Annotated in this window: 52 protein-coding genes (2 of these 52 running past the window's edge); 24 read left to right on the forward strand and 28 right to left on the reverse strand. The window is 71.4% G+C overall.

Annotated features, from left to right (window positions below):
- The 3 genes from ACFWHU_RS18840 to ACFWHU_RS18850 all read left to right on the forward strand — a co-directional run.
- A protein-coding gene (locus tag ACFWHU_RS18840) for a DNA polymerase III subunit alpha (protein WP_387225768.1) crosses the window boundary here: on the forward strand, window positions 1–3,350 show its 3' portion. 127 nt of this gene lie to the left of the window's left edge; only the last 3,350 of its 3,477 coding nucleotides appear in the window; the start codon falls outside the window, past its left edge; its stop codon occupies window positions 3,348–3,350.
- Entirely contained in the window at window positions 3,347–4,348 is a 1,002-nt protein-coding gene (locus ACFWHU_RS18845; protein WP_385804680.1) for a hypothetical protein, read from the forward strand. The genes ACFWHU_RS18840 and ACFWHU_RS18845 overlap by 4 nt, the downstream gene beginning before the upstream one ends.
- A gap of 256 nt (window positions 4,349–4,604) precedes the next feature.
- Window positions 4,605–5,510, forward strand: coding sequence for a lipase family alpha/beta hydrolase (locus ACFWHU_RS18850; RefSeq protein WP_387225770.1), 906 nt, complete (start codon window positions 4,605–4,607; stop codon window positions 5,508–5,510).
- Window positions 5,511–5,599: 89 nt separating this feature from the next.
- Here the strand turns inward: ACFWHU_RS18850 and ACFWHU_RS18855 are convergent, their stop codons facing one another.
- The 6 genes from ACFWHU_RS18855 to ACFWHU_RS18880 all read right to left on the reverse strand — a co-directional run bounded on the left by ACFWHU_RS18855 (window position 5,600) and on the right by ACFWHU_RS18880 (window position 13,250).
- Window positions 5,600–6,631, reverse strand: a complete 1,032-nt coding sequence (locus ACFWHU_RS18855) for a lytic polysaccharide monooxygenase (protein WP_387225772.1) — start codon at window positions 6,629–6,631, stop codon at window positions 5,600–5,602.
- A gap of 265 nt (window positions 6,632–6,896) precedes the next feature.
- Window positions 6,897–8,324, reverse strand: a complete 1,428-nt coding sequence (locus ACFWHU_RS18860; RefSeq protein ID WP_385795763.1) for a cellulose binding domain-containing protein — start codon at window positions 8,322–8,324, stop codon at window positions 6,897–6,899.
- A gap of 40 nt (window positions 8,325–8,364) precedes the next feature.
- Window positions 8,365–9,960 (reverse strand): beta-N-acetylhexosaminidase, encoded by a 1,596-nt coding sequence (locus ACFWHU_RS18865; protein WP_387225774.1) that lies wholly within the window; start codon window positions 9,958–9,960, stop codon window positions 8,365–8,367.
- Between the two features lie 82 nt (window positions 9,961–10,042).
- Window positions 10,043–10,882 (reverse strand): carbohydrate ABC transporter permease, encoded by an 840-nt coding sequence (locus tag ACFWHU_RS18870; protein WP_385795768.1) that lies wholly within the window; start codon window positions 10,880–10,882, stop codon window positions 10,043–10,045.
- Window positions 10,879–11,865, reverse strand: a complete 987-nt coding sequence (locus tag ACFWHU_RS18875) for a carbohydrate ABC transporter permease (RefSeq protein ID WP_387225776.1) — start codon at window positions 11,863–11,865, stop codon at window positions 10,879–10,881. The genes ACFWHU_RS18870 and ACFWHU_RS18875 overlap by 4 nt, the downstream gene beginning before the upstream one ends.
- Before the next feature lie 116 nt (window positions 11,866–11,981).
- Complete coding sequence (locus ACFWHU_RS18880; protein WP_387225778.1) at window positions 11,982–13,250, reverse strand: extracellular solute-binding protein; 1,269 nt, start codon at window positions 13,248–13,250, stop codon at window positions 11,982–11,984.
- A gap of 279 nt (window positions 13,251–13,529) precedes the next feature.
- Here ACFWHU_RS18880 and ACFWHU_RS18885 point away from each other — a divergent pair, with 279 nt between their 5' ends.
- Window positions 13,530–14,378: a GntR family transcriptional regulator gene (locus ACFWHU_RS18885; protein WP_387225780.1), complete on the forward strand. Its 849-nt coding sequence runs from the start codon at window positions 13,530–13,532 to the stop codon at window positions 14,376–14,378.
- Window positions 14,379–14,594: 216 nt separating this feature from the next.
- Here the strand turns inward: ACFWHU_RS18885 and ACFWHU_RS18890 are convergent, their stop codons facing one another.
- On the reverse strand, window positions 14,595–15,272 hold the full coding sequence (locus ACFWHU_RS18890; protein ID WP_385796199.1) for a response regulator: 678 nt from the start codon (window positions 15,270–15,272) through the stop codon (window positions 14,595–14,597).
- A 142-nt stretch (window positions 15,273–15,414) separates the two neighbouring features.
- Between ACFWHU_RS18890 and ACFWHU_RS18895 the strand changes: the two genes are divergently transcribed.
- The 4 genes from ACFWHU_RS18895 to ACFWHU_RS18910 all read left to right on the forward strand — a co-directional run bounded on the left by ACFWHU_RS18895 (window position 15,415) and on the right by ACFWHU_RS18910 (window position 19,698).
- Window positions 15,415–16,398, forward strand: a complete 984-nt coding sequence (locus ACFWHU_RS18895) for a Bug family tripartite tricarboxylate transporter substrate binding protein (RefSeq protein WP_385795779.1) — start codon at window positions 15,415–15,417, stop codon at window positions 16,396–16,398.
- Window positions 16,395–16,934 carry a tripartite tricarboxylate transporter TctB family protein gene (locus ACFWHU_RS18900; RefSeq protein ID WP_385795782.1) on the forward strand — a complete coding sequence of 180 codons (540 nt, stop codon included), beginning with the start codon at window positions 16,395–16,397 and terminating at the stop codon, window positions 16,932–16,934. Before ACFWHU_RS18895 ends, ACFWHU_RS18900 begins: the two co-directional genes overlap by 4 nt.
- Before the next feature lie 3 nt (window positions 16,935–16,937).
- The gene (locus tag ACFWHU_RS18905; RefSeq protein WP_385795784.1) at window positions 16,938–18,443 is read left to right on the forward strand and encodes a tripartite tricarboxylate transporter permease; all 1,506 of its coding nucleotides are present in this window, start codon (window positions 16,938–16,940) and stop codon (window positions 18,441–18,443) included.
- Between the two features lie 118 nt (window positions 18,444–18,561).
- Complete coding sequence (locus tag ACFWHU_RS18910; protein ID WP_385795787.1) at window positions 18,562–19,698, forward strand: methyltransferase domain-containing protein; 1,137 nt, start codon at window positions 18,562–18,564, stop codon at window positions 19,696–19,698.
- Here the strand turns inward: ACFWHU_RS18910 and ACFWHU_RS18915 are convergent.
- Complete coding sequence (locus ACFWHU_RS18915) at window positions 19,664–20,212, reverse strand: DUF402 domain-containing protein (RefSeq protein ID WP_387225783.1); 549 nt, start codon at window positions 20,210–20,212, stop codon at window positions 19,664–19,666. The genes ACFWHU_RS18910 and ACFWHU_RS18915 overlap by 35 nt on opposite strands.
- Window positions 20,193–21,113: a GNAT family N-acetyltransferase gene (locus ACFWHU_RS18920; protein WP_387225785.1), complete on the reverse strand. Its 921-nt coding sequence runs from the start codon at window positions 21,111–21,113 to the stop codon at window positions 20,193–20,195. Before ACFWHU_RS18920 ends, ACFWHU_RS18915 begins: the two co-directional genes overlap by 20 nt.
- A gap of 97 nt (window positions 21,114–21,210) precedes the next feature.
- Here ACFWHU_RS18920 and ACFWHU_RS18925 point away from each other — a divergent pair, with 97 nt between their 5' ends.
- Window positions 21,211–21,585 (forward strand): GntR family transcriptional regulator, encoded by a 375-nt coding sequence (locus ACFWHU_RS18925; protein WP_385795793.1) that lies wholly within the window; start codon window positions 21,211–21,213, stop codon window positions 21,583–21,585.
- A gap of 44 nt (window positions 21,586–21,629) precedes the next feature.
- On the opposite strand, the gene ACFWHU_RS18930 is transcribed toward ACFWHU_RS18925, so the two are convergent.
- From ACFWHU_RS18930 to ACFWHU_RS18960, 7 genes are all read right to left on the reverse strand, one after another.
- Window positions 21,630–22,490, reverse strand: a complete 861-nt coding sequence (locus ACFWHU_RS18930) for an ABC transporter permease (protein ID WP_387225787.1) — start codon at window positions 22,488–22,490, stop codon at window positions 21,630–21,632.
- Window positions 22,450–23,358, reverse strand: coding sequence for an ABC transporter ATP-binding protein (locus tag ACFWHU_RS18935; RefSeq protein WP_387225789.1), 909 nt, complete (start codon window positions 23,356–23,358; stop codon window positions 22,450–22,452). The genes ACFWHU_RS18930 and ACFWHU_RS18935 overlap by 41 nt, the downstream gene beginning before the upstream one ends.
- Window positions 23,355–23,810, reverse strand: coding sequence for a MarR family winged helix-turn-helix transcriptional regulator (locus tag ACFWHU_RS18940; protein WP_387225791.1), 456 nt, complete (start codon window positions 23,808–23,810; stop codon window positions 23,355–23,357). Before ACFWHU_RS18940 ends, ACFWHU_RS18935 begins: the two co-directional genes overlap by 4 nt.
- An 86-nt stretch (window positions 23,811–23,896) precedes the next feature.
- Window positions 23,897–25,006 carry a DUF5925 domain-containing protein gene (locus tag ACFWHU_RS18945; RefSeq protein ID WP_385795803.1) on the reverse strand — a complete coding sequence of 370 codons (1,110 nt, stop codon included), beginning with the start codon at window positions 25,004–25,006 and terminating at the stop codon, window positions 23,897–23,899.
- Window positions 25,007–25,300: 294 nt separating this feature from the next.
- Window positions 25,301–26,140: a polysaccharide deacetylase family protein gene (locus ACFWHU_RS18950; protein ID WP_387225793.1), complete on the reverse strand. Its 840-nt coding sequence runs from the start codon at window positions 26,138–26,140 to the stop codon at window positions 25,301–25,303.
- Entirely contained in the window at window positions 26,137–27,234 is a 1,098-nt protein-coding gene (locus tag ACFWHU_RS18955) for a glycosyltransferase family 2 protein (RefSeq protein WP_387225795.1), read from the reverse strand. The genes ACFWHU_RS18950 and ACFWHU_RS18955 overlap by 4 nt, the downstream gene beginning before the upstream one ends.
- Window positions 27,231–28,169, reverse strand: a complete 939-nt coding sequence (locus ACFWHU_RS18960) for a glycosyltransferase family 2 protein (protein ID WP_385795810.1) — start codon at window positions 28,167–28,169, stop codon at window positions 27,231–27,233. The genes ACFWHU_RS18955 and ACFWHU_RS18960 overlap by 4 nt, the downstream gene beginning before the upstream one ends.
- Window positions 28,170–28,733: 564 nt before the next feature.
- Between ACFWHU_RS18960 and ACFWHU_RS18965 the strand changes: the two genes are divergently transcribed.
- Both ACFWHU_RS18965 and ACFWHU_RS18970 read left to right on the forward strand, forming a co-directional pair.
- Window positions 28,734–29,537, forward strand: a complete 804-nt coding sequence (locus ACFWHU_RS18965; RefSeq protein WP_387225798.1) for an SGNH/GDSL hydrolase family protein — start codon at window positions 28,734–28,736, stop codon at window positions 29,535–29,537.
- Between the two features lie 268 nt (window positions 29,538–29,805).
- Window positions 29,806–30,069, forward strand: coding sequence for a hypothetical protein (locus ACFWHU_RS18970; protein ID WP_187280303.1), 264 nt, complete (start codon window positions 29,806–29,808; stop codon window positions 30,067–30,069).
- A 231-nt stretch (window positions 30,070–30,300) separates the two neighbouring features.
- Here the strand turns inward: ACFWHU_RS18970 and ACFWHU_RS18975 are convergent, their stop codons facing one another.
- Together ACFWHU_RS18975 and ACFWHU_RS18980 are read right to left on the reverse strand one after the other, a co-directional pair.
- Window positions 30,301–31,083 (reverse strand): ABC transporter permease, encoded by a 783-nt coding sequence (locus ACFWHU_RS18975; protein ID WP_387225801.1) that lies wholly within the window; start codon window positions 31,081–31,083, stop codon window positions 30,301–30,303.
- A complete protein-coding gene (locus tag ACFWHU_RS18980; RefSeq protein ID WP_385795819.1) occupies window positions 31,080–32,063 on the reverse strand; it encodes an ATP-binding cassette domain-containing protein in 984 nt (327 codons plus the stop codon). Before ACFWHU_RS18980 ends, ACFWHU_RS18975 begins: the two co-directional genes overlap by 4 nt.
- Before the next feature lie 77 nt (window positions 32,064–32,140).
- Here ACFWHU_RS18980 and ACFWHU_RS18985 point away from each other — a divergent pair, with 77 nt between their 5' ends.
- The gene (locus ACFWHU_RS18985; RefSeq protein ID WP_387225803.1) at window positions 32,141–32,851 is read left to right on the forward strand and encodes a TetR/AcrR family transcriptional regulator; all 711 of its coding nucleotides are present in this window, start codon (window positions 32,141–32,143) and stop codon (window positions 32,849–32,851) included.
- A 66-nt stretch (window positions 32,852–32,917) separates the two neighbouring features.
- Here the strand turns inward: ACFWHU_RS18985 and ACFWHU_RS18990 are convergent, their stop codons facing one another.
- The 3 genes from ACFWHU_RS18990 to hmgA are packed head-to-tail and all read right to left on the reverse strand — an operon-like array spanning window position 32,918 to window position 36,323.
- Window positions 32,918–34,111, reverse strand: a complete 1,194-nt coding sequence (locus ACFWHU_RS18990) for a type ISP restriction/modification enzyme (protein ID WP_387225806.1) — start codon at window positions 34,109–34,111, stop codon at window positions 32,918–32,920.
- Between the two features lie 56 nt (window positions 34,112–34,167).
- Window positions 34,168–34,917, reverse strand: a complete 750-nt coding sequence (locus tag ACFWHU_RS18995) for a GntR family transcriptional regulator (RefSeq protein ID WP_385795827.1) — start codon at window positions 34,915–34,917, stop codon at window positions 34,168–34,170.
- 32 nt (window positions 34,918–34,949) lie between these two features.
- Complete coding sequence (hmgA, locus tag ACFWHU_RS19000) at window positions 34,950–36,323, reverse strand: homogentisate 1,2-dioxygenase (RefSeq protein WP_387225810.1); 1,374 nt, start codon at window positions 36,321–36,323, stop codon at window positions 34,950–34,952.
- Between the two features lie 235 nt (window positions 36,324–36,558).
- Between hmgA and ACFWHU_RS19005 the strand changes: the two genes are divergently transcribed.
- The 7 genes from ACFWHU_RS19005 (at window position 36,559) to ACFWHU_RS19035 (ending at window position 46,791) form a co-directional block, all read left to right on the forward strand.
- A complete protein-coding gene (locus ACFWHU_RS19005) occupies window positions 36,559–37,230 on the forward strand; it encodes a TetR family transcriptional regulator (RefSeq protein WP_387225812.1) in 672 nt (223 codons plus the stop codon).
- 119 nt (window positions 37,231–37,349) lie between these two features.
- On the forward strand, window positions 37,350–39,623 hold the full coding sequence (locus ACFWHU_RS19010; RefSeq protein WP_387225815.1) for a molybdopterin oxidoreductase family protein: 2,274 nt from the start codon (window positions 37,350–37,352) through the stop codon (window positions 39,621–39,623).
- Between the two features lie 121 nt (window positions 39,624–39,744).
- A complete protein-coding gene (locus ACFWHU_RS19015) occupies window positions 39,745–41,220 on the forward strand; it encodes a CitMHS family transporter (protein ID WP_387225817.1) in 1,476 nt (491 codons plus the stop codon).
- Complete coding sequence (locus tag ACFWHU_RS19020; protein WP_387225819.1) at window positions 41,220–42,524, forward strand: MFS transporter; 1,305 nt, start codon at window positions 41,220–41,222, stop codon at window positions 42,522–42,524. Before ACFWHU_RS19015 ends, ACFWHU_RS19020 begins: the two co-directional genes overlap by 1 nt.
- A 270-nt stretch (window positions 42,525–42,794) precedes the next feature.
- On the forward strand, window positions 42,795–44,159 hold the full coding sequence (locus tag ACFWHU_RS19025; protein ID WP_385795842.1) for an ABC transporter ATP-binding protein: 1,365 nt from the start codon (window positions 42,795–42,797) through the stop codon (window positions 44,157–44,159).
- 120 nt (window positions 44,160–44,279) lie between these two features.
- Entirely contained in the window at window positions 44,280–45,692 is a 1,413-nt protein-coding gene (locus ACFWHU_RS19030; protein ID WP_387225821.1) for an aldehyde dehydrogenase family protein, read from the forward strand.
- 19 nt (window positions 45,693–45,711) lie between these two features.
- A complete protein-coding gene (locus ACFWHU_RS19035; RefSeq protein ID WP_387225824.1) occupies window positions 45,712–46,791 on the forward strand; it encodes a Zn-dependent alcohol dehydrogenase in 1,080 nt (359 codons plus the stop codon).
- Window positions 46,792–46,803: 12 nt separating this feature from the next.
- Here the strand turns inward: ACFWHU_RS19035 and ACFWHU_RS19040 are convergent, their stop codons facing one another.
- From ACFWHU_RS19040 to ACFWHU_RS19050, 3 genes are read right to left on the reverse strand one after another with little or no spacing between them, the layout of a single operon-like run.
- Complete coding sequence (locus tag ACFWHU_RS19040) at window positions 46,804–47,787, reverse strand: DMT family transporter (RefSeq protein WP_385795849.1); 984 nt, start codon at window positions 47,785–47,787, stop codon at window positions 46,804–46,806.
- A 43-nt stretch (window positions 47,788–47,830) separates the two neighbouring features.
- Complete coding sequence (locus ACFWHU_RS19045; protein WP_387225826.1) at window positions 47,831–48,610, reverse strand: ArsR/SmtB family transcription factor; 780 nt, start codon at window positions 48,608–48,610, stop codon at window positions 47,831–47,833.
- Between the two features lie 14 nt (window positions 48,611–48,624).
- Window positions 48,625–49,281, reverse strand: a complete 657-nt coding sequence (locus tag ACFWHU_RS19050; RefSeq protein WP_385795854.1) for a TetR/AcrR family transcriptional regulator — start codon at window positions 49,279–49,281, stop codon at window positions 48,625–48,627.
- 170 nt (window positions 49,282–49,451) lie between these two features.
- Between ACFWHU_RS19050 and ACFWHU_RS19055 the strand changes: the two genes are divergently transcribed.
- Window positions 49,452–50,117 carry a TetR/AcrR family transcriptional regulator gene (locus ACFWHU_RS19055; RefSeq protein ID WP_385795856.1) on the forward strand — a complete coding sequence of 222 codons (666 nt, stop codon included), beginning with the start codon at window positions 49,452–49,454 and terminating at the stop codon, window positions 50,115–50,117.
- On the opposite strand, the gene ACFWHU_RS19060 is transcribed toward ACFWHU_RS19055, so the two are convergent.
- Complete coding sequence (locus tag ACFWHU_RS19060) at window positions 50,108–50,569, reverse strand: MaoC family dehydratase (RefSeq protein WP_385795858.1); 462 nt, start codon at window positions 50,567–50,569, stop codon at window positions 50,108–50,110. The two genes, ACFWHU_RS19055 and ACFWHU_RS19060, sit on opposite strands and share 10 nt — an antisense overlap.
- A 118-nt stretch (window positions 50,570–50,687) precedes the next feature.
- On the opposite strand from ACFWHU_RS19060, the gene soxR reads away from it, so the two are divergent.
- A complete protein-coding gene (gene soxR / locus ACFWHU_RS19065; protein ID WP_385795860.1) occupies window positions 50,688–51,158 on the forward strand; it encodes a redox-sensitive transcriptional activator SoxR in 471 nt (156 codons plus the stop codon).
- A gap of 186 nt (window positions 51,159–51,344) precedes the next feature.
- Here soxR and ACFWHU_RS19070 read toward each other — a convergent pair whose 3' ends face one another.
- Window positions 51,345–51,956: a hypothetical protein gene (locus ACFWHU_RS19070; RefSeq protein ID WP_385795862.1), complete on the reverse strand. Its 612-nt coding sequence runs from the start codon at window positions 51,954–51,956 to the stop codon at window positions 51,345–51,347.
- 131 nt (window positions 51,957–52,087) lie between these two features.
- Window positions 52,088–53,353, reverse strand: a complete 1,266-nt coding sequence (locus tag ACFWHU_RS19075) for an exo-beta-N-acetylmuramidase NamZ domain-containing protein (RefSeq protein ID WP_387225829.1) — start codon at window positions 53,351–53,353, stop codon at window positions 52,088–52,090.
- 219 nt (window positions 53,354–53,572) lie between these two features.
- Here ACFWHU_RS19075 and ACFWHU_RS19080 point away from each other — a divergent pair, with 219 nt between their 5' ends.
- From ACFWHU_RS19080 to ACFWHU_RS19090, 3 genes are read left to right on the forward strand one after another with little or no spacing between them, the layout of a single operon-like run.
- Complete coding sequence (locus ACFWHU_RS19080) at window positions 53,573–54,343, forward strand: SDR family oxidoreductase (RefSeq protein ID WP_385795868.1); 771 nt, start codon at window positions 53,573–53,575, stop codon at window positions 54,341–54,343.
- On the forward strand, window positions 54,340–54,489 hold the full coding sequence (locus ACFWHU_RS19085) for a hypothetical protein (protein ID WP_385795870.1): 150 nt from the start codon (window positions 54,340–54,342) through the stop codon (window positions 54,487–54,489). The genes ACFWHU_RS19080 and ACFWHU_RS19085 overlap by 4 nt, the downstream gene beginning before the upstream one ends.
- A gap of 18 nt (window positions 54,490–54,507) precedes the next feature.
- On the forward strand, window positions 54,508–55,101 hold the full coding sequence (locus ACFWHU_RS19090) for a TetR/AcrR family transcriptional regulator (RefSeq protein ID WP_387225832.1): 594 nt from the start codon (window positions 54,508–54,510) through the stop codon (window positions 55,099–55,101).
- A gap of 102 nt (window positions 55,102–55,203) precedes the next feature.
- Here the strand turns inward: ACFWHU_RS19090 and ACFWHU_RS19095 are convergent, their stop codons facing one another.
- A protein-coding gene (locus ACFWHU_RS19095) for an acyl-CoA dehydrogenase family protein (protein WP_387225834.1) crosses the window boundary here: on the reverse strand, window positions 55,204–55,669 show its end. Its footprint extends 749 nt past the window's final position; 466 of the gene's 1,215 nt are visible here — the last part of the coding sequence; the start codon falls outside the window, past its right edge; its stop codon occupies window positions 55,204–55,206.

Genomic DNA, 55,669 nt, shown 5'->3' on the forward strand with positions numbered 1-55,669 from the left:
ACACCCTCGGCGGCGCCGTCCGCTTCATCGACGCGTGCGAGGGGCAGGGGATCAGACCACTGTTCGGAGTGGAGCTGGCCGTGGCCGAACCGACGGGCGGGCCGGTCCACGAGCGGGACCGGGCCCCCGCCGTACGGCGGCGTACCCCGGTGCGCGGCGGCGCCTTCATCGACGAGTCCGCGCCCCGCACCGTCTTCCTCGCCCGTGACGGCGCCGCCGGCTGGGCCGATCTGTGCCGGCTCGTCACCACCGCGCACGCCGCCGGGGACGGCAGCCCGCTGCTGCCCTGGCAGGACAATCACGGCGCGGGCGTCACCGTGCTCCTCGGCCCCGACTCCGGCGTCGGCCGGGCCCTGGCCGCCGGCCGGACCGGCGACGCCGCCCGGCTGCTCGCCGCCTGGCGGGAGATCTACGGCGACGCCCTGCGTCTGGAGGTCGTCCACCACGGGCGCGAGGGCACCGGGCCGGGATCGCTGCGGCACGCCGCCCGTACCCTCGGCTTCGCCGTCGAACAGGGCGTACGGGCCGTGCTCGGCAACGCCGTACGGTACGCCGACCCCGGTCAGGGCCCGGTCGCCGATGTCCTCGACGCGGCCCGCAGACTGGTGCCCATCGACCCGCGCAAGGGTCTGGACAGCGGGGAGCGCTGGCTCAAGGACCCGGTGGCGATGGCCCGTACCGCCGAACTGGTGGCCGGATCGGCCGGGCTCGGGCAGGGCACCGCGCACCGGCTGCTGGCCATGACGCGGGAGACGGCCGAGAGCTGCCGGGTCGATCCCAAGGACGATCTGGGGATCGGCGCCGTCCACTTCCCCGAGCCGCGACTGGTCGGCGCCGGCCGGCGGACCGCCGCACGGGTGCTCCGGTCGAGGGTGGCCGCGGCCATGGTGTTGCGCGGCTACGACCGGGACCGGGCGTACTGGGACCGGACGGAGGCCGAGCTGGGCACGATCGAGCGGCTCGGCTACCCCTCGTACTTCCTCACCGTCGCCCAGGTCGTGGACGACGTACGGGGGATGGGCATCCGGGTCGCGGCGCGCGGCTCCGGGGCCGGCTCGCTGGTCAACCATCTGCTGGGGATCGCGCACGCCGATCCGGTCGCGCACGGACTGCTGATGGAGCGTTTCCTCTCCGAGCGCAGGCTCGCCGATCCGAAGATGTTCGAACTCCCGGACATCGACATCGACGTCGAGTCCGCGAGGCGCCTGGAGGTCTACCGCGCGATCCTCGACCGCTTCGGCCCCGAGCGGGTCGCCGCCGTCGCGATGCCGGAGACCTACCGGGTCCGTCACGCCGTACGGGACGTGGGCGCCGCCCTGTCCATGGACCCGGCCGAGATCGACCGGATCGCCAAGTCCTTCCCGCACATCCGGGCGCGCGACGCCCGCGCGGCGATGGACGAACTGCCCGAACTGCGCGAGGTGGCGAAGGAGTCGCGACAGGAGGGGACGGGGCACGGCCGGCTGTGGGACCTGGTGGAGGCACTGGACGCGCTGCCGCGCGGCATGGCCATGCACCCCTGCGGAGTACTGCTCTCCGACTCCTCGCTGCTGCGCCGTACGCCGGTCGTGCCGACCAGCGGTGAGAGCTTCCCCATGTCCCAGTTCGACAAGGACGACGTCGAGAAGCTGGGGCTGCTCAAGCTCGACGTGCTGGGCGTGCGGATGCAGTCGGCGATGGCGCACGCGGTCGCCGAGATCGGGCGCGCCACGGGCGAGGAGCTGGACATCGACGATCCGGCGCAGGTGCCGGAGGGCGACCCGCAGACGTACCGCCTCATCCGCTCCGCCGAGACCCTCGGCTGTTTCCAGATCGAGTCGCCCGGCCAGCGCGATCTGGTCGGCAGGCTCCAGCCCGCCACGTTCCACGACCTGGTGGTCGACATCTCGCTCTTCCGGCCCGGTCCCGTCGCCGCCGACATGGTGCGGCCCTTCATCGAGGCCCGGCACGGCCGCGCGCCCGTCCGCTATCCGCACGAGGATCTGGAGGAGGCGCTGCGCGAGACCTACGGCGTGGTCGTCTTCCACGAGCAGATCATCCGGATGGTCGACATCATGACCGGCTGCGGCCGGGAGGAGGCGGACCGGGTCCGCAGAGGGCTCTCCCATCCCGAGTCGCAGGCGAGGATCCGGCTCTGGTTCGAGCGGACGGCCGGGGAGAAGGGATACACGGCCGAGGTCGTCGGCCGCGCCTGGGAGATCATCGAGGCCTTCGGGTCGTACGGATTCTGCAAGGCGCACGCCGTCGCCTTCGCCGTACCGACGTACCAGTCGGCCTGGCTCAAGGCGCACCATCCGGCGGCGTTCCTCGCGGGGCTGCTGACGCACGACCCCGGCATGTACCCGAAGCGGCTGCTGCTGGCGGACGCGCGGCGGCGCGGGGTGCCGGTGCTGCCGCTGGATGTGAACCGGTCGGCGGCGGTCCATCGAATCGAACTGGTGTCCGGTACGTGGGGGGTGCGGCTCGCGCTCTCCGACGTCCACGGCATCAGCGAGGCCGAGACCGCGCGGATCGAGGCCGGACAGCCCTACTCCTCGCTGCTGGACTTCTGGCAGCGCGCCAGGCCCGGCCGCCCGGTCGCCGAACGGCTGGCGCAGGTGGGCGCGTTGGACGAGTTCGGCGCCAACAGACGGGATCTGCTGCTGCATCTGTCGGAACTGCACGGGGCGACACGGCGGGCGGGCGCCCACGGGGACCAGCTCCCCCTGGAAGGAGGGCGGCGGACGGCCCCCGCCGGGCTGCCCGACCTGGGCGACACGGAGCGGCTGAGCGCCGAGCTCGGCGTACTCGGCATGGACGCCTCCCGCCATCTGATGGCGGACCACTACGCGTTCCTGGAGGAGTTGGGCGTGATGTCCGCGAAACGGCTGCGGGAGGTGCCGCACGGCAGGACCGTCCTGGTCGCCGGCGCCAAGGTGGCCACCCAGACCCCGCCGATCCGCTCCGGCAAGCGGGTCATCTTCACGACGCTCGACGACGGCACGGGCCTGGTCGACCTCGCCTTCTTCGACGACAGCCACGAGGCGTGCGCGCACACCGTCTTCCACTCCTGGCTGCTGCTGGTGCGCGGAGTGGTGCAGCGGCGCGGCGCGCGGAGTCTGAGCGTGGTCGGCGCGGCGGCCTGGAATCTGGCGGAGCTGGTCGAACTGCGGGAGAAGGGCGGCCTGGAGGCGGTCGCCGCCGCACTGGACACCCCGGCACCGGGCGCGGGCGCCGGGGCGGACAACGGCCGGCGCATCGAGATGCCCACGGGCTACGCGATGAACCCCTGGGCCGATCTCCAGCCGCCCGGTGAAGGGCTGCCCACGGGACGGAAGTTGTGGCATTCGAGTCCGGGGAGCGCGGGATGATCCTCTGTGTACGGTTCCACCACGAGGCGGAGACCGGGGTCGAGGCCGCGCTGCCCGCCCTGCTCGGGTTGATCGACGACCTCAGCCCGGTCGTCCAGGCGCTGCCGCCGGACTCCGCGCTGGTCGATGTGGGCGGTGCCGAGCGGTACTTCGGACAGGACGCGGCCCAGATCGCCGCCGTCCTGCGGGTACGGGCGCTCGCGCACGTCGGGGCCGGCTGCGCGATCGGCGCCGCCGCCACCCCGATGCTCGCCAGGATGGCCGCGCGCGAGGCGGCGCCGGGCACCACACTGACGGTCCCGGACGAGGTGCGGGCGGTCGCGGAGTTCCTGGAGCCGCTGCCGGTCGCGGCGTTGCCGGGGGTCGGCGCGGCGACCGCCCGTACGCTCCGCTCGTACGGACTCGGCACCGTCGGCAAGGCGGCGGCCGTACCGCTGTCGACACTGCAACGGGTCGCCGGGGTGCGGATGGGACGCGAGGTGTACGAGAAGGCCCATGGTATCGACCGTACGACGGTCGTCCCGAACGCGTCCGCCCGCTCGCTCGCCGCCGAACGGGCCTTCTCCCACGACGAGTTGGACCAGGACCGGCACCGGTCCGCGCTGCTCTCGATCACCGAGGAGCTGGGGGGCCGGATGCGGGGCGAGGGGCAGGTGTGCCGCTCGCTGACGCTCACGGTGCGCTACGCCGACCGCTCCACGACGACCCGCGCCCGTACGCTGCGCGAACCCACCGCGCACTCCGTCACGCTCATCGGCGCCGCCTACCGGATCCATGACTCGCTCGGGCTCCAGCGGGCGCGGGTGCGGGCCCTGTCGCTGCGGGCCGAGGGGCTGACCCCGGCCGAACGGGCCACCCGTCAGCTCATGTTCGACCCCGTGGACGACCGGGCGCGCCGCATCGAGGCGGTGGCGGATCGGGCACGCGCCAAGTTCGGCCCCCGGGCGGTCGTCCCCGGCACGCTCGCCGTACGGGCGCACGCGCCGCACCGTGCGTGACGGGGCGCGTGGTGTGACGGGGCGCGTCGTGACGGCGCGGGTCGTGAAGGCCCGGCGTGCGGCGGACCAGGCACGCGGCGGACCAGGCACGCGGCGTCGGCGCGGCGTTGGCATTCGTTCAATTTTTACCGACGCGTAACTTCCCTTCCAGTTCCTACCCGTGCGTAACTTGGCATGAGCACAGCCAATGATGTGGTCCGGGCCACAGGGCTGACAGCTATCGCCTCTTCCCCTTGAGCCGCAAGGAGATCGCTCGATGCTGCCCTGGAAACGCGCGTTCGGACCGCTGGCGGCGCTGCTGCTGGCGGTCACGGCCGCCACCACCGCCCCCGCCGTCGCGGCCACCCCCACCGCGACCCCGACAGCCGTCACCGCCCCCGCGTCCGTCAACGCCGCTGCCGCGAGCAGAGGTTGGAACAACTACTCCTGCAAACCGTCCGCCGCGCACCCCCGCCCCGTCGTCCTCGTTCACGGCACCTTCGGGAACTCCGTCGACAACTGGCTCGGTCTCGCCCCGTATCTGGTGAACCGCGGCTACTGCGTCTTCTCCCTCGACTACGGGCAGCTTCCCGGTGTGCCGTTCTTCAACGGCCTCGGCCCCATCGACAAGTCGGCGGAGCAACTGAGCGCGTACGTCGACCAGGTACTCGCCGCCACGGGCGCCCCGAAGGCCGACATCGTCGGCCACTCCCAGGGCGGCATGATGCCCCGCCACTACCTCAAGTTCCTCGGCGGGGCGCAGAAGGTGAACGCCCTGGTCGGACTCGCGCCCGACAACCACGGCACGACCCTGCTCGGTCTGACGAAGCTGCTGCCGCATTTCCCCGGCGCGGAGGACCTGCTCACCGAGAAGACCCCCGGACTCGCCGACCAGATCGCCGGATCGGCGTTCCTCACGAAGCTCAACGCGGGCGGTGACACCGTGCCCGGGGTCAAGTACACCGTCATCGCGACCCGTTACGACCAGGTGGTCACGCCGTACCGCAGCCAGTTCCTGTCCGGGCCGAACGTACGCAACGTCACCCTCCAGGACCTGTGCGCGGTGGACATCTCCGAGCACCTGGCGATCGGGCTGATCGACCGGATCGCCTTCCACGAGGTGGCCAACGCGCTCGATCCGGGCCGTGCCACACCGACGACCTGCGCGTCGGTCGTCGGCTGAGCGACGACACGACACAACCGCGGGACACGGCGCGGGACATGCCGCGGGGCTCCGGGCCGATCGGCCCGGAGCCCCGCGGAGGCCGTACGTCAGCGGCTGTGCCGGCCGCCGCCCGCGGGCTGGGCCTTGCGGCGGACCGTACCGAACATCACGGCCGCGCCCGCGGCGAGGATCGCCGCGCCACCCGCCGCGATGTACGGCGTGGTGCTGTCGCCACCGGTCTCGGCGAGGTTCTCCGAACCACCCGCGGGCTGCGGCTCGGCCGCGCCCGCCTCGTTCGCCTCCGGGGCGTTGGCCCCGGGCTCGCCGGCCGGCTCCTCGTAACCGCCGGCGTCCTTCGCGGCGGTCTTCGCCTCGGGCTCACCGGCCTCATCGGGACTGTCACCACCGTGCCCGTTGTGGTCGACGGTGGACTTGGACGCGCCCTCCTCGACATCGGCCTCGGAGGGGGCGGACGCCTCCGGAGCCGCGGCCGAGCCGCCGTTGTCGGCGCCGAAGACCACGTCGGAGCAGGTGTAGAACGCCTCGGGGCTGTCCGAGCGCTGCCAGATGGAGTAGATCAGATGGCGGCCGGACTTGGCGGGGACGATGCCGTCGAAGACATAGGCGCCGTTCACCAGCTTCGGGTCGGTGACCTTGGCGAACGGCTTGTCCTCCAGGTCGGACCAGTTCAGCGGCTTGGCGGGGTCGTAGCCGTCCTTGGTGACGTACAGCTCGAAGGACCCCTTGTGCGGGGCGGTGGCCTTGTAGGTGAAGGTGCGGTTGCCCGCGGTGAACGGCGACGAGGGCCAGTCGCCGCGCGGCAGGTCGAGCCCCTTGTACTTGTCGCGGCCCGCCGAGCAGAGCTTGCCGTCCGGGATGATCGACTTGTGGTTGCCCGCGGCGTTCGCGATGTTGACCTCGTTCCAGTCGTAGAACGCCTGCGTCCCACTGGACGCGACCGCCGCCTTGCAGGCCGCCGACTTCGGGCTCTCGGGTCCCTCCGCGAAGCAGGCGGACACGCGGCTGACCGGGTCCGTCATCGAGCCGTGGGCGGCGGCGGGGACGGCCGCGAGCCCGACGAGCGCGAGCGGCGCGACGCCCAGCACGACGATTCCGGTGGTCCTGCGACGAGCGGTCATGGATCCGTTCTCCTTCTGAGCGGCACGAGCGAGGGGAAGCGGAGCGGGACGAACTCCCGGCGGCGTGACCTCCGTTGCACACGGCGCCACCGGTGACCGTCCCGCTCCGGCCCTCAGCAAGCTAGCCCCTCGAAACCCGGAAACGGCCTGCTGGGACGGGGTGAAGGGGATCCTTATGGTCCGCTTAAGGCGAGCCTAAGCGACCGCTGAGATTGGGCCGTGTGCCTGACTCTCGGCCCGCTCCCGGACCCCTCGGACGGACCCCTCAGACCGCCGGCACCGTGTCCTCGAACGTCGTGCCCGCCGCGCGGTACCCGCTCACCAGCGCGCCCACCTGGGCGGGGCTGAGGACCTGGTCCTTCACATGCAGCACGTAGTCCACCTGCTGGTCGTACGAGCGCGGCGTGGTGCTGGTCTGGCCCGCCAGATCGATCAGCCACTGGTTGAAGTTGATCGACATCGGCCGCTCCGGCAGATACGCGGCCCCGTGCGTGCCGAAGTGCTGACCGTCGACGTAGTAGGTGATGGCGTTGTTGTCGATGGTCACCACCAGGTCGTGCCATCCGGCGTAGCTCTGCCGGACCTCGCTGTGCTGGTTGACGGCCTCCCACGGGTCGGGGCGGTAGGTCTCCCACGAGGTGGTGTAGAGGATGTTGGCCGGTTCGCCCCAGCCGCCGTTCGGCAGATACTCGAAGTCGTACTCCGCGTAGTCGTCCGCCATCGGCGCCTTGAGGTCGTTGATGGTGAAGAACGTCTGGACGAGACGGTCGCCGTCCGGGCCGGACCTGGGCGCGTCGCTGAACTTCACCCGCGCCGCGTACGTCCCGTTGCGGAACTTCATGGACCGGGTGAGGATCTCCGTCTGCTCGGTGGACGCGGCCGTCCCGGCGGTGGACGTCTCCAGGTTCATCACCGAGTTGCCGCTCTGGTTGGCGAACGTGACGTTCTCCGGCACCCAGTTGGCGCCGGGCACACCCGGACCGCCGGAGTTCGCGCGGACGCTCCAGCCGTTCGCGGCGATCTTCGGATCGCTGTGGCCGCTGTAGTTGAAGTCGTCGAACAGGGTGGGACCGTCGGCCGGCTCGGTCGGCGGATCCGTGGGGTCGGTCGGGCCGTTGCCGCCGGGCGCCTCGCCCCAGACCGTCGCGCCGCCGATGTGCGCCGTGATCCGGGACCAGTCGCCGTACGTGGACCGCTCCTGGCCGAAGGAGTAGTCGTCGCTCTGCCCCAGCGGCTGCCAGTTCGCCTGGTGGAACCGCAGTTGCATGTCCCCGGTGTCCGCGCCGGGGGCCAGGGTGCCCGCACCCGCCGTGAAGGAGATCTCCAGATAGCGGTCGGCGGTGGCCGTCGGGTTGGCGGGCGTCCCGAACGTCCCGGTGATGTTGGCGCAGCCCTTCACCGCCCAGGAGCAGGCGAACCGGTAGGCCGCGGACGGCGAATCGGCCTTGAACCAGTACCGCACCTTGACGTCGCTCAGCCGTACGGCGGCGCTGCCGGTGTTACGCACCTTCAGCCAGGGTTCGCTCTGGTCGGCCGTCGCCCCGGCCGCGCTCGTGCGGTACTGGACGACGAGCCCGTCGGCCGCCGCGGCCCCGGCGGACGCGGGCATCGCCGCCAGCGCCGTACAGCTCAGGGCCACGGTGACAGCGGCGGCGGCTGCCGCGCGCAGGCGGCTCTTGGCGTTCTTCGTCATGGGGTGTTCCTCTCCGGAACGGTGGTGGGGGAGGGAGGAGTTACGGAAGTGGCGCCGTACCTGCGGGGGTGGTCATGAGGGACCGTGGGGTCAGCGGCCGGTAGCGGACGCCGAGGGCGTCCAGCCGCGCCGTGTGATGGCGCAGCCGCTCGACGAAACCGGTCCAGTCGCTGTGCCCGCCGGACCAGGCACGGTCCGCGAGGGCGCAGAGCCGGGGGTAGGTGAGGTACTCGATCCGGTCGGGTGTCTTCACGTACTCGGTCCACAACTGCGCCTGCGTGCCGAGGACCTGGGCGATCTCCTCGGCCTCCCAGTCGCCCGGCACCGGCTCGTTGCCGTGGACGGCGTGCAGCGCGACGGGGTCACCGGGCTGACCGGGCGGCTCGCAGGGCTCGGCGGACTGGGCGTAGTCGAGATAGGTGGCCCGGTGATGAGCCGTCACCACCTGGTGGCCGCGCCGGGCGGCGGCCAGGGCGTGCGCCGGATCGCGCCAGGTCATCACCGTGAAATCGAGGGGCAGTTCGGTCCCCGTCTCGGCCCAGCCGACCGGTTTGCGGCCACGCTCCACCAGGAACGCCCCGATCCGGCCCATGAACCAGCCGTGCAGCGCCGCCGGGCCGGTCAGCCCCTCGGCCGCCGCGCGGGCGCGCGCCGCCGGACTGTTCTCCCATTCGGTGGTCGGGCACTCTTCGCCGCCGATGTGGATGTACGGGGACGGGAAGACGTCCATGACCTCCTCCAGTACCGTCCGGCAGAAGTCGAGGGCCCGGTCGTGGACGCCGAGCACGGTGTCGCAGACACCCCACCGGGTCCAGACGTCGAGGCTCCGCTCCGGGTTGTTGCCCAGCTCGGGGTAGGCGGCGAGGGCCGCGCGCACATGGCCGGGCATCTCGATCTCGGGCACGACGTTCACCCCGCGGTCCGCCGCGTACCTCACCAGGTCCCGCAGCTCCTCCTTGGTGTACGACCCCGAGTGCGGGACGCCGTCGAACCGGTCGCCGCCCCGGCCCGGCGGCCAGGTCATCGACTCGCTCCGGTGGCCGCCGACCGAGGTCAGCCGGGGATAGGCGTCGACCGGCATGCGCCAGCCCTGGTCGTCGGTGAGATGGAGGTGGAGGGTGTTGAGTTTGTGGAAGGCGAGCAGGTCCACGTATCGGCGCAGATAGGCGACCGGCTGGAAGTGCCGGGCGACATCGAGCATCGCGCCGCGCCAGGGGTGCCTGGGCACATCGCTGATCTCGACGCAGGGCAGCTCCCAGGGTCCGCCCCCAGGCCGGCCCCGGCCCGACAGGGCCTCGGCGGGCAGCAGTTGACGGATCGTCTGGACTCCGCGGAGCAGCCCGGTGGGGTGCGCGGCGCGCAGTACCGACGCCTGCGGGCCGACGGTGATCCCGTACCCCTCCTCACCGAGCCCGCTGAGCCGGGGATCGAGCGTCAGCACGATCTCCCCGTCGGCCGAGTCGGGGAGCGGCAGTCCGGTCACGGGGGTGAGCAGGGTGCGCAGGAGGTCCGCCGCCGCGTGCGTACCGGGCAGGGACCGTACGGCGGTGTGCTCGTCGAGGGTGAAACGGCCGGGGCGGGGAGAGACCTTGCGGGGCCGGGGGACGAGGGAGAGTTCGGGGTGTGACGCTGACACGGCGGTTGGCCTCCGGGAGTTCGGGGTCTCGGACGGTTCGCGGGCCTTCTTCGTCGGTCTTTCGCGTGGCCTTCTCCGCCGGTCAGCCCTTGACTGCGCCGGACGCGAAGCCGGCGGTGACATGGCGCTGGAGCAGCAGGAAGATCACCAGCGCGGGCAGGGCGAAGAGTGTCGAGGCGGCCATCGTGGCGCCCCAGTCCGTGCCGAAGGTGTTCTGGAAGGACGACAGCCAGACCGGCAGGGTGCGGTTGTCCTGCTCCTTGATGATCAGGAAGTTGGCGTAGGCGAACTCGTTCCACGCGGTGATGAAGCCGAAGAGCGAGGTCGCCATCAGACCGGGCATGAGCAGGGGCAGGGCCACCCGCCGGAACGCGCCGGTCCTCGTGCAGCCGTCGACCTGCGCCGCCTCCTCCAGCTCGGGCGGAATGGTCCCGATGAAGCCCCGGAGCACCACGATCGTGAACGGCAGCGTGATCATGAAGTAGACCAGGGTCAGGGTCGGCAGCCGGTCGAGCATGTTCGTGTCGCGGGAGATGATGTAGATGGGGATGATCAGCGATTCCCACGGAGCCATCTGGGCGATGAAGACCATCAGCATGAAATGCCGCCGGCCCTTCCAGCGCATCCGGGCGACGGCGAACGCCGCCCCGAGGGCCACCAGCAGCGACAGCAGCACCGCGCCGAGCGTGACCAGGATGCTGTTGCGCCAGAACAGTTCGAAGCCGTCGGCGGTCACGGCCCTGCGGAAGTGGTCCAGCGTCCAGGTGTGCGGGATCAGTTGAGGATCGGCCGACTGGATGTCACGGGAGGGCTTGAAGGCGGTCGAGATCATCCAGTACACGGGGAACAGACACACCACGACGGTCACGACGGCGGCGGCGTTCAGCGGGATCCGGCGAACTCGCGGACGTAGCAGGGTCATCGGGACTCGTCCTCCTGACGGAGCATCTGACGGAAGTAGAGGACGAGCACCCCGGACATCAGGACCACGGTGAGCATCGAGGCCGCGGAGCCCAGGTCGTAGCGCTGGCTGGACAGGGCCGTCTGGACCGCGTACACGGGCAGGATCGTCGTGGCGTCGCCCGGTCCGCCGCGGGTCATCACCCAGATCTGGACGAACGCCTTGAACGTCCAGATCACCTCCAGGGAGAACACCAGCAGAAAGATCGGCCGGAGCATCGGGAAGGTGACCGAGCGGAAGATCCGGGTGCCCGAGGCCCCGTCGAGCCGGGCCGACTCGTACAGCTCGACGGGGACCGTGGTGAGCGCCGAGTAGAGGGTGATCGCCGCGAACGGCACGGACTGCCAGACGATCAGTACGACGAGGATCACGAAGGCGGCGGTGCCGTCGGCGAACCACGGGTAGCGGTCGAAGGAGTCGAAACCCAGTGAGGTCAGCGCCTGGTTGACGATCCCGAACTCGGAGTGGAACAGCCACTGGAAGACGGTGGTGGCCGCCACCACCGGCATCGCCCAGGCGAGCACCAGCGCGCTGAGGACGACGGTGCGGCCCGCCTTCGCCAGACGTTCGGTCATCAGCGCGACCAGGGTGGAGATCACCATGATCAGGACGACGTTGACGGCCATGAAGACGAAGGTGCGGCCGGTCACCTCCCAGAACCGCGGGTCGGAGAGCAGCGTCCGGTAGTTCCGCAGCCCCACGAACTCCGCGTCCCCGCTGATCAGTTGGCGGAGCCGGAAGTCCTGGAGAGAGATCAGCACGGCCCGCAGCAGCGGATAGAGCAGCAGATACAGCATGCCGGCGATCGCGGGTGCGATCAGGGCGTACGGCCAGAGGCTGTGCGACGGGCGGGGGCGCCGCCGCTTCGGTGGTCCGGCCGGGGGACCGGTGGCCGGTCGGTGCTGGGGGGTGCGTGGTGCGGTCCGCTCACGGATGACCGGCACGGCGCGCCTCCTCTCGGAGGTGTACGTCGGAGATGTACGGAGGTCGGGAGCGACGAGCGGGGGAGCCCGAACCCGGCTCCGGCGTGGGGGAGCCGGCCCGAACCTCGCTCCGGGGATCAGGAGTTGGCGTTCATGGCCCTCGTGATGTCCTGCGACGCCTTCGCCGCTTCCTTCGCGGCGTCGCCGCCGACGAGGACCGCGGTCATGTAGTCCTTGATCGGGTTCTCGGCCTCCACCGCCGCCCAGCCGGGCGTGTTGGGCGTCGCGCGCCCGTTCGCCGCGCCGACCGCCATCGCGGAGGCGCCCGGGTCGTCCGCCACGGCCGGTGCCAGCGTGGTCCGGTTCGGCACATAGCTCATGGCGAGGGCGAGCTTCTTCTGCCAGGTGTCACCCGTCAGCTCCTTGACGAGCGTCAGCGCCTCGTCCGGGTGGCCGGCCGCGGCGGGGATCACCAGGTCGGAACCGCCGGTGAAGACGGCGCCCGGAGCGTCGGCGGTCTTGCCCGGAATCGGGAAGAAGCCCAGCTTTCCCTTCAGTTGGGCGTTGTTCTCGATGACGGCGTTGGCCAGGCCCGGCGTGGCGAGGATCTGGGCCACCTGCCCCTTCGCCATCACCTCCGCCTGTGGCGGATCGTCCTCGTCGGAGTCCTTGGGGCCCTTGCCCAGCGCCTGGAGGCGCTCGTAGAACTCCATGCCGCGCAGGGCCTCCGGAGTGTCCAGCGCGCCCTTCCACTCGTCGCCCGACCCGGTGGCGAAGTCGCCGCCCTCGTCCCAGATGAAGCCGCCCAGCGCGTACCACAGCTGGCCGGGCAGATAAATGCCCTGCGTATCGCCCTTGTTGAGCTTCGTGGTCGCCTCGATCCACTGCTCTCGTGTCTTGATCGAGGCGGCGTCGACACCGGCCCGCTCGAACAGGTCGGTGCGGAAGACGACGACCCGGTTCGCCGCGTAGTACGGGATGCCGTACTGCTTTCCCTCGTACGAACCCGGCTCGGCGAGCCCCTTCAGCCAGTCCTCACCCTTCAACTCGCCCTTGCTGTCGCTGAGATCGAGCAGTCCGCCGCTCGACGCGAACTGCGCCACCTGGGTGTTGCCCACCTCGATGACATCAGGGGCGTCGTTGCTGGCGAGGGCGGCGGTGATCTTCTGGCCGATGCCGTCCCACTCCTGGATCTGGACCTTGGCCCTGATCTTCGGGTGCTCGGTCTCGAAGCCCTTCACGAACTCCTTCTGGAACGCGGCCGAGACGCTGTCACGCATCAGCCAGACATCGACCGTCGTGCGTCCGTCGCCACTGTCCCCGGCGGAGTCGGAGGAGCTACTACAGGCACTGAGCACGGCGGCCACGACCAGCACGGACCCACCGGCGAGCAAGCGGTACTTCACGATTCACCCCTGACAGAGCAAGACCTGACCACCTGACCAGTGAGGGCCACTGGACAGCTCACCTCTTGATGCTGGATGAAGGTGGCATAGACCAATGAGACCGTCAACCCCTTGCGGGACAAAGGGCGTTGGTGATCTCACCGGGCGTCGAGGGTCCTGTCGCTCGCCCGGAGACGGTTACACTTGACCTGACCAGTGCCATCAGTTGGCGCACTGGTCGCTTGAACTGGTAAGTCTGGTAAGGCTGGTAAGTGATACAGGCGTCCGGAGGGGGACACCATGGATGTCGACGTACCCGGGACGGTGCTCAAACGGGAGCGGGCCCGTGATGCCGTCCTGGAGCTGATCGAGTCGCGCAGCCCCGGAGACGCCATCCCGTCCGAACGCGCCCTGTGCGCGCTGCTCGGAGTGTCGCGGCCCACCGTGCGCTCGGCGATCGACGAACTCGTGGCCGCCGGGCTCCTGGTCCGCGAACACGGCCGCGGCATGTTCGTCGCCCCCGCGAAGATCACCCAGGAGCTGGTCTCCGCGGACCTCACCCTGACCGTGCCGCAGGCGGCCGGTACGTGGTCGAGCCGGCTGCTGGAGTTCACCACCCACCAGGCCGGCGCCCGCGTCGGCCGCAAGCTCCGCATGTCACCCGCCGAGGACATCCTCTACGTCGCCCGGCTGCGGCTGGTCGACGGCGCCCCGATGGCGATCGAGCACCTGCACATCAGGGCGGCGCTCGCCCCCGGTCTGTCGGCCCAGGAGCTGGAGAACGGCGATCTCTACGAGCACCTGCGGGACACCCACGGGGTACACGTCCACGAGGCCGTACAGGCCATCGAGCCGACCGTCGTCACCCGCGCGGAGGCCGGGTTCCTCGACGTACCCGAACTCTCCCCGGCGCTGCTCTTCGAACGGCTGACCTCGGACACCACCGGCCGGCCGGTGGAGTACGTCCACTCGCTCTACCGGGGCGACCGCTACCGCATCGTCTCCCGGCTCACCCTCGGCCCGGCGGCGGCGGCGGTGCCGGTGCCCGCCGACGGGGACGGGCACCATCCGGGCATCCCGCCGGGCGACTTCGCCCACGGGGACGCCATCACGTCGTCCACCCGCGGGGACATCCAGTCGGGCGGGTGAACAACGAGTGGGGCCGGGCCGCCCCCCGCCGGTCCGGCCCCACTCGCTCACCCGCCCCCGCCCGTCCCGTACGCCCCCGCCGGGCCCGCGGCCCCGGTGCGCCCACCAGTCTGGCCGGTGGTGGTGCGCCGGGGAGTCGGCCGAAGGTCCAGGATGCGGTGACCTTGGTACCGGTGCGGTGCGACGAGGGGCGTGCCCCCTCCCGGCGGCGCGCCCTCACCCCACCCAGCGGTAACACCGCTCCGGGCGCCCCGTCCCCCCGTACCGCAGCGTGACCTCCGCCCGGCCCGTGTCCGCGAAGTACTCCAGATACCGCCGCGCGCTCACCCGCGACAGCGCCCCCTCGTCCGCGCACTGCGTCGCCGACAGACCCTCCGCGTGGCGGCGCAGCGTGCGCTCGACCAGCTCCGCCGTGTGCGCGGCCAGCCCCTTCGGAAGCTCGCGGGAGCCCGGCGGGCGGGTGCCGAAGATCTGGTCGACGTCCTCCTGGCGCGCCTCGCCCAGCCGGTCCAGCCGCGTCCGCAGCGACGCCACGTGCCGGAGCTGCTCCTGGAGCGCGGACTGGTTGAACGGCTTGATCAGATAGTGCAGCGCCCCCGCCCGCAGCGCCGCGCGGATCACGCCCGCGTCCCGCGCCGCCGTGATGAACAGGGCGTCCACGCTCGTCCGGGTCGCGTCCCGCTCCTCCGCCGCCCGCAGCTCGCGCAGCACGGCGATCCCGTCCATGTCGGGCAGATAGATATCAAGAAGCACCAGGTCGGGGCGGCGCAGCTCGGCAGCGCGCAGAGCTTCGGCACCGCTGTGCGCCACACCGACGACCTCAAACCCGTCCATCGCGGACACATAGCGGCCGTGCAGTTTCGCGACCATGAAGTCGTCGTCCACCACCAGCACTTTTGTCACGCCGTCACGCTAAGCCGCGACCGCAACGACCACAACGTCCGTTGATTCCGGAAGAGAGACAGCTTCTTAACGCGAAGGCAACATGTGGGCCACCTCACTGCCCTACGACTTGCTTCCCTGAAAGGCGGCACACGTGCGATTCCGCACTCCCCTCGCCCTCCTCGGGGCCGCGCTGCTGGTGCTGGTGGGTCCGCCGCTGCTCTCCGCGGGCAGTGGTGGCGACACCGGTACACAGATACCCGGCCTGCGTTTCATGGTCCCCAACACCCCCGGCGGCGGCTACGACATCACCGCCCGCACCATGGCCAAGAACGCCGAGGACGCCGAGCTCAACCACAACATCGAGGTCTTCAACCTGCCCGGAGCCGGCGGCACCGTCGGTCTCGCCCGCGCCGTGAGCGAACACGGCAACGGCAAGCTCGTGGTCTCCATGGGCCTCGGCGTCGTCGGCGCCGTACGCACCAACAACTCGCACGAGACCCTCGCCGACACGACGCCGATCGCCCGCATCAGCGAGGAGACCGACATCGTCGTCGTCGCCAAGGACTCGCCGTACAAGACGATCAACGACCTCGTCGCGGCCTGGAAGAAGAACCCGGCCAAACTGCCCGTCGGCGGCGGATCGTCGCCCGGCGGACCCGACCACCTCGCGCCCATGCTGATGGCGCGGGCCGCCGGAATCGCGCCGAAGACCGTCAACTACGTCCCCTTCGACGGCGGCGGCGAACTCCTCGCCTCCATCCTCGGCAACAAGGTCGCCTTCGGCGTCTCCGGTCTCGGTGAGTACCGCGACCAGATCGAGGCGGGCGAACTGCGGCTGCTGGCCGTCACCGGCCCCGAACGGACCCCCGGCATGGACGCGCCCACCCTGCGCGAGGCGGGCCTCGACACCGACTTCACCAACTGGCGCGGCGTCGTCGCGCCGCCCGGGATCTCCGACGCCCAGCGCGCCAAGCTCATCACCTTCTTCGAGAAGCTGCACGCCTCACCGCAGTGGAAGGAATCGCTGAAGAAGAACGGCTGGGACGACGCCTTCCTCACCGGTGACAAATTCGGCGACTTCCTCGCCGCCGAGGACAAGCGCGTGCAATCCGTCCTGAAGGAGCTCGGGCTGTGACCACCGAACCGAACACCCCTCCCGAGGCGGATGCCCCCGCTTCCCGCGGCTGGCTGCGCGAACACTCCGAACTCGGCGTCGGCCTCATGCTGCTCGTCCTCGGGGTCCTCGTCCTCACCGACGCCCTGACCATGGACGTCGACATCACCCAGCGCGGCCCGATCGGCCCCAAGACCGTGCCGATCGTCGTCGGCATCGGTCTGCTCGTCGTCGCCGTCCTCCTGAGCCTCGACGTCCTGCGCGGCGGCCGGGGCGAGTCCGAGACCGGCGAGGACATCGACCTGAGCGAACCCAGCGACTGGCGCACCGTGCTGCTGCTCGCCGGGGTCTTCCTCGGCAACGCCGTACTCATCGGCCCCCTCGGCTTCCCGATATCCGGGGCGCTGCTCTTCTGGGGCTCCGCGTACGCGCTCGGCAGCCGCCACCTCCACCGCGACCCGCTCATCGCCGCGGGGCTCTCCCTCGTCACCTACTTCCTCTTCAACAACCTCCTCGGCGTCCCCCTCCCCGGTGGCCCCCTGATGGGAGTGATCTAGACCATGGACTCCCTCAACTCCCTGATCGACGGCTTCGGTACGGCGCTCACGCCGATCAATCTGCTCTGGGCCGCCATCGGCGTACTGCTCGGCACCGCGATCGGCGTCCTGCCCGGCATCGGCCCGGCCATGGCCGTCGCCCTGCTGCTCCCCGTCACCTACGGCCTGGAGCCGACCGGCGCGTTCATCATGTTCGCCGGCATCTACTACGGCGCCATGTTCGGCGGCTCCACCACCTCGATCCTGCTCAACACCCCCGGTGAGAGCGCGGCGGTGGTCGCCGCCATCGAGGGCAATCCGATGGCCAAGGCGGGACGCGGCGCGCAAGCGCTCGCCGCCGCTGCGGGCGGTCACTTCGTCGGCGGCATGATCGGCACGATCCTGCTGGTCGTCCTCGCCCCGACCGTCGCCTCCCTCGCCGTCGACATCGGCGCGCCCGACTACTTCGCCATCATGGTGCTGGCGTTCATCGCCGTCACCTCGGTCCTCGGCTCGTCCCGTATCCGCGGACTCGCCTCACTGCTCATCGGCCTCACCATCGGCCTGGTGGGCCTCGACCAGATGACCGGCCAGCAGCGTCTGACCTTCGGCACGCTCGAACTCGCCGACGGCATCGACGTCGTGATCGTCGCGGTCGGTCTCTTCGCGATCGGCGAGGCCCTGTGGGTCGCCGCGCACCTGAGGCGCTCCTCGGGCGAGCCGGTCCCGGTCGGCCGCCCCTGGCTGGGCAAGGACGACGTACGGCGCACCTGGAAGCCGTGGCTGCGCGGGCCGCTCATCGGCTTCCCGTTCGGCGCGATCCCGGCCGGCGGCGCGGAGATCCCGACGTTCCTCAGTTACGTCACCGAGAAGCGGCTCTCCAAGAACAAGAACCAGTTCGGCAAGGGCGCCATCGAGGGCGTCGCCGGACCCGAGTCGGCCGCGTCGGCCTCGGCCGCGGGCACCCTCGTGTCGATGCTGACGCTCGGCCTGCCGACGACCGCCGTCGCCGCCGTCATGCTGGCCGCGTTCCAGCAGTACGGCATCCAGCCCGGACCGCTGCTGTTCGAGCGCGAGTCGGAGCTGGTGTGGGGCCTCATCGCCTCGCTGTTCGTCGGCATGGTGCTGCTGCTGGCACTGAACCTGCCGCTCGCTCCCGTGTGGGTGAAGCTGCTGCGCATCCCGCGCCCCTACCTGTACGCGGGCATCCTCTTCTTCGCGGCCGTCGGCGCGTACGCGGTCGGCGGAGAGGCGCTGGACCTGGTGATCCTGCTGATCATCGGCCTGATCGGGTTCGGCATGCGGCGCTACGGACTGCCGGTGCTGCCGGCCGTCATCGGCGTCATCCTGGGCCCGGCCGCCGAACAGCAGATGCGCAGGGCGCTCCAGATCAGCGACGGAAGTGTCGGCGGCCTCGTCAACACGCCTTTCTCGGTGACCGTCTACGCCGTCGTCGTGCTGATCGTCTGCTGGCCGCTGGTGCGGAAGCTGGTGCTGAGCCGCCGGAAGGAGACCAAGGTCTCGGCCTGACGCCCCGACCGGAAGGGTTGCACCGAACAGGCCCTATCCGCCTGACAGTTCGGACCGTGCGCGCGTGACTGAGCGCCTGCCGGTCCGAACTGTCAGTCGTGGATGGGACCATCGACACATGACCCCGATCGACTGGGACGACGCCGCAGACTCCTTCGACGAGGAGCCCGACCACGGGCTGCTCGATCCGACCGTACGCAAGGCGTGGGCCGCCAAGCTCGCCGGCTGGCTGCCGCCCGAGCCGTCCAGGGTGCTCGACCTCGGCTGCGGCACCGGCAGCCTCGCCCTTCTCGCCACCGAGTCGGGCCACCGCGTCACCGCCGTCGACCTCTCGCCGCGCATGGTCGGACTCGCCCGCGCCAAACTGTCGGGCACGGACACGGAGGTGCTGGTCGGCGACGCGGCGAGACCCCCCGTGGGGGAGCGCACGTTCGACGTGATCATGGCCCGCCACGTGCTGTGGCTGCTGCCCGATCCGGACCGGGCGCTGAACCACTGGCTGTCGCTGCTGCGCCCCGGCGGGCGGCTGATACTCATCGAGGGCGTCTGGTCCGGCGCCGGACTTCCGGCGACCCGCGTCACGATGTCCCTCGCCCCGCTCGTCGAGCGCGTCCAGCACGAACATCTGTCGGCCGACGCCGCCCTCTGGGGCCGCGCCGTCGACGACGAGCGCTACGCGCTGATCGCCCACACCGCGCAGCGCCGCCGCCACACGGAAGTGGTCGACGTCCATCTGATCCTGCGCCGGGGCGACGAGGTGCTGCTCGCCCGCCGGTCCGGCACGGGATACGCGGACGGCCTGCTGAACAGCCCGGCGGGCCACGTCGAGGACGGCGAGGACGTCCGCGCGGCGATGATCCGCGAGGCGTCCGAGGAGATCGGGGCCGAGCTGGACCCCGACGATCTGCGTACGGCCCTGGTCATGCACCACCGCGGACCGGGCGGCCGGCCGCGCACGGGCTGGTTCTTCGAGGCGAGGTACGACGCGGGGCGCACGCCCTGGGAGCCGTACAACCGGGAGCCGGAGAAGTGCTCGGGCCTCTCCTGGCACCCGCTCTCCGCGCTCCCCGACGACATCGTCGCGTACTGCCGCGCGGGCCTGGAGGCGTACCGCGCGGGGGAGCGCTTCGTCATCCACTGGCACGAGGACGCCGACTCGATCGCCCACGACCCGGACGGCACACCGCGCGCGACACTGCTGCCCAAGACGGACACGGGCGCTACGAAGGCGGAAGGCGGTCCGACAGCTTCGTGAACGCGCCCTGGCGTACGAGGAGTTCCAGCTCGTCCAGTGCGCGTCGGGCCGCGTCGGCCGCGACCGGGTCCCGGCCGGCGAGACCGCTCTCCTCGAACTCGTCCTCGTCGAGACGCAGGACCGTCGAGCCGTCGGCCGACGCCCAGAGATCCAGATCCAGGTCCTCGACCAGCAGCTCGTAGCGCAGTTCACCGGTTCCGAGGCCGCGCACGACCGTCGGCCGAGTCACGTCGCAGTACCAGCCCTTGAGGGTGCCGTCGCCCGCACGGACCTCCTTCACCGCGTACCACCGGTCACGCCAGTAGTGCTCCGTGAAGACGTCGCCGGGCTCGAAGCATACGAAGCCGAAGTCCCGTACGCCGTCGGCCGCCCACGGCGCGCGCACCACCACACGAGCGCCGTCGTCGGCGATCAGGGTGGCGGGATAACGGATCTTCGTACGGCCCGCCTTCACCAGGTGCACATCCACCTGGACCCCGGGGGCCCGCGCGGCGTCAGACGAGCTCGCGGACATGGCGTACCTCCGAGGCGGAGATCCGGTAGCCGAACCAGGAGTTGACCGCCAGCATCGGCTCGTTCTCCGAGTCGTTGTTGGTGAACGCGTCCGTGTAACCGGCGGCTCGGGCGCGGCGCAGGGAGTCCGCCTTGGCGGCCTTGGCCAGACTTCGGCCGCGGTAGTCGCGCAGGGTGCCCGTCATGGCCGACAGATAAGTCCTCTCACCGTCCGTGTGGACCAGGGTGAAGGCCACGATCCTGCCGTCGGCGACCACGAGGGTGCTGAGGCGCTGGTCCAGACACGGGTGCTGCCAGGTGTTGTTCAGCCAGTCCTCGTAGTCGTCGAGGCTGGTGCTGATGTCACCCGGTTCGTCCGACGTCGCCTCGGCGTCGGCCTCGAACACCGATCGCGGGTCGCCCGCGAAGTCCGCCGCAGTCGCCAGCGCGCAGCCCGCGGGGAGCTTCAGCGGCTCGGGCAGCGTGGCAGCCGCGAGATCGAGCCGCTGGAAGTGCGCGGTACGCAGCGGGGAGTAGCCCCGGTGGGCGGCGAAGGCGAGGGACGCGGGCTCGTCGTTCACCCAGGCGAAGAGGGTGGTCGCGCCCTCGGCGGCCAGATGCTCCTCGGCGGCCCGCAGGATCGCGGATCCCACGCCCTTGCCCTTGTGGTCGGGGTGCACATGGGGGTTGACCCGGGCCTGACCGGGTTCTTCGCTGTCGTAGGCGAGCGCGACATGCGAGGTCCCGATCACTTCACCGCCGTCCTCGGCCACCAGCATGCGGTACTTCGACGCCGGGTTGGCGCTCCGCACGGCGAAGTGCAGGGCCTCCTCGGTCGTCACGGCGTACGGCACGCAGGCGCGCCGGACACGGACGACGTCAGGGGCGTCCGACGGACGGAAATCACGAACGATCACACTCATGGATCGGCACGCTACGTGGGCGCACCGCCGCAACGCCTCCCATTTTCCGTCCGGGAACGCGCGGGCGAACGCGGGGGGATGGGGGACAATCGGGCCTGTGACCTTGAAGATCTCCATCGACGACGAAGCGACGACCGCTCCGTACGAGCAGTTGCGCACCCAGATCTCCGAACTGGCCCGCTCGGGCGCGCTGCCCGTGGGGCACAAGCTGCCGACGGTACGGGGCTTCGCCGAGGAACTCGGCCTCGCGGCGAACACCGTCGCCAAGGCCTACCGGGCCCTGGAGGCGGACGGGGTGATCGAGACGCGCGGCCGCAACGGCACGTTCGTCGCGGCGGCGGGCGACGCGGCGGACCGCAAGGCGGCGGCCGCCGCCCAGGCGTACGCGGAACAGGCGCGGCGGCTGGGCCTGCCCCGCGCGGACGCGCTGTCACTGGCCGAGGACGCGGTGCGGGCGGCGTACTCGCGCTAGGCGGCGTCCTGTTGATCGGGCCCGACCTCGGGGATCGGGCCGGATCATCTCGCCAGTCTGCCGAGCAGCGACGAGGCCGCGGTGATGCCCACGAGCGCCGCGAAGGCCAGTACCCCGTAGTCGAGCAGCAGATGGGACGACGTACCGAGCAGAAGTCCGCGCAGGGCGTCCACCTGGTAGCTGAGTGGATTGATCTTGCTGATCACCTGGAGCCAGCCGGGCATGATCGCCACCGGATAGAGCGCGTTCGACGCGAAGAACAGCGGCATGGTGATGGCCTGGCCGATGCCCATCAGCCGGTCCCGGGTCAGCACGATGCCCGCGATCGTGATCGACAGGCACGAGAAGAACGCCGAACCGAGGATCACCGCGACCGCGACCCCGAGCAGTTTCAACGGGTTCCAGGTCAGCCCCACCCCGAGGGCGGCGGCGATGAGGATCACCACGGCCGCCTGGATCAGCGCCTTCACCCCGGAGGCGAACGCCTTGCCGCTGACCAGGGCGGATCTCGGGGTCGGAGTGACGAGCAGTTTGGTCAGGATGCCGGCGTCCCGCTCCCAGATGATCATGATGCCGTAGAAGATCGCGATGAACATCGCGGACTGGGCGATGATTCCGGGCGCCAGGAAGTCGATGTAGGGGATGCCGCCGGTCGGGATCGCCTTGATGTGGGTGAACGTCTCGCCGAAGATCAGCAGCCAGAGGGCGGGCTGGATCGCGCGGGTGTACAGCTCGGTGCGGTCGTGGCGCAGTTTCTGGAGTTCGACCACGCACATGGCCAGCACCCTGGCGGGCAGTACCCGCCAGCCCGTTCGGGGTCGGGGCGGTACGAGCAGCAGATCGAACCGGCCGGGGGCGGCGGCCTCAGCCGACGCGGGACGCTGTCCGCCGTGTGCTCCTGACATCGCGGAAGTCGCCTCCCTCCTCGTCCAGGCCCTGGCCGGCCACCTCGCGGAAGACGTCCTCCAGCGTCGGCACGGAGTCGTTCCGCGCCGCCGGGTCGGAAGCCTTACGGCGCCGTTCGCCCAGCTCCGCGCGGAGTTCGTCGGAGGTGCCGAGCGCGTGGATCCGGCCCCGGTGCATCAACCCGACGCGGTCGCAGTACTGTTCGGCCTCGTCCATGTAGTGCGTGGTCACCAGCACGGTCATGCCGGTGGCCCGCCGCACGGCGTTGATGTGCTCCCAGACACTGCTCCGGGCGATCGGGTCGAGACCGATCGTCGGCTCGTCGAGCATCAGCAGCCGGGGCGCGCTGACCAGAGCCTGCGCGAGTTCCAGCCGGCGGATCATGCCGCCGGAGTACGTCGCGGCCATCCGGTCGGCGGCGGCGCTGAGATCGACCGCCTCCAGTGCCTGCTCGACGCGTGCGGCGCGCTCGCGGCGGGGGACGTCGAAGACGCGCGCGAACAGCGTCACGTTCTCGCGGCCGGTCATCGCGGCGTCGGCGGACAACTGCTGCGGTACGTACCCGAGCAGGCGCCGTACCGCCATCTTCTCCTTCGCGGCGTCGTGTCCGAACACCTTCACCATGTCGGCCGGGACGGGCAACAGCGTGGTGATACAGCGGATCGCGGTCGTCTTGCCGGCGCCGTTGGGGCCGAGCAGCCCGAAGATCTCGCCGGTGCGGACGGACAGGTCGAGGTCGTCGACGGCCTTGGTGTCGCCGAAGGAGTAGTCCAGCCCGCGGCAGCTCACGGCCTCGCCTGCGGTGTCGGTGGTCCCAGTGGTTCCCGTGGTCCCGGCGGCGGTGGTGGGAACGTCTCTGTCGGTCATACGCCCTCCGCTTCCTCGTGGAGATTCCGGGCGAGCCTGCGCAGCGCGGGCAGCGCCGCGGCCAGGGCGGCCCGCTCCTCGTCGGTCAGCCGGTCCACCTGCTCGCGCACCAGCGCGGAGCGCCGCGCCTGCCAGTCGGCCAGGCGCGAGGTCGCCGCCTCGGTCGGCAGCAGCAGTACGGACCGCCGGTCGGCGGGATCGGTCACCCGGCGCAGATAACCGGCCCGGCTGAGCTGATTGACCAGGGTGGAGACCGAGTTCCCGGCGAGATACAGCTCCTTCGCCGCGTCGGACACCCGGATTCCGGGCCTGGTCCCGACCAGCCGCAGCAGTTCGATCTGCGCGCCCCGCAACCGCGGGGCCTTCAGACCGGCCCTCAGCCGTCGCCGGATCATGCGCTGAACCCCTGCCAGCACATCGGCGAGCGAGTCGGACAGCTCGACCGAAGTCATGTCTTCATTTTAGCTCTGACAGGGAGGTATCGCCAAAAAATGGACATGCGGAATCGATGCCCAGGTCCGGGATCCGTATCGAGGATCTACAGATACAGGCCCGCGTCCGTGCCCTTCGACTGGCCCGGGACCGATGTCGGGCCGCCGCCACGGCGGAGCGCGAACAGCTCGGCCAGCGTGGCCCCCTCGCGCCCCACGGCTCCCTCCCAGTCGCCCTCCTCCCGGCTCAGCCAGGACTCCGCCTCCGGGCGGGTCAGCGAGCCGACCTCGATACGGGCCAGGCAGCGGCCGGGCCTGACGACCGCCGGGTGGAGGCGCTCCAGGTCCTCGTTGGTCGTCACGCCCACCAGGACGCTCCTGCCCTGGCCGAGCAGTCCGTCGGTGAGGTTCAGCAGCCGCGAGAGCGCCTGGCCCGCCGTGTGCTTGGCCTCGCCGCGGATCAGTTCGTCGCAGTCCTCCAGGAGCAGCAGCCGCCAGCGGCCCTTCGCCGAGCCCTCGTCCTCACCGATCGCGATGTCCATCAGATAGCCGACGTCGTTGAACAGCCGCTCCGGGTCCAGGACGCAGTCGACCTGGCACCAGTCCCGCCACGACCGGGCCAGCGTGCGCAGGGCCGACGTCTTCCCCGTGCCGGGCGGGCCGTGCAGCAGGAGCAGCCGGCCCGCGATGTCGTCGGGTGTCACCTTCATCAGCCGGTCCATCGCGTCGGCCACCGGCGCCGTGTAGTTGACCCTGACCTCGTCCCAGGTACCGGCCGCGATCTGGCGGGTCGTCCGGTGCGGGCCACGGCGCGGTGAGTCGTACCAGAACCCCATGGTCACGTTCTCGGGCACCGGTTCGGGCTCGTCCTGCGCGCCCGCGGTCGCCTCGCCGTGCACCTTCTCGGCGAGTTCGGCGCTGGTCGCGGTCACCGTGACGTCCGCGCCCCGGTTCCACCGGGAGACGAGCAGCGTCCAGCCGTCGCCCTCGGCGAGAGTGGCGCTGCGGTCGTCGTCACGGGCGGAGCGCAGCACCGTGGCGCCCGAGGGCAGCAGGGTGGTACCGGACTTGACGCGGTCGATGGACGAACTGTGCGAGTGAGGTTGCTCGCCCGTCGCGAAACGGCCGAGGAAGAGGGCGTCGACCACATCCGACGGTGAGTCGCTGTCATCGACATTGAGCCGAATCGGCAGGGCGTCCTGAGGCTTGGCAGACATGGCGCCCATGATCCGGCAAGGGCCCGGACGACGCACGGCGTTTACCGCCGTGGCGGGGCTTGTCCTCAATCGCCGGACAGGCTAGGGCCTGTCGTTCGGATCTTGCCGGGCTCGCGGTCCCTGGCACGCACGCCCGCCGCGTTGTCGTCGGTCGCCAACGCTCCGCGTTGTCTCCCTCCTCCGCCTTGCGACCGCACGCACCAGACCCCACTCCCTGATGCGGCCTGATCCAAACGACAGACCCTAGGCCCTGTCCGGCGGATCTTCGGGGCCCGGGGATCCGCCGGACAGGACCTAAGCGTTTCTGAGGACACGCCCCGCCCGCCGGGCCCCGCGGACCACCGCGTACGCCTTCGTCAGCGCGCGGTCGCGGGCGAAGAGACGGCCGACCGACCGGCCGTCGACCAGCCGCGCGAACTCCCCGATCGAGGTGGAGCGCCGCACGGTGACCCGTTCCAGGGCGTACGGGCCCTGGCCCCGGCGGGCGAGCGCGTTGCCCACGGCCAGCGACTGCTCGAACCCGGCGGCCCGGACCGCGCACCGTACGCGGCGGGTGGAGTAGCCGTACGGGTACGCGAACGAGACCGGCGCGGCGCCCAGTTCGGCGGCGACGATCTCCCGGCAGCGCGCCGCCTCGTGCCTCAGCCGCCGGTCGTCGAGCTGGTCCAGCTGCGGATGGGTGTGGCTGTGACCGCCGATCTCCACACCGGCGGCGGCCAGTTGGCGCACCTGGTCCCAGTCGAGCATCGTGTCGAGGGCGCCGCCCTCGTCGTACGGACCGCGCAGCCACCCCGTGGAGACGAACAGGGTGGCCGCGAAGCCGTGCCGGGCCAGCACGGGCAGGGCGTGCCGGTGCACGCCCTCGTACCCGTCGTCGAACGTGATCAGCACCGGCCGGGCCGGCAGCCGCCCGTGCCCCCGCCAGACGGCGGCCAGCGCGGCCGTCGTCAGCGGGGTGAACCCCCGGTCGCCGAGCAGTGCCATCTGCTCGGCGAACGCCTCGGGCGACACGGACAGGGCGCGCACCGACGGGGCCGGCCGGTGCGCGAGCGCGTGGTACATCAGGATCGGTACCGGCCCCTCCGGGTCCGACCCGCTCCGTGGCGGCGCGCCGTCGCCCATGCCCATGCTCATACGACGGCCCCTCGCGGACTCTCCCGGGCCGCCGCCGCGACGGGCGGCGTTGCGACGGCCGGCGCCGCGACGGTCGTCCCCGCCGGAGTGATCGGTCCGGACGAGAACGGGACCGGGCCCCGTCGCGCGCGGGCGGTGCCCACGAGATACCCGGTCGCCGTCGTCAGCACGCCGGCCACGATCGCCCCGGCCCGCCCCGCACCACCGCGTCCACGGCCGGGCCCGCGCACCGCGTCGCGCAGCCCGCGCGCCACCCCGGCGGGCAGGACCCGCGTGGCGTAGCGCCGCTCGGACTCAAGTCCCTTGCCCGCGCCGACACTTCGGGCGACCAGCGCCTTCGAGAGGCCCTCGGCGTAGGCGCGTTCGCGGAAGTACCCGAACCGCTCACGCGCCGGGGGGACCTTGTGGTGGATCACCGCGCGGTCGTCGATCAGCAGCACGGCGTCCGGCAGCGCCCTGGTGAGCCTGATGCACAGCTCCGTCTCCTCGCAGCCCAGCGGGCGCTTGTCACCGTCGCGCCCGATGCCGGTGGCGAAACCCCCGGCGGAGTCGAACGCGGTACGGCGGAAGGAGGCGTTGCCGCCCAGGACGTTGCGGACCCGCACCCTGCCCGGCGGCAGACCCCGGTACGTACAGCCGACGATCCAGTCGAACTCCTCGGGGAACCAGACCGGCCGGCCCCCCGAGGACCAGGCGGGCAGTGTCCTGCCGCCGACGGCCATCACCCGGGGATCGCCGTACCCCGCCGCCAGGTACCGCAGCCAGTCGCGCTCGGCGACGGCGTCGTCGTCCAGGAAGGCCACGAAGTCCCCGCGGGCGGCGGCGATCCCTGTGTTGCGGCCGGCGGACAGCCCGCGGGGGCCCGCGTTGGCGAGCACCCGCACCTCCCCGCCGTCCGCCGGTGACACGGAGCCGTACTGGGCGCGGAGCCGCATCCGCAGTGCCTCGTTGTGGTCGACCACGAGCAGCGTCTCCATGGGCGGCATCGACTGCCTCCGTACGGAGTCGACGGCGGCGAGGATGTCCTCCCAGCGCTCCTGCGTATACACGCAGACGACCACCGAGAACGAGCGGTGGAGATGACGGTCGATCACGAGACCTCTCCCTGCCCGGCTCCCTGCCCGACGACGGCCCCCGGCAGGCCCGCCCGGACGGCGAGCGGGAGCGGCAGCGCCGGTCTGACGGCGCGCGGCCGGCGCCGGGCCGCCCTCGGAACGCCCTTCTCCTTCAGGATGACCTTCAGGACCCGCAGTCCGTCCCGTACGGCCCGGAGATTGCTCACGCCGTGGATCCGGTCGTACTCGTGGCTCGGGATCTCCTGCACCTTCAGACCGGCCTTGACGACCCGGATGTTCATCAGGGTCTCGACCTCGAACCCGGTGCAGTCGAGCGTGATCCGGTCCAGGCAGTGCCGCCAGAAGGCGTTGTAGCCATAGCAGAGGTCGGTGTAGCGGGCGCCGAACTTGGCGTTCACGACCGAGCAGAGCACATGGTTGCCGAGCTTGCGGATCAGGGTCATGTCGTCCGTGCCGCCGCCGTTGGCGAACCGCGACCCCTTGGCGAAGTCGGCGCCCGAGACGAGGGCCGACACATAGCTGACGATCTCGTGACCGTCGGCCGACCCGTCCGCGTCGACCATCACGATGATGTCGCCCGTGCAGGCGGCGAACCCGCTGATCAGGGCGTCACCCTTGCCCCTGCCGCGCTGCCTGACGACCTTGACGTCCGGCCACAGTTCCCGTGCGACACGGACCGTTGCGTCGGTGGAGTTCCCGTCCACGAGGACGACTTCGTGGATCCAGTCGGGCAGTGTCTTGAAGACGTACGGCAGATTCTCCGCCTCGTTCATCGCGGGGATCACCACGCTCACCGGCGGCGCGATCGCGAGATACGAGGAGACCGGCCGATAGCGGCCGGAGAAGCGGTCGAGTGGGTCCTGGCCGAGCAGGTCGTGGTCGAGCAGCTCGTCGAGTTCGTCCAGTTCGCCGCCGAGCGGTTCGCCGCCGGACACGGAGCCGGAAAACGGCATGGCTAACGGATCTTCGCCCGGGACCGCCGGGCGCGGGAATGAGCTCACGGATCTGTTCCCTCTCCACCGGTGGACCGCCCGCCCCCGGGCGGTCCGGAATGATGTGCCGGTTCGAAAAGGGGGTTCCCACCCTGTACGTGACAGCCGTGAACTCCGGCCTGTCAGGTGAGTCGAGACAGGTCGTTCGTCGCGCGGCACCCCCTACCGCGCCCCGCGCCGGGAGCCGTCGCGACGTCCGAGCCCTCCCCTGAAGTCGCTCTGCATGACGGACCGTTGCGGGTGAATGTCAGAAGGTATTGATACTTACGACTGTATGGCAAGGGCTGCGACATGACCGCGCCTATTTGCTATTTGGCCGTACTTCGACCGGTGGTTTCCGGAACCTCCCTGTTCGGATTTACTCAATCCGTTATCGGGCACGCGCCCGTTCCGGCCAGTTCGAGCGGTATACGCGCGTCCATCTGCAAGTTTCACCGGATCTACTTGGCATGGACACTTCCTGTGAAGTCCCGTGCCTGGTACGAACGTTGAGGCAGAGATCCCGCCTACTGGAGGTCCCCCCACATGAAGCTGTCCAGATTCGCCGCGCTCTCCTCGTCGCTCCTGCTCGGTGCCGTCCTCACGCTCACCGGCGCGAGCCAGGCCCAGGCCGACGAGTCCGCCGCGCTCGACTACGTCGCCCTCGGCGACTCCTACTCATCAGGTCTCGGAGCCGGTTCGTACGGCGACAGCGGCTCCTGCAAGCGCAGCAGCGTGGCCTACCCGCAGCTCTGGGCCAACGCCAACTCACCCTCGTCGTTCGCCTTCACCGCTTGCTCGGGCGCTCGTACGGGTGATGTGACCGGCAGTCAGCTCGGCCCCGTCAACTCCGGGACCGACCTCGTCAGCATCACCGTCGGCGGCAACGACGCCGGCTTCGCCGACGTCATGCTCACCTGTGTCCTCCAGTCCGAGGCCAGCTGTGTCTCGCGGGTGAACCAGGCGCGCGGCTACGTCGACACCACGCTGCCCGGCCAACTGGACAGCGTGTACAACGCGATCAGTTCCCGTGCGCCCGCCGCCAAGGTCGTCGTCATCGGCTACCCGCGCTTCTACCAGCTCAACGGATCGTGCGTGGTGGGCCTGACCGAGACCGAGCGGAGCGCCATCAACGGGGCCGCCGACCACCTCAACTCCCTGCTCGCCAAGCGCGCCGCCGACCACGGCTACGGCTACGCGGACGTCACCGGCCCCTTCACCGGTCACGAGATCTGCTCGTCGAACTCGTGGCTGCACAGCGTGAGCGTGCCGAACCTCGGTGAGTCCTACCACCCCACCGCGCAGGGCCAGTCGGGTGGTTATCTGCCGGCCTTCTCTTCGGCCGTCTGACCCAATCGCGGATCGTACGAACTGACCGCCGGGCCGGTACCGGTCCGCCCGTCCTCCTGGGGCCGGCGGACCGGAATCGACGTTCGATCTCATCGAACAGCCCGGCGGTCTGCTGTCCAACTCGCCCTGGAATACAATGGATTCAACGGAAGGGCAGTCATCCCCGAACGGGTGCTGTCAATCCTTGAGGCGGGATACACGAGTGTCCCATGGGGGCGATAGGGTTAACCTGCCCGAGCCGGGTGCCCTCGTACGGGTGGGGAGTGACATGGATCAGATAACAATGCACAGCAGGGCGCGAGTACCTGCCATCACATGTGGGAGCAGCGCGACCAGTTCACGGCTCGACCGCCATCTCTCGGTGCTCGGCGGCCCTGCCGTCCCGCAGCGCGAGGCGGCCGAAGCGACGAGCCTGATGCGGGAGCTGACCTCGCGGGACGAGGTACGGACCCGCAGGAGCAAGAGCGCGCGCGTCTCCCTGTTCGCACCGCTCAGGCGGCTGCGACGGTCCCTCTTCGGCAGCCGCCGCTGACCCATCAGGTCGGCGGTCGCCGACCCCCGGACAGCGCTCGGACGATCACACCGTCCCGACGCAGCGCCGCTCTCCGCTCGCCCGTCACTCCCGGGGCCGGCGGCGGTGCGTCGGTGTGCTCGCCGAGCGCCGGGACCGCCCCTCGGCGGTGCCGCCGACTCACCACCCGGCTAGGTGAACCGGCGGCAGCGGAAGGGGCGGTGGCACCACGGAACGGCACGGGGCGGGCGTCTATGCCCCGCTCCTCGTGTACTTGCGCACCGTCAGCGGTACGAACACCGCCAGGATCACCAGTCCCCAGAGCAGCGCGCCCGCCACCGGGTTCGCCAGCGGCCAGGCCGCGTCCGCGTTCGGCGACGCGTTGCCGCACAGGTCGCGTACGGCCGCCGCGACCGCGCTGATCGGGTTCCACTCGGAGACCACCCGCAGCCACCCCGGCAGACCTTCCGTGGGGATGTACGCGTTCGAGAGCAGCGGCAGGACGAAGGTGACGCTGCCCAGTTGACCCGCGATCTCCTCGTTGCGGATGAGCAGACCGAGATACGCGCCGACCCATGTGGTCGCGAAGCGGAAGAGCAGCAGCAGACCGAAGGCCCCGAGCGCCCCCGGCACGCCGCCCTCGATCCGCCAGCCCACCGCGACCCCCACGAGCACCAGCGGCACGATGCCGATCGCCGTGGTGAGCACATCGGCCGCGGTCTGGCCGAGCGGTACGGCGACCCGGCTCATCGGCATCGTGCGGAAGCGGTCCATCACGCCGCGCTGCGCGTCCTGGGCCGACTGGAACATGCCGGTCATGATGCCGCCGGCCGCCGTCGCCGCCAGCAGCCCCGGCACCAGGAAGGCCCGGTACTCCTCGCCCGGTGTCGCGAGCGCGCTGCCGAAGACGAAACCGAAGAACAGCAGCATCGTGATCGGCATGGTCTGGGTGAGGATCACCACGCCGGGGGAGTGCCTGATCCGCTGGAGATGGCGGCCGAGTACGGCCGTGCTGTCGTGGGCGACGGTGCTCACGCGGCGCTCCTTCCGGTGGCCGTACGGGGCGCGGCCGCGCCGCCGGTCAGCCGCAGGAACACCTCGTCCAGGGTCGGCGGGCGCAGGCTCGCGTCGATCACCGGCACCCCCGCCGCGTCCAGTTCGCGGACGATCCGGGGGAGGGTGAGCGTGCCGCCGGTCGCCACGGCGCCCACCGCCCGGCGCGTGCGGTCGATCACCGGCTCGGCGCCGGTCAGTTGGTCGAGTACGCCCGCGGCGGCGAGGAGGACCGGCTCCGTGGCGTCCTCGGCGACGACCACTTCCGCGTACGCCCCGATCCGGGACTTGAGCGCGGCGGGCGTGCCGCGGTGCGCCGCCCGGCCGTGGTCGATCAGCACGATGTCGTCGGCCAGTCGGTCGGCCTCCTCCAGATACTGGGTGGTCAGCAGGACGGTCGTGCCCTCGTCTGCCAGCTCGCGCACCGCGGTCCAGATCTGGTTACGGCTGCGCGGGTCGAGTCCGGTCGTCGGCTCGTCGAGGAAGAGCACCCGGGGCCGGGTGAGCAGGCTGGACGCCAGATCGAGGCGGCGGCGCATACCGCCCGAGTAGGTGCGGGCGGCCCGGTCGGCGGCCTGGTCGAGTTCGAAGCGCTCCAGCAGCTCGTCCGCGCGGGCCCGGCCCGCCGCTCCCCTCAGGCGCAGCAGTTTCGCGAAGAGCCGGAGGTTCTCCCGGCCCGTCAACTCGCTGTCCACGGAGGCGTACTGGCCCGCGACACCGATCGCCGCGCGGACCGCCGCCGCCTCCTTCACGATGTCGTGCCCGGCGACGGTGGCGGATCCGCCGTCGGGGCCGCTGAGCGTGGTGAGGACACGTACGGCTGTGGTCTTGCCCGCGCCGTTCGGCCCGAGCACCCCGCAGACCGTGCCCGGTGCGACGGCGAGATCCAGGCCGCGCAGGGCGTGGACTTCGCCGAAGCGCTTCTCCAGACCCTCACTAAGTACGGCGTACGTAGTATTCATGCGGCTCACCGTACCCCACTACGTACGCTGTACGTAACTGGCCCTCTGGGGGAGAATGGCGGACGAGGTGATGACCGATGGCGGGGCGACCTGCTGAACCCGAAGTGATCTGGTCGCGTCCCGAGCGCGCCGCCCGTGGCCCCAGGCCCGCGTACACCCGCGCCGAGATCGCGGCCGTCGCCGTACGGATCGCGGACGCCGACGGCATGGACGCCGTCTCCATGCGCCGGGTCGCGGGGGAGCTGGGCTGCGGCACGATGTCGCTGTACAACTACGTGCCGCGCAAGGAGGACCTGTACGAGCTGATGGTCGACCTGGTCGCGGAGGAGCACGCCCTGCCCGAGCGGCCCACCGGCGACTGGCGGGCCGATCTGACGGCGCTCGCCCACCGGGCGCGGGCGATCATGCGGCGCCATCCATGGATGTCGCGCCTGATGTCGTCGGCCTACGGATTCAGTCCGAACACGATGAAGTTCCTCGAATTCAGCCTGTGGTGCCTGGACCCGCTCGATCTGCCGTACGGCCGCAAGGTCGAGCTGGTGGCCATGGTCAACGGTGTCGTCACCACCTACGTCGCCAACGAGATCCAGACCGCCGAGCGCACCCGTTCGCTGCCCTGGCCGGCCGAGCGGGAGCACGAGATCCGGATGGCGTATCTGGAGAAGCAGATCGCCTCGGGGCGCTACCCCCGGCTGGCTGCGGCCTTCGCGGAGGACTCGGGGCCCGTCGACATGGAGGCCGTCTTCGACCGGGCGCTGAGCCGGGTGCTCGACTCGTTCGGCGGCTGACGACCCGCCGTGCTGACGGCCTATCGTGGCTGACGGCCCGCCGGGCCGACCGCCCGTCAGTGCCGCTCAGATCAGGGCGAACTGGCCGTCCGGGCCCTCCTCGTGGTGGTCGAGCACCGACGCGGGACGCCGGGCCGCGTCGGGCACCGGCAGCACACCGGCGGCCCGCAGCTCGTCCGCGCCGATCAGCGGCCCGTGGTCCAGCGCCGCGCCCAACTCCCGCTGTCGGGGCCGCAGTCCGGCGAGCAGCGCGAGCACGGCGATCAGCTCCAGCAGCTCCGACGTCCACTCCTGCGGCCAGGCAGGCGGGCCGATCGCCTCCAGGGTGCCCGGCTCCGGCGGCTCCGCGCGCCGCTCGAACCACAGCTCGATCATCCGGACGCCACCGACCTGGAAGTCCCACGCCTCCGCCGGCACGGGTGAGATCCGGCCGTCACCGATGTGGAGCGTCTCGTCCTCGGAGTCGTAAACGATCGTCGTGGGCCGGGCGGGGACGGCGGCGCGTACGTACGGGCGCCGGCCGCCCGGCAGGCGGGGGCGCTCCCCGCCGTGCGCGCCGCGCAGCTGGACCTCGGCCAGCCGGGCGCCGAGTGCCACCCCGGTGGTCCACAGGTCCGGATCGGCGGTCAGCGGCACCACACAGCCGCGCGGCGAGGGCCGGGCCGCCGCGACCGCCCAGTCGAGCAACTGGCGCGCGGTGACCTCGTGTCCCAGGCGCGCGGTCAGCGTCTCCGTGAGTCCGGGCGTCAGATTGGGTTCGGCGCCGCCCGGCCGGCGGTGGAGCGGCCGGATCCGGCCGGGGCGCCCGGCGGGGGAGCGGCCGTCCGGCAGCAGGGCGCTCACGAGCAGCGCGGGCCCGGCGGCGCCGGGGACGAACCCCTGTTCCACGGCGAAGACCTGACACTCGTCGGCGACCCGCCACAGCTCCGGCCTGGCCGCGTCGATCAGCCGGTGGTCGGGGATCAGATAGCGCTCGTCGAACGGACCGTGCCCCACCCGCAGCGGCGTCGGACACCGTCCTGACTCCCGCGCGAACCTCCCCGTGCCCGCGAGCTGTCCCGGCAGCGCGGTGACCGCGCTCCGGGGCGTACGGGAGCGGGTCGGCCGGAACAGCGCCGTACGCTCGGCGCCCGTGGCCCGTATCAGCGCGTTCCAGCGCGCGGTGAGCGAGGCGGCGTCGGGGGCGAGGATCCAGCCGCGGCCGAGCCGCAGCGGCGCCACCGACCACGGCATGAGGTCGCTCAGCAGCGGGGCCGTCATACGGGCACACCCCTCCCGGTCCGTCGCGTGCCGTCGGGATGAGCGTACCGACCGGGTCAGTCCGTCTCCATGGTGACCGAGAACGAGAAGCGGTCGCCCCGGTAGCGGATCCTGGCCACGTCCACGATCTGGCCGTCCGCGTCGTACGTGACCCCCGTGTAGTGCAGGATCGGGCTGAGCAGCGGCACCTGGAGCAGATCTGCCGTGACCGGGTCGGCGAGCGTGGCCTCCACCGTGTCCGTGATCCGGCTGATCCGCACCCCCAGCACGTCACGCAGCACCTTGGTCATCGGCCAGCGCTCCAGATCCGCCGGATCGAGACGGTCCGCGACCTCCGTACGCAGCGCGTTCTCGGCCCAGTTGGTCGGCTCACCGCTCTCGCCGTCCCGGCGCAGCCGCCGGTAGAGGGTCACCTCCTCGACGCCCGGGAAGTACTCGGCCAGCTCGCCGGGCACCGGCGCCCGGCCGTGGCCCGTCACCGTCGTCCGCTCGCCCGACTGCTGCGCCACGACCGCGTCGATGGAGCCGAGCAGCCGACGGGGCGCCCCGCGCCGCGCGCCCGGTTCGATGAAGGTGCCGCGCCGCCGGTGCCTGCTGATCAGGCCCTCCTGCTCCAGCTCCTTCAGGGCCTGGCGCATCGTCAGCACGCTGACGCCGTAATGCCCCGCCAACTGCTCTTCCGTGGGAAGGCGAAGCGGGTCGTGCGGGCGCCGGCCGAGTATGGACGCCCGCAGCGACTGCGAGACCTGGTACCAGAGGGGCAGCTTGCGGTTGAGGACCAGCGAATCGGGTGCGAATGCGGTCACGGCGGGCTCCGAATCGGGCGGGTCGGACCGGATCAGGGTCTGCTCGCCGGGGCCGGTCCCGACGTCGGCGCCGACGTGGTCCCTGACGTGGGCGTGAAGTGGCGCTCCAGACCCTGCCACACGTCGTCGTAGCCCGTCTGAAGGTGTCCGGCCGTCGCGGCCTGGGCGGTGGCGGTCACCGGCCAGCGCGTCTCGAACATGAACGCCAGCCCGTCGTCGATCCGCTGCGGCCTCAGCTCGGCGGCGCTCGCCCGTTCGAACGTCTCCCGGTCGGGTCCGTGCGCCGACATCATGTTGTGCAGCGAACCGCCGCCGGGGACGAAGCCTTCCGCCTTGGCGTCGTACGCCCCCTCGATCAGGCCCATGTACTCGCTCATCACGTTGCGGTGGAAGTACGGCGGACGGAAGGTGTCCTCGCCGACCAGCCAGCGCGGCGCGAAGACCACGAAGTCGACGCCCGCCAGGCCGGGAGTGTCCGACGGCGAGGTAAGCACCGTGAAGATCGACGGATCGGGGTGGTCGTAGCTGATGGTGCCGATCACATTGAAACGGCGCAGGTCATAGACGTACGGCAGATGGTTGCCGTGCCAGGCCACGACATCGAGCGGGGAGTGGTCGTACGTCGCGGTCCACAGATTCCCGCAGAACTTGTTGACCACCTCCGTCGGGCGCTCGACGTCCTCGTACGCGGCGACGGGAGCCAGGAAGTCCCGTGCGTTCGCCAGGCCGTTGGCGCCGATCGGGCCGAGGTCGGGGAGGACGAAGGGGCGGCCGTAGTTCTCGCAGACGTAGCCGCGCGCCGTCTCGTCCAGCAGCTCGACGCGGAAGCGCACACCGCGCGGGATCAGCGCGACATGGCCGGGCCGGGCGGCGAGGAGGCCGAACTCCGTGACGATCAGCAGCCCGCCGTGCTCGGGGACGATCAGCAGCTCGCCGTCGGAGTCGCTGAACACCCGTTCGGTCATGGGGGAGTTGGCGTGGTACAGGTGCACGGCCATACCCGCGCGCTGCGCGGCGTCGCCGTTGCCGCCGAGTGTCCAGAGGCCGGCCAGGAAGTCCGTGCCGGGCGCGGGCTCCGGCAGTGGGTTCCACCGCAGCCGGTTGGGGTCGGGCACGGACTCGGTGAACGGCGCACCGCGCAGGGCGCCGTTGTCGGTCCGGGTGAACGGCGGGTGCGCCGCCGACGGGCGGATGCGGTAGAGCCAGGAGCGGCGGTTGTGCGCACGGGGCTCGGTGAAGGCACTGCCGCTCAACTGCTCCGCGTACAGACCGAGCGGGGATCTCTGCGGTGAGTTGCGTCCCACGGGCAGCGCGCCTCTTACGGCCTCCGAGCTGTGCTCGTTGCCGAAACCGGTGACGTACTCCAGACCATCGGCCGTCTTCCGCGCCCGCTCGGTGTCGCTCATCGCCGCTCCCCGTCTCGCTGTCCTGCCCGGTTCTCGAATCCTATGCTTAACCGTAGGATTCCGGGGATGGCGCGTCAACGGGAACGGGTCCCGTTGGCGGAAAGAGACCCCCGCGGAGACCGGCCGGAGACACCGCGAACAGAAGTACGGTCGCGGCGTCTCGAAGCGGGGGCCTTTGAGGGGGAGACTCGAAGGGCCGCGACCGCCGGACATCTCGCGAAGGGTGGGCCCGCCCGTGCACGGAGTCGGTGCCGACACCCATGACGGCCTTCGCAGGGCCCCCGTGCAGCGGCGCAGCGCGGCGCGGCTCGCCCGGATCCTCGACGCCTGCGCCGAACTGCTGGACGAGACCGGCTACGAGGAGCTGTCCACCCGCGCGGTCGCCAACCGGGCGGGTGTGCCCATCGGCTCGGTGTACCGCTTCTTCGGCAACAAGCGCGACATGGCCGACGCACTCGCCCGGCGCAATCTGGACCGCTACGTCGAGCGTGTCGAGCGGCGGCTCGCCGCGATCCCGGCCGCCGACTGGCGGTCCGCCATCGACGTGGTGCTGGACGAGTACCTCGCCATGAAGCGCACGGTCCCCGGGTTCGGGCTGGTCGACTTCGGCAACAGGATCCCGGTGGGCGCGCCCGAACCGCCCCCGGAGCGGACGCCCGCCGGCGAACCGGCCGTCGACCCCGCCCCCGACCCCGACCACCGGGTCGCGGACCGCCTCACCGCGTTGCTCGCCGCGCAGTTGCGCCGCGTGCCGGACGCCGCGCTGCGCCGGATGGTCCTGGTCGCCGTCGAGGCGGCGGACGCGCTGTTCCAACTCGCCTTCCGTACGCACGCGTCGGGCGATCCGGACGTCATCGCGGAGACGCGGGAGCTGGTCCGCGCGTATCTGGCACGGACGTTGGACTGAGGGCCCGGTCGACGTCCCGGACCGCAGCGCCGGCGACGGACCCCCTTCCCTCATCCGTACCGGTCGGTATGCTCGGGAGGGCTCGCTCGTCAGCGCCGTCGCCCGCCCCTGGAGGACCCATGCCGCCCACCGGCCCCACGCGTCCCACCCGCACCGCGCTGCGCGTCTGCCCCCTCTGCGAGGCCACCTGCGGACTGACCCTCACCATCGAGGGGACCAGGGTCACCGGAGCGCGCGGCGACCGCGACGACGTGTTCAGCAGGGGCTTCATCTGCCCCAAGGGAGCCTCGTTCGGAGAGCTGGACGCCGACCCCGACCGGCTGCGCACGCCACTGATCCGCGTTGACGGCGAGTTGCGCGAGGCGACTTGGGACGAGGCGTTCGACCTCGTCGCCGCCCGGCTGCCCGCGCTCGTCGAGGCGCACGGCCCGCAGTCCGTCGGCGTCGTCCTCGGCAACCCCAACGTCCACACGATGGCCGGCGCCCTCTACCCGCCCGTCCTGCTGAGCGTGCTCCGCACCCGTAACCTCTTCACCGCCTCCACCCTCGACCAGATGCCGAAGCACGTGTCGAGCGGTCTGCTCTTCGGCGACGCCCTCGCGATCCCCGTCCCCGACCTGGACCGCACCGACCATCTGCTCCTCCTGGGTGCCAACCCGCTGGACTCCAACGGCAGCCTCTGCACCGCGCCCGACTTCCCCGGCAAGCTCAAGGCCCTGCGCGGGCGCGGCGGCACCCTCACCGTGGTCGACCCACGCCGTACCCGCACCGCGAAGATCGCCGACCGGCACCTCGCCATCCGGCCGGGCACCGACGCCCTGCTGCTCGCCGCCCTCGTCCATGTCCTGTTCGACGAACGGCTCACCGACCCCGGTGCGCTCGCCGGCCATCTCGAGGGGCTCGACGAACTACGGGCCGCGGTAGGGAACTTCACGCCCGAAGCCGTCGCGGCGGCCTGCGACCTGGGCGCCGATGAGATCCGTACCCTCGCGCGTGAACTCGCCGCAGCGCCCACCGCGGCCGTCTACGGGCGCATCGGAAGCTGCACCGTCGAGTACGGCACGCTCGCCAGTTGGCTCATCGACGTCCTCAACGTACTGACCGGCAATCTCGACCGGCCCGGCGGCGCCCTCTTCCCGCTCTCCGCCACCGGCCGCGCGCCCCGCCCGGCCGGTCTCGGCAAGGGGTTCGCCCTCGGCCGCTGGGCCAGCAGGGTCGGCGGCCACCCGGAGGCCAAGGGTGAGCTGCCCATCGCCGTCCTCGCCGAGGAGATCGAGACGCCGGGGGAAGGGCGGATCCGCGCGGTGATCGCCCTCGCGGCCAATCCCGTGCTCTCCGCGCCCGACGGCAGCCGCCTCGACCGGGCGCTGGACGGCCTGGACTTCATGGTCAGCGTCGACCCGTACCTCAACGAGACCTCGCGCCACGCCGATGTCGTACTGCCCCCGCCGCCGCCCTCCCAGAGCGCCCATTTCGACTTCTCCTTCAACGGCTTCGCCGTACGCAACCAGGCCCGCTACAGCCCGCCCGCCGTCCCCCTGGCCGCCGGTCTGATGGACGAGAGCGAGATCCTGGCACGGCTGGTGCTCGCCGTGGGCGGGCCGCACGGGGTGGACCCGTCGGCCGTGGACGACCAGGTCATCGACCGCGTGCTCACCAAGGCGGTCGCCGACCCGCTGTCACCCGTGCACGGACGCGACGCGAAGGAACTCGCCGCGGAGCTCAGCGGGACCGGCGGCCCCCAGCGGCGGCTCGACCTGATGCTGCGCCTGGGCCCGTACGGCGACGGATTCGGCGCCGACCCGGCGGGGCTCACCCTCGCCCGGCTCGTCGAACAGCCCCACGGTGTCGACCTCGGACCGCTGAAGCCCCGGATCCCCGGGCTCCTCAAGACCCGCAGCGGGCGCGTCGAACTGTTTCCCGCGCCGATCGCCGCCGATCTGCCCCGGCTGCGCGAGGCGCTCGCCGAGCGGCCCGCGTCGCTGGTGCTCGTCGGGCGCCGCCATCTGCGCTCCAACAACAGCTGGATGCACAACGTGCCGACGCTCAACGGCGGTTCGAACCGCTGCACGGTCCAGGTCCACCCCGAGGACGCCGAACGGCTCGGTCTCGCCGACGGCGGAGCGGCGCGCGTCACCACCGGAGCGGGCGAGATCACGATCCCTGTCGAGATCACCGACACCGTCCGGAAGGGCGTCGTGAGCGTGCCGCACGGCTGGGGGCACGACCGCCCGGGGACCCGGATGGCGGTGGCCCACGCGCGGCCGGGCGTCAACGTCAACCAACTGCTCGACGGGAGCCTGCGCGACCCCCTGTCGGGGACGTCGGTCCTCAACGGGTTTCCGGTCGAGCTGGCCCCCGAGCGACCGGTGGAGACCAGCACCCCGGCGTGACCTGGGGTTTTGCGCGTATTGCTCGCGCGTCAACATCTTGTTAACGCAAGGAAACGGCACCTAACGTCATCCGCACCGCCGACCCGGGTGGGAGTTCAAGGGTGAACGTGAGGTACCTCAAATGCTGACAATCCTCGGATTCGTCATGATCGCCACCTTCCTGGTGCTGATCATGACGAAGAAGATGTCGCCGATCGCGGCGCTCGTACTGATCCCCGCGCTCTTCTGTGTCCTGGTCGGCCAGGGCGCGAAGCTGGGCGACTACGTCATCGAGGGAGTCGGCGAACTGGCGCCGACCGCGGCGATGCTGATGTTCGCCATCGTCTACTTCGGCGTGATGATCGACGTCGGCCTCTTCGACCCGATCGTGCGGGGCATCCTGCGCTTCTGCCGGGCCGACCCGATGCGCATCGTGGTCGGTACGGCCCTGCTCGCCGCGATCGTCTCGCTGGACGGCGACGGCTCGACCACCTTCATGATCACCGTCTCGGCGATGTATCCGCTCTACAAGCGGCTGAAGATGAGCCTGGTCGTGCTGACCGGTGTCGCCGCCACGGCGAACGGCGTCATGAACACCCTTCCCTGGGGCGGGCCCACGGCGCGGGCGGCCACCGCGCTGAAGGTGGACGCCACCGACATCTTCGTACCGATGATCCCCGCGCTCGCCGTCGGACTGCTCGCCGTCTTCGTCCTCGCGTACGTCCTCGGCCTCCGCGAGCGCAAGCGGCTCGGCACGCTCACGCTGGACGAGGTGCTGGAGCCGGTCAACGAGACGCTCACCGAGCCGGTCACCGAGACGGTGCTGGTGGAGGCCGGAGGCGGTACGACCGGCGGTACCGGCAAGGGAGCCGGGCGGACCCGGACGGGCGGCGGCGCCGGCGACGCGGCAGGTGCCGGTCCTTCCCTCGGCAAGGTCTCCGGCGCCGAGGAGCAAGAACCCGCGGACGACGACGACTTCAAGGGCCTCGACCCCAACCGTTCGACCCTGCGCCCCCGTCTCTACTGGTTCAACGCGGGACTCACCCTCGCCCTGCTCACCGCGATGATCATGCAGATCATGCCCATCCCGGTCCTCTTCCTGCTCGGCGCCGCACTCGCCCTCACGGTCAACTTCCCCTCCATGACCGACCAGCGGGCCCGGATCGCGGCCCACGCCGACAACGTGCTGAACGTCTCCGGCATGGTCTTCGCGGCGGCCGTCTTCACCGGCGTCCTGACCGGCACCGGTATGGTCGAACACATGGCTGACTGGCTGGTGGGCGCCGTCCCCGATGGCATGGGCCCGCAGATGGGACTCGTCACCGGTCTTCTGAGCCTGCCCCTCACGTACTTCATGTCGAACGACGGCTTCTACTTCGGTGTCCTGCCCGTCCTCGCCGAGGCCGGCGCCGCGCACGGCGTCTCCCCGCTGGAGGTGGCCCGCGCCTCGATCGTCGGCCAGCCGCTGCACATGTCGAGCCCGCTCGTCCCCGCCGTCTACGTCCTCGTCGGCATGGCCAAGGTCGAATTCGGCGACCACACCAAGTTCACCGTCAAGTGGGCCGTGCTCACCTCGCTCGTCGTGCTCGCCGCCGCGATCCTCTTCGGCACCATCTGATGCCGGCGGGGGACCGGCGCTGGCTGCTGCGTCTCGTCATCGCCTTCGCCTTCTCCCAGGCGGCGGTGTCGATGGCGCGGCCGGCCGTCTCCTACCGGGCCCTCGCACTCGGCGCCGACGAGCGCGCGGTCGGCGTCATCGCGGGTGTGTACGCGCTGCTGCCGCTGTTCGCCGCCGTACCCCTGGGACGCAGGACCGACCGGGGGCGCTGCGTCCCCCTCCTGGCCGTCGGCGCCGCGCTCATCGGCGTGGGCTGCGGCCTCAGCGGTACGGCGGGCTCACTGGCCGCCCTCGCCGGCTGGAGCGGAGTGATGGGCCTCGGTCATCTCTGCTTCGTCATCGGCGCGCAGTCCATCGTCGCCCGCCGCAGCGCACCGGCCGACCAGGACCGCAACTTCGGGCACTTCACCATCGGCGCCTCGCTCGGCCAACTCGTCGGGCCGGTCGCCGCCGGGCTGCTGGTCTCCGGCCAGGACGGCGCCATGGGGCGTACGAGCGCGCTGGCCCTGGTCGTCTCGGCCGGGGTCGCGGCCGTCTCCCTCGTCTGGCTGCGGCGGCTGGAGCCGCCGCTCACACCGCTCGCGCCGAACGCCTCGCGGGGCAAGGTCAAGCGGAGCTGGGAGGCCCGGCGGGCCAAGTCCGGCAAGGTTTCGGTACGGCGCATCCTGCGCAGCCGCGGTGTTCCCAGCGGCATCCTCGTCAGCCTCGCCGTGCTCTCGGCGACGGACATCCTCACCGCGTACCTCCCCGTCATCGGCGAGGACCGGGGCATCTCCCCGGCCACGATCGGTGTGCTGCTGAGTCTGCGGGCCGCCGCCGCGATCGCCTGCCGGCTGGTGATGACGCCGATGATCCAACGGGTGGGACGTACGGCCCTGCTCACCGCGTCCTGTCTGCTCGGCGGGCTGCTGTGCGCGGGGATCGCCCTGCCCGTGCCGGTGTGGGGGCTGGCGCTGATGCTCGTGGCGCTCGGTTTCTGTCTGGGCGTCGGCCAGCCGCTGTCGATGACGACCGTCGTCCGGGCAGCGCCCGCAGAGGCCCGCTCGACCGCCCTCGCGCTCAGGCTCACCGGCAACCGCCTCGGACAGGTCGCCGCCCCCGCGTCCGCCGGGCTCGTCGCCGGAGTCGCGGGCACGGGCGCGCCGTTCATGATGCTCGGTGTGCTGCTGCTGGGCGCGGCCGGTCTCGGCGTACGGAGTACTCCGCGCGACGCGGCTCCGGCCGCCCCGGCGCCGACTCCCGCTCGGCCGAAGGCTCCGGAGGAACCGCCCGTCCCCGCCGACGAGGGCCGCCACCGCCGCTGAGCCCGACCCGAGCCCAAGCCCAACCCGAGCCCCGCGCGCCCGACCCGTGCTCAAATCCCCGCCCCGCCCGCCCCGCCGCCCCCGGACGAAGCGCCCTACGACTCCTGTCCGGACGCCGCCCCCTGCATCTGCCGTACCGCCCCCGCCGAGTACCCGCCGCGTACCGCCCCAGGGGCCACCTGTGACGCCGCAAGTCATTCCCTGACCCCGCGCAGTCGGCTAACTTCAGGCGTCGCAGACGCTCAACCTCACCTTCCGGGCGGAATCCTCATGACTCGCGCCATCTCTCTGCACAGTGTCAGCAAGGTGTACGGACGGGCCACACGTGCCGTCGACCGGCTTTCTCTGGACATCGACCCCGGCGAGTTCGTCGTGCTGCTCGGCCCGTCGGGCTGCGGCAAGTCCACCGTGCTGCGCATGATCGCCGGTCTGGAGGACATCACCGAGGGCGAGTTGCTGCTCGACGGCGAGCGCTCCAACCTCATGCCACCGCGCGAGCGCGGGATGGCCATGGTGTTCCAGAACTTCGCGCTGTACCCGAGCATGACCAACCGCGACAACATCGGTTTCCCCCTCCGGCTGGAGAACCCCCGCCAGGACAGCTCGGAACGCATCGAGGCCACCGCCCGGATGCTCGGCATCGAGAACGTACTGGACCGCTACCCCAGTCAGCTCTCAGGCGGCGAGCGCCAGCGCGTCGCGATGGGCCGCGCCATCTCACGGCGCCCCTCGGCGTTCCTCATGGACGAGCCGCTGTCCAATCTCGACGCCAAACTGCGCAATCATCTGCGGGCGGAAATAGCCCAGTTGACGGCCGAGCTGGGCGTCACGACCGTCTATGTGACACATGATCAGGCCGAGGCGATGTCGCTCGGCGACCGCGTCGCAGTCATGCGCGGCGGCGTGCTCCAGCAGGTCAGTTCGCCGCGCGAGACGTACGCGCTGCCGCGCAACGTCTTCGTCGCCGCCTTCATCGGCACCCCGCGCATCAATCTGCTCCAGGCCGTCGTCTACGCGCCGCTCGAAGGCCGGATGTCGATCGATCTCGGCCGGCAGCGTCTGCCGCTGCCCGAACCACTCAGCCCCGACCACCAGTTGCTCCGGATCCAGCAGGGCCGGCAGATCATCGTCGGGCTGCGGTCCGAGGCGGCGCGCATCGCCCCGCCGAGCCAGGCGCGCCCCGGCGAGGTGGCGCTGAGCGGCATCGTCGAGCACATGGAGTACCAGGGGCACGAGGCGCTGGTGCATCTCAACACCGGCTCGCAGCCCGCCGTGGTGCCCGACCTCGAATCGCCCCGCCCGAGGACGGCGCCGCGCCGCCGCCGCAGCGGACCGGGTGTCCTGGAGCGCCTGCGGGAGCGGGCCGCCGCGCATGTCCCCGGCCGGGTCCCCGCGAACGTCTCGGGTCCCGTCGTGGTGCTGGACGACCCCGAGCCGCGGGCCTCCGCCACGTACACCCCGGACCGCCCGGCGATCACGGCGAGCGACCTCGTGGTGCGGACCGGCCCCGACACACGGCTGCGTACGGGGGCGCAGGTGCCGCTCCTGGTCGACCTGGCGCATCTCTACGTCTTCGACCACTACGGCCGGCGGATCTGCCCCGCGCCGACGGACATGCCCGGCCTCGACGTGTGAGGCCGTTCCGGATGTGAGATTCGGGACCCCGGAGGTCCCTGGCGCCGGAAAACTAACACCGCTAGTTTGGGTGGGACGACGCCGAACCGGCCGTGCGCGGCAGCCCCGGGAGGAACACCGATGAAGGCACACGACAGCATGTACATCGGCGGCGAGTGGCGCCCCGCCGCCGGCGCCGACACCATCGCCGTCGTCAACCCGGCGACCGAAGAGGTCATCGCGGAGGTCCCGGCGGGCACCGCCGAGGACATCGACGCCGCCGTACGTGCCGCGCGGGCCGCCTTCCCCGGCTGGGCCGCCACCCCGCCCGTCGAACGCGCGGCGCGCCTCGCGGCCCTGCGGGACGCGATGGCCGCGCGCAAGGACGAGATCGCCGAGACCGTCACCGCCGAACTCGGCTCGCCGCTGCGGCTGTCGAGGGCCGTGCACGCCTCGGCGCCGGTGACGGTCGCGGGCTCGTACGCCGAACTCGCCGCCTCCTACGCCTTCGAGGAGCGGATCGGCAACTCGACCGTGCTGATGGAGCCGGTGGGTGTCGTCGGCGCGATCACCCCCTGGAACTACCCGCTGCACCAGATCGTCGCCAAGGTCGCCCCCGCGCTCGCCGCCGGCTGCACGATCGTCGTCAAGCCCGCCGAGGACACCCCGCTGACCGCACAGCTCTTCGCCGAGGCCGTCCACGAGGCGGGGCTGCCCGCCGGCGTCGTCAACGTGGTCACCGGTATCGGCGCCGTCGCCGGGCAGGCGCTCGCCGCGCACGAGGACGTCGACCTCGTCTCCTTCACCGGCTCCACCGCCGTCGGCCGGCGGATCGGCGCCACGGCGGGGGCGGCGATCAAGCGCGTCGCGCTGGAACTGGGCGGGAAGTCCGCGAACGTGATCCTGCCGAGCGCCGATCTCGCCAAGGCCGTCAAGGCCGGAGTCGCCAACGTCATGACCAACTCAGGCCAGACGTGCAGCGCGTGGACCCGGATGCTGGTCCACACCGACCGGTACGACGAGGCCGTGGAAGCGGCCGCGGCCGCCGTCGCCTCGTACCGTGCGGGCGACCCGCACGACGAACTGTGCCGTGTGGGACCCGTCGTCAACGCGGGACAGCGGGCGCGGGTGCGCGGCTACATCGAGAAGGGCGTCGCCGAGGGCGCCCGGCTGGTCGCGGGCGGCGCCCAACCCCCGCACGAAACCGGCTACTTCGTCGCCCCGACCGTCTTCGCCGACGTCACCCCGGAGATGAGCATCGCGCAGGAGGAGATCTTCGGGCCCGTCCTGTCGATCCTCAGGTACGAGGACGAGGACGACGCCCTGCGGATCGCCAACGGCACCGTCTACGGCCTCGCCGGAGCGGTCTGGGCGGGCGACCGGGACGAGGCCGTCGCCTTCGCGCGGCGGATGGACACCGGCCAGGTCGACATCAACGGCGGCCGGTTCAACCCCCTGGCGCCGTTCGGGGGTTACAAGCAGTCGGGCGTCGGCCGGGAACTCGGCCCGCACGGCCTCGCCGAGTACCTTCAGACCAAGTCCCTCCAGTTCTGAGCCGGGAGAGAAACCGATCGTGGTCCGCGCAGCCGTCCTGCCCGCCGTCGGAGCTCCGCTGGAGATCACCGACATCGAACTGCCCGAGCCCGGCCCCGGCCGGGTGCGGATCCGGCTCGCCGCCGCCGGGGTCTGCCACTCCGACCTGTCCCTGACCGACGGCACCATGCGACTGCCCGTGCCCGCCGTCCTCGGCCACGAGGGCGCCGGCACGGTTCTGTCCGTCGGCGAGGGCGTCACCCACGTCGCACCGGGCGACGGCGTCGTCCTCAACTGGGCGCCGTCCTGCGGTCGATGCCACCACTGCCGACTCGGCGAAGTCTGGCTCTGCGCCTCGGCGCTGACCGGAGCGGGCGGGATACACGCCCGTACGGCCGACGGCACCGACCTCCATCCCGGCCTGAACGTCGCCGCGTTCGCCGAGGAGACGGTCGTCGCCGCGAACTGCGTCCTGCCGGTCCCCGACGGCATCCCGCTCACCGACGCCGCCCTGCTCGGCTGCGCCGTCCTCACCGGATACGGCGCCGTGCACCACTCGGCCCAGGTGCGCGCCGGCGAGACCGTGGTGGTCTTCGGCGTCGGCGGCGTCGGCCTCGCGGTGCTCCAGTCCGCCCGTATCGCCGGCGCGTCGAAGATCATCGCCGTCGATGTCTCCCCGGAGAAGGAGGAGTTGGCGCGGGCCGCCGGAGCCACCGACTATCTCGTCTCCTGCGCCACCACGGCCAAGGAGGTACGCGGACTGACCGACGGGCAGGGCGCGGACGTCGCCGTGGAGTGCGTCGGCCGCGCCGTCACCATCCGTACGGCGTGGGAGTCGACCCGCAGGGGCGGCCGGACCACGGTCGTCGGCATCGGCGGCAAGGACCAGCAGGTGACGTTCAACGCGCTGGAGCTGTTCCACTGGGGCCGCACACTGTCCGGGTGCGTGTACGGCAACTGCGACCCGGTCCGCGATCTGCCGGTCCTCGCCGGACACGTCCGGGCCGGCCGCCTCGACCTCGGCTCGCTGGTGACGACACGGATCACCCTGGACGGGATCCCGGCCGCGTTCGACACGATGCTCGCCGGACGTGGCGGCCGGGCACTGGTCGTCTTCTGACGGCGCCGGGGCTCAAGTCCCCTCAATCGGTCGCGCTTTCACCCGGCGCGGGCGGGAGCGCGCCACCGCGACCCCCGCCAGGCAGAGCACACCACCGGCGAGCGTGAGCGCGCCGGGGATCTCGTCCAGCAGCAGCCAGGCCATCAGGACGACGATTGCCGGCACCGCGTACGTCGTGGCGCCCATCCGTGACGCGGTCGTACGGGCCAGGGCGTACGCCCAGGTCGTGAACGCCAGCGCGGTCGGGAAGACACCCAGGTAGACCATGTTGAGCGTCGCCGACAGCGGCGCGTGCGCCGCGTCCTGGACGAGCTGCCAGCCGAACGGGAGGCAGCCGACCGCCCCGATCAGGGCGCCGTACGTCGTCACCTGCAACGGGGTCGCGTACGCCAGCGTGGGCTTCTGCGCGACGACACCGCCCGCGTAGGCCACCGCCGCCACCAGACAGAGCACGACGCCGAGTACGGAGGTGCTGCCGCCGCCGGCCATCGACAGGCCCACCACCACGGCGCCGGCGAAGGACACCGCCATACCCGTGAGCAGCCGGGGCGCCAGGCTCTCGCCCAGCAGCCGGAACGCGAGCAGCGCCATGAGCAGCGGCGCGATGTTGACGACGAGGGACGCGGTGCCCGCGTCGACCAGCTGTTCACCCCAGTTGAGGACGACCGAGTAGCCGCCGAACCAGAGCAGCCCCGACACCACGATGCCGGGCCAGGCGGCACGCGGTGGCAGCCCTTCGCGGCGTATCAGCAGGATCACGACCAGCACCAGCGATCCGGTCAGCAGCCGGCCGAGTGCCAGCGCGCCCGGCGCGTACGCCTCACCCGCGCTGCGTATGGATACGAAGGCCGACGCCCAGAGGATGACGGTGACCCCGGCGGCGGCCAGGGCCAGCGGCTGCGCGCGGCCGGTGGATCTGTCGGGCGCGGTGGACGTGCCTTGAGCGGCCGCCGGTGCGGCCGGGCGCGCCTGGGCACGCGGAAAGAGTTTCGCCATGCGGAGATGTTAAGCCCTTAACACTTCGGCTGTCACCGAAGTATTACCGGAGCCTGGCCGCCTCGATCCCCAGCAGCTCGGCGAACGCGTGCTCACCGGTCGGTGTCACCCGCACCGCCCGCTCCGTTCCGATGCGCACACACCACTTCGACTCCAGGGCGAGCCGGCACAGGCCGGCCCCCGCCACGCCCGCCAGATGACGGCGGCGCTCCGTCCAGTCCAGACAGGAGCTGACCACCGGGCGCCGGCCTGCGCTCCCCAGCGCGATTCCCCGCTCGTGGAACCAGTCGGTGCCCTGCTCGGTGAGGGCGAAGCCCGCGTCCGTCAGCAGCAGTCCGCGCCGCCCCATGGCCTCGGTGATCGTCACCCCGAGCCGGCCGGCGAAATGGTCGTAACAGGTGCGTCCGCGGGCCATGGCGCCGCTCGCCCTCGACGTGCGCACAATGTGCGGGCTGTCGCGGCCCGGCATGACGTGCGCGGCCAGTGACTCGACCAGCTCGGCGGTGGTCGCGTCGGCCAGTCGCACGTACCGGTGGCGGCCCTGCCGCTCCTCGGTGACCAGCCGCGCGGCGATCAGCTTGCCGATGTGCTCGCTGGCGGTGGACGCGGCGACACCGGCCTCGCGTGCCAGTTCGCCGGCCGTCCAGGCTCGCCCGTCGAGCAGGGACAGGCAGAAGACGGCCCGTGTCTCGTCGGCGAGCAGCGCGGCGAAGCCCGCGAGGAGCGAGCCGGGGGACGCCGACGGGGCGGGGAGTCCGAAGGGGTCGGCGGTGGCCGGTTCCGCGGTGGAGCCGGGCGCTTTCGGGGTGGAGGTCTGCGGCATGTCTCCAGGGTGCCTCAAGAACTCTTCGGTGTGGCCCGAACTGTCTCGTACTGCCCTGCCAGCCCGTCGATCAGCGCCCTGAGCCCCGTCTCGAAGGCCCCCTCGTCCACCCGCTGCTGCCGCTCGGCCAGCAGATGGGCCTGTCCGAGGTGCGGATAGTCGGCGGGGTCGTACGCCGTCTCGTCGTCCACGAAGCCGCGCGCGAACGAGCCGAGCGCCGAGCCCGTGATGAAGTACCGCATCAGCGCCCCGATATGGGTCGCCTGGGCCGGTGGCCACCCCGCCCGGACCATCGCGCCGAAGACGGCGTCGGCCACCCGCAGTCCCGCCGGGCGGCGGCCCGGTCCCTGGGCGAGCACGGGCACGATGTGCGGGTGCGCGGTGAGCGCGGCGCGGTAGGAGACGGCGTAGTCGTGCAGCGCGGTGCGCCAGTCCCGTACGTCGTCCTCGTCGAACATCGACAGATCGACCTGCGCGCTGACGGAGTCCGCGACGGCGTCCAGGATCTCGTCCTTGTTGCGGAAGTGGTTGTAGAGGGACGGCCCGCTGACCCCCAGCTCCGCCGCCAGCCGGCGGGTGGAGACGGCACCGAGCCCCTCGGCGTCCACGAGCGCGCCCGCGGTCGCGACGATGCGGTCTCTGCTGAGGAGCGGCTTGCGGGGTCGGGCCATGGCGCACATCGTATGGCTGTGGCCCGGGCGCCGGTCCCGGCCCCACCGCCCGGCGGCGGTACGACCGGAGTTCCACGACAGGCCCAGGTCCTGTCCGCCGGACAGGGCCTAAGCGCTTGCTCACCTTCGGGGTAGGGTGTGCGTTCTGTTGACCGGAAGGGGCGAGAGCGATGCGTACGGCGGAACGGACGGCCGACGGCGAGGGCGTGCCGTGGGGTGAGGTCACCCCCGAGGCGGCCAGAAGGCTGCTCGTCGCCGCCGTGGAGGCGTTCGCCGAACGCGGGTACCACGCCACCACCACCCGCGACATCGCGAGCCGGGCCGGGATGAGCCCTGCGGCGCTCTACATCCACTACAAGACCAAGGAAGAGCTGCTCCACCGGATCAGCCGGATCGGCCACGACAAGGCCCTGGAGATCCTGGAGGCCGCCGCCGACCGCGACGGCACGGCGGCCGAGCGGCTCACCGACGCGGTCCGCTCCTTCGTCCGCTGGCACGCGGCACGCCACACCACGGCGCGCGTGGTCCAGTACGAACTCGACGCCCTCGCCGACGAGCACCGCACCGAGATCGTCGAACTGCGCAGGCGTAGCGACGCGACCGTCCGCCGGATCCTCCAGGACGGCGTGCGCGACGGGGAGTTCGACGTCCCTGACGTGCCGGGCACCACCCTGGCCGTGCTGTCGCTCTGCATCGACGTGGCGCGCTGGTTCAACACACAGGGGCGCCGGACGCCCGACGAGGTCGGCGCGCTCTACGCCGACCTCGTGCTCCGCATGGTGGTGTCGCGCGACCGACCGCTGCCGGGACCGGTCGCCGCACCCGGTCAGAAGTAGTACCGGGAGACCGACTCCGCCACGCACACCGGCTTCTCGGCGCCCTCGCGTTCCACCGTGACGACCGCGGTGACCTGTACGCCACCGCCCGCCTCGGCGACCTCCTTCAGTACGGCTGTCGCGCGCACCCGTGAGCCCACGGGCACGGGGGAGGGGAAACGGACCTTGTTGGCGCCGTAGTTGACGCTCATCGTCACGTTCTCGACGGCCAGGACCTGCGGGACGAAGACCGGCAGGAGCGACAGCGTCAGATAGCCGTGCGCGATGGTCGTGCCGAACGGCCCCTTCGCCGCCTGCTCCGGGTCCACATGGATCCACTGGTGGTCACCGGTGGCCTCGGCGAAGAGATCGATCCGCTTCTGGTCGACCTCCAGCCAGTCGCTGTGCCCCAACTGCTCGCCGACGGCGGCGCGCAGTCCCTCCGCGGATGTGAAGATCCTCGGCTCAGCCATGTCTGTCGATACCTGCCTCTCAGGCGCAGTCCGCGCGGTGTCCAAGCGCTTGCTCAGCATGGTTGGGGCCGCCTGTCCTGTCAACGCGTGACACGTGGGCCGACGTAGGCTCGGCCGGGTGCCGAAGATTCCGGAGAAGGTTCATGAACTCACCGTCGGGCAGCTGTCAGCGCGCAGCGGTGCCGCGACGTCGGCCCTGCATTTCTACGAGGCGAAGGGCCTGATCAGCAGCCGCAGGACCAGCGGCAACCAGCGCCGCTACAGCAGGGACACCCTCCGCCGGGTCGCCTTCGTGCGCGCGGCCCAGCGCGTGGGCATCCCGCTCGCCACCATCAGGGACGCTCTCGCGGAGCTTCCCGAGGGGCGTACACCGAACCACGACGACTGGGCGCGGCTCTCCAAGGCATGGCGCTCGGAACTCGACGAGCGCATCAAACAGCTCGGCCGGCTGCGGGACCATCTGACCGACTGCATCGGTTGCGGGTGTCTGTCGCTGGAGTCGTGCGTGCTGTCCAACCCGGACGACGCGTTCGGCGACCGGATGTCCGGCTCCCGGCTCCTGGCGGAGCGCAGGCGCGCGCCGAAGTAGTCTCCGCGCGCTGCTCCGTACGTCCTGCGGATCGAGCTCCACGGATCCACATCGGTGTCCGTACGCCTTGGCGGATCGCCTCGGCGTGCCGTGCGTCCTGACGGACCGGTGCGCCCCCGCCCGATCCGTATGCCGTCCGCCGTCTTCGGCCGTCCCGTCCGCTTCGGTCGCCCCGGCCGGCGGCGGTCAGGCGACCGAGGCCAGCTCCCGCTGTCGCACGAGCTTCGCCCGCTCCATGGCCTCGGATGTGAGAACGGGCCGCGGCACGACAATGCCACAGCCCTTGCACACCGGTCCCGACCACGGAGCCTGCGACAGATCCGGCCGCCAGACGATCCCCTTCTCCGCACACACCGGGCACACGCCGCCCGGTCCCGACTCCAGTCCGGCGATCAGCCGGCGCAACACCTCGGCGAGCGGCTCCGTCGGATGGACGGCCGGGTCGTCGCACCGCGCCACCCCGTTGCCGCCCCAGGTCCGGCGGTGCCAGTCGTCGAACGTTCCCGGTCTTCTCAGCCCGTCGTGCTTCTCGCGCTTACGGCGCTTGGCGAACTGGACCTCGTAGGCGAGCCAGACGGCCCGCGCCTCTTCGAGTTCGTCGAGCGCCGCCGTCAGCCGCGCCGGATCGGGAGCTCTGTCCTCCGGCTCGATGTCATGCCGTTCGCAGAGATGGTCCCAGGTGGCTCGATGCCCATAAGGGGCGAATCGTTCAAGGCACTTACGCAGCGAATACCGGCGCAGCGCCAGATCACATCGTGGATCGCGCACCTGTCTCGCGAGACTCCGGAATCCGGCCATCGCCTGCCACCTCCGTCGGTTGCTGTACCAGCGTCATCCAATAGACGTACGCGTGCCCGATCCGGCTCCATCGAAAATGCGATGGCAGCCATCAGGCGATTTTTCACTCCTGAGGGCTGCCACCGGACCGGTCAGCGGTACAGGAGGTGACGTGCCCGTTGTGCCCGGAACGCGGCGAGTTCGCCCTGCCAGGCGCCGACCACCTCGTCCGTGTCCGCGCCCGCGTCGATCAGGGTGCGTACGGAAGTCGAGCCGGTCAGCTTGTCGATCCAGTTGTCCGGGCGCCAGGCGAAGCCGCTCCACGACCGCTTCGCCGTCACCAGCAGCGCGATCCCCGTACGCACCGGGTCGAACGACTCCCGGTCGTGGACGTGCAGTTGGACCCCGCCGACGGTCTTGCCCTGGAACTTGGAGAACGTCGGCGCGAAGTACGCCTCCCTCAAGCGCACTCCGGACAGCTCCTCGGCGTTGGCCGCCTCGGCCCACGCGCGGTCGATGCCCTCGGCGCCCAGGAGTTCGAAGGGGCGGGTCGTGCCGCGGCCCTCGGAGAGGTTCGTGCCCTCGAAGAGACAGGTGCCCGAGTAGACGAGCGCGGTCTCCGGCGTCGGCATGTTGGGGCTCGGCGGGACCCAGGGCAGAGCGGTGGAGTCGTAGAAGTCCGAGCGGCGCCAGCCGGACATCTTCACGGTGTCCAGCCGCTCCACCGGCCGCGCGAGGAATTCGCCGTTGAACAGGAGCGCCAGCTCGCAGACCGTCATCCCGTGCGCCTGGGAGATCGGCTTGCGGCCGACGAACGTGGCGAACTCCGGGTGCAGTACGGGACCGAGCGCCGCCCGGCCGGTGACGGGGTTCGGGCGGTCGAGCACGACGAAGCGCTTGCCCGCGAGGGCCGCCGCCTCCATGCAGTCGTACAGCGTCCAGATGTAGGTGTAGAAGCGTGCGCCCGCGTCCTGGATGTCGAAGACGACCGTGTCGACACCGGACTCGGTGAAGATATCGGCGAGCGCCTGCCCGCTGGTCTGGTACGTGTCGTACACGGGCAGCCCGGTCGCCGGGTCGTCGTACCTGCCCTCGGAACCGCCGGCCTGCGCCGTACCCCGGAAGCCGTGCTCGGGGCCGAAGACGGCGGTCAGGTCCACACGCTCGTCCGGGTGCATGACATCGACGATGTGCCGCAGGTCGTGCGTGACGCCGGTCGGATTGGTGACGACCCCGACGCGCTGACCGGCGAGCAGCCGGTAGCCGTCGGCCACCAGGCGGTCGAAGCCGGTGCGGACCCGCCCGCCGCCTTGGCTCTTGCCGGCCGCCGCCGCGACCGGCGCACCGGCCGCTCCGACCGCCCCCGCCGCACCCACCGCGCCGCTCGCGGCGAGCAATCCCCGTCTGGACAGGCTCATTCGGCCACCTCCGTGATCATGTCTTCTGTCATGGACACGGACTCTAGTGGCGTCCGGGCCGCTTTCACCGGGTGCGTCGGGTGGCCGGTTCTGTCCTGAGGACGAACCCGCCCGCCGGGCGGGCCCGGGGGCCGCGCCCCTTCCGTCACCACATACCGACCGGTTAGTCTGCCAGGATCGAGTGGTGTTCTTCCGCGGTGAACCGGAGAGGCAGGTCCGATGAGTACGGTGCGGGGCGCGCGTGTGGTGGTCACAGGAGCCGGCGGCGGTATCGGTGCCGCCCTCGCCCGCGGATTCGCCGCCGGCGGCGCCCGCGTCGTCGTCAACGACCTCGACGCCGCGAAGGCCGAGGCCGTCGCCGAGTCCATCGGCTCCGGCGCCGTCGCCGTACCGGGCGACGCCTCCGCCGTGGTCGAGCGGGCCCGCGACGCGCTCGGCGGTACCGTCGACATCTACTGCGCCAACGCCGGGCTCGGTTCGCCCGGCGACGCCTTCGCCGACGAGGACGTCTGGGCCTCGGCCTGGGACGTCAACGTCATGGCGCACGTACGCGCCTCCCGGATCCTGCTGCCCGACTGGCTGGAGCGCGGCTCCGGCCGGTTCGTCTCCACCGTCTCCGCCGCCGGACTGCTCACGATGATCGGCGCCGCGCCCTACAGCGTCACCAAGCACGGCGCGCTCGCCTACGCGGAATGGCTCTCGCTGACCTACCGCCACCGAGGGCTCAAGGTCCACGCGATCTGCCCGCAGGGCGTCCGTACGGACATGCTCACCTCCGCCGGATCCGCGGGCGATCTCGTACTCGCCCCGACGGCGATCGAGCCCGAGGCCGTCGCCGACGCGCTGTTCGACGCGATGGCCGAGGACCGGTTCCTGGTGCTCCCGCACCCCGAGGTGGCCGGCTACTACCGGGCCCGCTCCACCGACCCCGACCGCTGGCTGACCGGCATGAACCAGATCCAGCAGAAATGGGAAGGAGCCGGGCGATGACGGAGCCGTACGGTGTGCGGGTCCTGCCCGAGCTGTTCAGGACCACGAGTGGGAAGATCCCCAGGCGTGAACCGCGTTCACGCAAGGAGACGGCGCCGAACGCGACGGCGTCGAACACCGCGGCGGCGAACATCGCCGCGAGCTGAGAAAGGCAGGTGGCGACAGTGGCCAGAACGACGGACGGGAACGGCACCCCCGTCCCCCAGCGGCTGCTGGCCGCCGCCACCCGGCTCTTCGCCGAGCAGGGGTACGGCAGCACGTCGGTCCAGGAGATCGTGGAGGCGGCCGGCGTCACCAAGGGCGCGCTGTACCACTACTTCGGCTCCAAGGAAGACCTCCTCCAGGAGGTGTACGCGCGGGTGCTCCGCCTCCAGCAGGAGCGGCTGGACGCCTTCGCCGACGCCGACGAGCCCGTGGAGCGGCGGCTGCGCGCGGCGGCGGCCGACGTCGTCGTGACCACCATCGACAATCTGGACGACGCGGCGATCTTCTTCCGCTCGATGCACTATCTGAGCCCGGAGAAGAACAAGCAGGTACGGGCCGAGCGGCGGCGTTACCACGAGCGGTTCCGCGCCCTGGTCGAAGAGGGCCAGCGCAGCGGGGTGTTCACCTCCGCCACGCCGTCCGACCTGGTGGTGGACTACCACTTCGGGTCGGTCCACCACCTCTCCACCTGGTACCGGCCGGACGGCCCGCTCACACCGCAGCAGGTCGCCGACCACCTCGCGGACCTGCTGCTGCGCGCGCTGCGCCCCTAGGCCCTGTCGTTCGGATCTTGCCGGGCTCGCCGTCCCTGCTCCGGCCTGATCCGAACGACAGGCCCCAGCCCGCTTCGGCCACCGCTGCGGGTACGGCTTCGACTACAGGTACTTCTTCAACTCGCGGCGCGCCAGCGACCGTTGGTGCACCTCGTCCGGCCCGTCGGCCAGCCGCAGCGTCCGCGCGGCGGCCCACAGCTCCGCCAGCGGGAAGTCCTGGCTGACCCCGCCGGCGCCGTGCAGCTGCACCGCGCTGTCGATGATGTCGACCACCGCGCGCGGGGTCGCGATCTTGATGGCCTGGATCTCCGTGTGCGCGCCCCGGTTGCCGACCGTGTCCATCAGCCAGGCCGTCTTCAGGACCAGCAGCCGCAACTGCTCGACCGTCACCCGCGCGTCGGCGATCCAGTTCTGGACCACGCCCTGCTGGGCGATGGGCTTGCCGAAGGCCGTACGGGACACGGCCCGCAGGCACATCAGCTCGATGGCGCGCTCGGCCATGCCGATCAGGCGCATGCAGTGGTGGATCCGGCCGGGACCGAGCCGGGCCTGGGCGATGGCGAAGCCG

It is taken from the genome of Streptomyces sp. NPDC060366, assembly GCF_042725135.1.
In the GTDB taxonomy this organism is placed as follows: domain Bacteria; phylum Actinomycetota; class Actinomycetes; order Streptomycetales; family Streptomycetaceae; genus Streptomyces.

Excerpts from the sequence above, each read along its gene's own strand:
- ACFWHU_RS18845 (WP_385804680.1), top strand. The coding sequence starts at position 3,347 with ATGATCCTCTGTGTACGGTTCCACCACGAGGCGGAGACCGGGGTCGAG.
- ACFWHU_RS18850 (WP_387225770.1), top strand. The coding sequence starts at position 4,605 with ATGCTGCCCTGGAAACGCGCGTTCGGACCGCTGGCGGCGCTGCTGCTG.
- ACFWHU_RS18855 (WP_387225772.1), bottom strand. The coding sequence starts at position 6,631 with ATGACCGCTCGTCGCAGGACCACCGGAATCGTCGTGCTGGGCGTCGCG.
- ACFWHU_RS18860 (WP_385795763.1), bottom strand. The coding sequence starts at position 8,324 with ATGACGAAGAACGCCAAGAGCCGCCTGCGCGCGGCAGCCGCCGCCGCT.
- ACFWHU_RS18870 (WP_385795768.1), bottom strand. The coding sequence starts at position 10,882 with ATGACCCTGCTACGTCCGCGAGTTCGCCGGATCCCGCTGAACGCCGCC.
- ACFWHU_RS18885 (WP_387225780.1), top strand. The coding sequence starts at position 13,530 with ATGGATGTCGACGTACCCGGGACGGTGCTCAAACGGGAGCGGGCCCGT.
- ACFWHU_RS18905 (WP_385795784.1), top strand. The coding sequence starts at position 16,938 with ATGGACTCCCTCAACTCCCTGATCGACGGCTTCGGTACGGCGCTCACG.
- ACFWHU_RS18910 (WP_385795787.1), top strand. The coding sequence starts at position 18,562 with ATGACCCCGATCGACTGGGACGACGCCGCAGACTCCTTCGACGAGGAG.
- ACFWHU_RS18915 (WP_387225783.1), bottom strand. The coding sequence starts at position 20,212 with ATGTCCGCGAGCTCGTCTGACGCCGCGCGGGCCCCCGGGGTCCAGGTG.
- ACFWHU_RS18920 (WP_387225785.1), bottom strand. The coding sequence starts at position 21,113 with ATGAGTGTGATCGTTCGTGATTTCCGTCCGTCGGACGCCCCTGACGTC.
- ACFWHU_RS18930 (WP_387225787.1), bottom strand. The coding sequence starts at position 22,490 with ATGTCAGGAGCACACGGCGGACAGCGTCCCGCGTCGGCTGAGGCCGCC.
- ACFWHU_RS18935 (WP_387225789.1), bottom strand. The coding sequence starts at position 23,358 with ATGACCGACAGAGACGTTCCCACCACCGCCGCCGGGACCACGGGAACC.
- ACFWHU_RS18940 (WP_387225791.1), bottom strand. The coding sequence starts at position 23,810 with ATGACTTCGGTCGAGCTGTCCGACTCGCTCGCCGATGTGCTGGCAGGG.
- ACFWHU_RS18945 (WP_385795803.1), bottom strand. The coding sequence starts at position 25,006 with ATGTCTGCCAAGCCTCAGGACGCCCTGCCGATTCGGCTCAATGTCGAT.
- ACFWHU_RS18950 (WP_387225793.1), bottom strand. The coding sequence starts at position 26,140 with ATGAGCATGGGCATGGGCGACGGCGCGCCGCCACGGAGCGGGTCGGAC.
- ACFWHU_RS18960 (WP_385795810.1), bottom strand. The coding sequence starts at position 28,169 with ATGCCGTTTTCCGGCTCCGTGTCCGGCGGCGAACCGCTCGGCGGCGAA.
- ACFWHU_RS18965 (WP_387225798.1), top strand. The coding sequence starts at position 28,734 with ATGAAGCTGTCCAGATTCGCCGCGCTCTCCTCGTCGCTCCTGCTCGGT.
- ACFWHU_RS18970 (WP_187280303.1), top strand. The coding sequence starts at position 29,806 with ATGGATCAGATAACAATGCACAGCAGGGCGCGAGTACCTGCCATCACA.
- ACFWHU_RS18980 (WP_385795819.1), bottom strand. The coding sequence starts at position 32,063 with ATGAATACTACGTACGCCGTACTTAGTGAGGGTCTGGAGAAGCGCTTC.
- ACFWHU_RS18985 (WP_387225803.1), top strand. The coding sequence starts at position 32,141 with ATGGCGGGGCGACCTGCTGAACCCGAAGTGATCTGGTCGCGTCCCGAG.
- ACFWHU_RS18990 (WP_387225806.1), bottom strand. The coding sequence starts at position 34,111 with ATGACGGCCCCGCTGCTGAGCGACCTCATGCCGTGGTCGGTGGCGCCG.
- hmgA (WP_387225810.1), bottom strand. The coding sequence starts at position 36,323 with ATGAGCGACACCGAGCGGGCGCGGAAGACGGCCGATGGTCTGGAGTAC.
- ACFWHU_RS19010 (WP_387225815.1), top strand. The coding sequence starts at position 37,350 with ATGCCGCCCACCGGCCCCACGCGTCCCACCCGCACCGCGCTGCGCGTC.
- ACFWHU_RS19015 (WP_387225817.1), top strand. The coding sequence starts at position 39,745 with ATGCTGACAATCCTCGGATTCGTCATGATCGCCACCTTCCTGGTGCTG.
- ACFWHU_RS19020 (WP_387225819.1), top strand. The coding sequence starts at position 41,220 with ATGCCGGCGGGGGACCGGCGCTGGCTGCTGCGTCTCGTCATCGCCTTC.
- ACFWHU_RS19025 (WP_385795842.1), top strand. The coding sequence starts at position 42,795 with ATGACTCGCGCCATCTCTCTGCACAGTGTCAGCAAGGTGTACGGACGG.
- ACFWHU_RS19030 (WP_387225821.1), top strand. The coding sequence starts at position 44,280 with ATGAAGGCACACGACAGCATGTACATCGGCGGCGAGTGGCGCCCCGCC.
- ACFWHU_RS19040 (WP_385795849.1), bottom strand. The coding sequence starts at position 47,787 with ATGGCGAAACTCTTTCCGCGTGCCCAGGCGCGCCCGGCCGCACCGGCG.
- ACFWHU_RS19045 (WP_387225826.1), bottom strand. The coding sequence starts at position 48,610 with ATGCCGCAGACCTCCACCCCGAAAGCGCCCGGCTCCACCGCGGAACCG.
- ACFWHU_RS19050 (WP_385795854.1), bottom strand. The coding sequence starts at position 49,281 with ATGGCCCGACCCCGCAAGCCGCTCCTCAGCAGAGACCGCATCGTCGCG.
- ACFWHU_RS19055 (WP_385795856.1), top strand. The coding sequence starts at position 49,452 with ATGCGTACGGCGGAACGGACGGCCGACGGCGAGGGCGTGCCGTGGGGT.
- ACFWHU_RS19060 (WP_385795858.1), bottom strand. The coding sequence starts at position 50,569 with ATGGCTGAGCCGAGGATCTTCACATCCGCGGAGGGACTGCGCGCCGCC.
- ACFWHU_RS19070 (WP_385795862.1), bottom strand. The coding sequence starts at position 51,956 with ATGGCCGGATTCCGGAGTCTCGCGAGACAGGTGCGCGATCCACGATGT.
- ACFWHU_RS19075 (WP_387225829.1), bottom strand. The coding sequence starts at position 53,353 with ATGAGCCTGTCCAGACGGGGATTGCTCGCCGCGAGCGGCGCGGTGGGT.
- ACFWHU_RS19080 (WP_385795868.1), top strand. The coding sequence starts at position 53,573 with ATGAGTACGGTGCGGGGCGCGCGTGTGGTGGTCACAGGAGCCGGCGGC.
- ACFWHU_RS19085 (WP_385795870.1), top strand. The coding sequence starts at position 54,340 with ATGACGGAGCCGTACGGTGTGCGGGTCCTGCCCGAGCTGTTCAGGACC.